24 protein-coding genes and 4 pseudogenes are annotated in these 41,386 nt (G+C 63.1%); 8 read left to right on the top strand and 20 right to left on the bottom strand.

What is annotated here, in order from left to right; all coding sequences use genetic code 11:
• The 4 genes and pseudogenes from ACFWAY_RS41425 to ACFWAY_RS41410 form a co-directional block, all read right to left on the bottom strand.
• Positions 1-812, bottom strand: a pseudogene (locus ACFWAY_RS41425) (hypothetical protein); the annotation flags it as partial.
• Positions 813-939: 127 nt separating this feature from the next.
• A complete protein-coding gene (locus ACFWAY_RS41420; RefSeq protein WP_378514603.1) occupies positions 940-1,974 on the bottom strand; it encodes a tyrosine-type recombinase/integrase in 1,035 nt (344 codons plus the stop codon).
• 1,142 nt (positions 1,975-3,116) lie between these two features.
• Positions 3,117-4,613, bottom strand: coding sequence for a flavin-containing monooxygenase (locus ACFWAY_RS41415; RefSeq protein WP_378514602.1), 1,497 nt, complete (start codon positions 4,611-4,613; stop codon positions 3,117-3,119).
• A 29-nt stretch (positions 4,614-4,642) separates the two neighbouring features.
• The gene (locus ACFWAY_RS41410) at positions 4,643-5,503 is read right to left on the bottom strand and encodes an alpha/beta fold hydrolase (RefSeq protein ID WP_378514601.1); all 861 of its coding nucleotides are present in this window, start codon (positions 5,501-5,503) and stop codon (positions 4,643-4,645) included.
• A 322-nt stretch (positions 5,504-5,825) separates the two neighbouring features.
• On the opposite strand from ACFWAY_RS41410, the pseudogene ACFWAY_RS41405 reads away from it, so the two are divergent.
• Positions 5,826-7,180 (top strand): annotated as a pseudogene (locus ACFWAY_RS41405) (IS1380 family transposase); the annotation flags it as partial.
• A gap of 138 nt (positions 7,181-7,318) precedes the next feature.
• On the opposite strand, the pseudogene ACFWAY_RS41400 reads toward ACFWAY_RS41405, so the two are convergent.
• The 10 genes and pseudogenes from ACFWAY_RS41400 to ACFWAY_RS41355 all read right to left on the bottom strand — a co-directional run bounded on the left by ACFWAY_RS41400 (position 7,319) and on the right by ACFWAY_RS41355 (position 19,518).
• Positions 7,319-8,056 (bottom strand): annotated as a pseudogene (locus ACFWAY_RS41400) (IS5 family transposase).
• A gap of 226 nt (positions 8,057-8,282) precedes the next feature.
• Positions 8,283-9,065 (bottom strand): enoyl-CoA hydratase-related protein, encoded by a 783-nt coding sequence (locus tag ACFWAY_RS41395; RefSeq protein WP_378514600.1) that lies wholly within the window; start codon positions 9,063-9,065, stop codon positions 8,283-8,285.
• Positions 9,066-9,186: 121 nt separating this feature from the next.
• On the bottom strand, positions 9,187-10,395 hold the full coding sequence (locus tag ACFWAY_RS41390) for a CaiB/BaiF CoA transferase family protein (protein WP_378514599.1): 1,209 nt from the start codon (positions 10,393-10,395) through the stop codon (positions 9,187-9,189).
• Positions 10,395-11,687, bottom strand: a complete 1,293-nt coding sequence (locus ACFWAY_RS41385) for a CoA transferase (RefSeq protein ID WP_378514598.1) — start codon at positions 11,685-11,687, stop codon at positions 10,395-10,397. The genes ACFWAY_RS41390 and ACFWAY_RS41385 overlap by 1 nt, the downstream gene beginning before the upstream one ends.
• A 470-nt stretch (positions 11,688-12,157) precedes the next feature.
• Complete coding sequence (locus ACFWAY_RS41380; RefSeq protein WP_378514597.1) at positions 12,158-13,399, bottom strand: M20 family metallopeptidase; 1,242 nt, start codon at positions 13,397-13,399, stop codon at positions 12,158-12,160.
• Positions 13,396-14,598, bottom strand: coding sequence for a M24 family metallopeptidase (locus tag ACFWAY_RS41375; RefSeq protein ID WP_378514596.1), 1,203 nt, complete (start codon positions 14,596-14,598; stop codon positions 13,396-13,398). Before ACFWAY_RS41375 ends, ACFWAY_RS41380 begins: the two co-directional genes overlap by 4 nt.
• Positions 14,599-15,385: 787 nt before the next feature.
• Entirely contained in the window at positions 15,386-15,619 is a 234-nt protein-coding gene (locus tag ACFWAY_RS41370; RefSeq protein ID WP_378514595.1) for a hypothetical protein, read from the bottom strand.
• 450 nt (positions 15,620-16,069) lie between these two features.
• The gene (locus tag ACFWAY_RS41365) at positions 16,070-17,254 is read right to left on the bottom strand and encodes a cytochrome P450 (protein WP_378514594.1); all 1,185 of its coding nucleotides are present in this window, start codon (positions 17,252-17,254) and stop codon (positions 16,070-16,072) included.
• 867 nt (positions 17,255-18,121) lie between these two features.
• Positions 18,122-19,327, bottom strand: a complete 1,206-nt coding sequence (locus ACFWAY_RS41360) for an NAD(P)/FAD-dependent oxidoreductase (protein WP_378514593.1) — start codon at positions 19,325-19,327, stop codon at positions 18,122-18,124.
• The gene (locus ACFWAY_RS41355; protein ID WP_378514592.1) at positions 19,324-19,518 is read right to left on the bottom strand and encodes a ferredoxin; all 195 of its coding nucleotides are present in this window, start codon (positions 19,516-19,518) and stop codon (positions 19,324-19,326) included. Before ACFWAY_RS41355 ends, ACFWAY_RS41360 begins: the two co-directional genes overlap by 4 nt.
• A gap of 748 nt (positions 19,519-20,266) precedes the next feature.
• Here ACFWAY_RS41355 and ACFWAY_RS41350 point away from each other — a divergent pair.
• A pseudogene (locus ACFWAY_RS41350) lies at positions 20,267-20,446 on the top strand (IS630 family transposase); the annotation flags it as partial.
• A gap of 292 nt (positions 20,447-20,738) precedes the next feature.
• Here the strand turns inward: ACFWAY_RS41350 and ACFWAY_RS41345 are convergent.
• Together ACFWAY_RS41345 and ACFWAY_RS41340 are read right to left on the bottom strand one after the other, a co-directional pair.
• Positions 20,739-21,449, bottom strand: coding sequence for a hypothetical protein (locus tag ACFWAY_RS41345; RefSeq protein WP_378514591.1), 711 nt, complete (start codon positions 21,447-21,449; stop codon positions 20,739-20,741).
• 792 nt (positions 21,450-22,241) lie between these two features.
• Positions 22,242-23,123, bottom strand: a complete 882-nt coding sequence (locus ACFWAY_RS41340; protein ID WP_378514590.1) for a LysR family transcriptional regulator — start codon at positions 23,121-23,123, stop codon at positions 22,242-22,244.
• A 370-nt stretch (positions 23,124-23,493) separates the two neighbouring features.
• Here ACFWAY_RS41340 and ACFWAY_RS41335 point away from each other — a divergent pair, with 370 nt between their 5' ends.
• The 6 genes from ACFWAY_RS41335 (at position 23,494) to ACFWAY_RS41310 (ending at position 30,121) form a co-directional block, all read left to right on the top strand.
• Positions 23,494-24,696, top strand: a complete 1,203-nt coding sequence (locus ACFWAY_RS41335) for a PLP-dependent aminotransferase family protein (protein WP_378514589.1) — start codon at positions 23,494-23,496, stop codon at positions 24,694-24,696.
• Positions 24,693-25,433, top strand: coding sequence for an SDR family NAD(P)-dependent oxidoreductase (locus ACFWAY_RS41330; RefSeq protein ID WP_378514588.1), 741 nt, complete (start codon positions 24,693-24,695; stop codon positions 25,431-25,433). Before ACFWAY_RS41335 ends, ACFWAY_RS41330 begins: the two co-directional genes overlap by 4 nt.
• 104 nt (positions 25,434-25,537) lie before the next feature.
• Positions 25,538-26,812 (top strand): aspartate aminotransferase family protein, encoded by a 1,275-nt coding sequence (locus tag ACFWAY_RS41325; protein ID WP_378514587.1) that lies wholly within the window; start codon positions 25,538-25,540, stop codon positions 26,810-26,812.
• Complete coding sequence (locus tag ACFWAY_RS41320; RefSeq protein WP_378514586.1) at positions 26,809-28,308, top strand: NAD-dependent succinate-semialdehyde dehydrogenase; 1,500 nt, start codon at positions 26,809-26,811, stop codon at positions 28,306-28,308. Before ACFWAY_RS41325 ends, ACFWAY_RS41320 begins: the two co-directional genes overlap by 4 nt.
• Positions 28,309-28,341: 33 nt before the next feature.
• Positions 28,342-29,439 (top strand): alanine dehydrogenase, encoded by a 1,098-nt coding sequence (gene ald / locus ACFWAY_RS41315; protein WP_378514585.1) that lies wholly within the window; start codon positions 28,342-28,344, stop codon positions 29,437-29,439.
• Between the two features lie 355 nt (positions 29,440-29,794).
• A complete protein-coding gene (locus ACFWAY_RS41310; RefSeq protein ID WP_378514584.1) occupies positions 29,795-30,121 on the top strand; it encodes a hypothetical protein in 327 nt (108 codons plus the stop codon).
• Positions 30,122-30,855: 734 nt separating this feature from the next.
• Here ACFWAY_RS41310 and ACFWAY_RS41305 read toward each other — a convergent pair.
• The 4 genes from ACFWAY_RS41305 to ACFWAY_RS41290 all read right to left on the bottom strand — a co-directional run bounded on the left by ACFWAY_RS41305 (position 30,856) and on the right by ACFWAY_RS41290 (position 41,089).
• Positions 30,856-31,203: a hypothetical protein gene (locus ACFWAY_RS41305; protein ID WP_378514583.1), complete on the bottom strand. Its 348-nt coding sequence runs from the start codon at positions 31,201-31,203 to the stop codon at positions 30,856-30,858.
• 681 nt (positions 31,204-31,884) lie between these two features.
• The gene (locus ACFWAY_RS41300; protein ID WP_378514582.1) at positions 31,885-33,654 is read right to left on the bottom strand and encodes a PucR family transcriptional regulator; all 1,770 of its coding nucleotides are present in this window, start codon (positions 33,652-33,654) and stop codon (positions 31,885-31,887) included.
• A 2,506-nt stretch (positions 33,655-36,160) separates the two neighbouring features.
• Positions 36,161-36,835, bottom strand: coding sequence for a TetR/AcrR family transcriptional regulator (locus ACFWAY_RS41295; RefSeq protein ID WP_378514581.1), 675 nt, complete (start codon positions 36,833-36,835; stop codon positions 36,161-36,163).
• Between the two features lie 975 nt (positions 36,836-37,810).
• The gene (locus ACFWAY_RS41290) at positions 37,811-41,089 is read right to left on the bottom strand and encodes a protein kinase (RefSeq protein WP_378514580.1); all 3,279 of its coding nucleotides are present in this window, start codon (positions 41,087-41,089) and stop codon (positions 37,811-37,813) included.
• Between the last annotated feature and the right edge of the window lie 297 nt (positions 41,090-41,386).

Genomic DNA, 41,386 nt, shown 5'->3' with positions numbered 1-41,386 from the left:
GGATGTTCGGCTGCGATCCAGCGGCCGACCTTGAGCAGGCGGGACCGGACGTTGCCACGTGCCCGCGGCGTCAATGTCGAGGTCGCGTACCAGCGGTCGACCCACTGCTGCCAGATCTGCGCACCGCCGCCCGCCCGAGCAGTGCCACGACCGGTCGTCGCGGGCGGCGGGTCACAGAACCCGAGGGCACCCACCGCCCGCTGCACGGCATGCAGAGTGTTGAGCCGCGCGCCGCCAAGCAGTCCGTCACGGCGGATCCGATCGAACAGGTCGGTGGTGAGGTCCTCGAGGTGTGGGCTGTGGTTGAGCAGGAATAGCTGGCAGGCCACCATCGGCAGCAGTGTGTCGTCGCCGTGTCCGAGCCGATAACCCCACTCGGCGAGCACCTTACGAAGCCGGGCGATCTCGCCGTCGACTCGGTCGCGCCCGAAGATCCGCCACGACAGGGTCAGTCGTTGGAAGCTGCCGAGCCGGTGGAACTCGGTGAAGGAGCCCAGCAGGTAGGCGTGCGCGGCGAGGTAGGGGCGGACCTCGTCGCCGGCCCAGGCGGGTGCGTTCCGGCGGAACTCGGCCTGATCCCGGCCGAGCAGATGGACCCATTCCTGCGTGCTCCAGCCCCAGAAGGTCCGCTCCTTCTCGGCGCAACACACCAGCAGCACCGCGACCGAATCGGCCATGGCGCGCCGCCGATGCGCGGTGGCCGGCGAATCCAGCGCTGCGTTGACCGTCTCCAGCGGTCGCAGCAGTCGTCCGATCACGTGCCAGCCCGGCGCGTTCGGATCGTGATACTGCAGCCGCCGCAGGTTGCGCACGCCGAGTTCTCCGATGGCTCGGACCTCGTCGTCTCGGAGGTCGATAGTGGTGTCGAACTGATGCCCGACGAGTGGTGAGCACCAACGTGATTCGGGTCCAGTTCGAGTGTCCCCGACAGCGGCGCAGTCACTGTGGCGTTCCTGCGGTCGCGGCGTCCATGTCGGTGAGCATTCCGATGCGCCAGGCGTGGATGTGGTCCATGCCGCGGCCGAGCTTGTCGGCCAAATCCCGCCCGGACAGGTGGATATATCGCAACGTCGAGTCCATGTGGCGATGCCCCGCGAACGTCGCGATCGCATGCAGCTCCCAACCCATCCGGGCCAGATCCGTCAAACACAGATGCCGGGTGGTGTGCGTGGAGAACCGCGGCACATCGGCGGCCAGGGCAATCCGTCGTATTACCTTCGACCACGTCCACAGGCTCAGCGGCTGCGCGTGATTGCGGCGGGACTCCGACAGGAACAGCGATCCGCGTGCCCTGCTGAGTCTCGCCCGGCGCGCGAGATAGTCCGACAGCAGCACCCCGGTCGGAGCAGAGTAGGGCACGACCCGCTCGAGCCGGTTCTTCGTCGTCTCCGCCCGAATCCGCAGGGTGCGGTGGGCGGGGTCGAGATCGTCGGTACGCAGCGCGCACAGCTCCTCCCGGCGCAGCGCGGCATCGTAGGCCAGCGCCAGCATCAGGCGGTTGCGGACCGGTTCCTCGGCGGCGGCGGTCAGGATGTCGACCCACTGCCGCTCGGTGGGGATCCAGGGCAGCTTCGTCAACCGGGGCACCAACCCACGCTGATGCCCGCCACCGCGTCGGCCGGGTGTGAAACGGCCCCGGCCAACGGGATTGGACTCACGCAGGCCCTCTTCCATGAGGTGGTCGTAGAACAGCCGGACCGGCACCAACCGCTGCTGAATCGTGGCATTCGCGAGACCGGAACCGGAATCGAGCGACACCACGTTCGCGCCACGGCAGCTGGGCCGGTCGGTCAAGTCCCGCACATAGACGCCGACATGCGCCCGACTCGCCGTGAGCGGGTCGACACCCTCCCGCTCGCACATCTCCAGGTACTCGGCAAGCCCCCGTGCGTAGGCGTCGATCGTCCGAGGCGCCCTCCCGAGATCGGTCCACACCCGCAGCCACCCGGCCGCCTGCACATGCCGGCCCAGCACCGGCCACTTCTCCTCCAGCCACCGTGCCGCTCAAACCATCTCCTCAGTTCGTGGTCAACACCGAGGAGACATGATCATCCCCACAGCCAGATTCCACGTAACTTATAAGATGCTCAAACGGCAGATGTACGGACGCGCCGGATTCGACCTACTCCGCAAACGTGTCATACACGCCGGATAGTCAAGCGCCCCATAGCAATCACGAAAATTGCACCAGATCCAATTACGTGACGGTCGACAGCCGACAGCCACTTCAGGCCGGGACCCCCAGAGAACCGCCCCCATTCCGCCCTTGGATACCTCACCCCAGTGGAGTTCGAACAACGGCTGATCGCGTCGTCTACGCTGTCAGTTGCCGCATGAAATCCGGTGTCCACTCTCAAGGGGCAACCTCAGATGAGTTGCCCGCCAACCACCTGGCCGGCTCGCCGACCCACACTAATCTGGGCACTCCCCCTGCAGCCTGGACATGCATCAGTCAAGTCCATAGTGCAGAAACCGAATTCGAAGCATCGAACCAGTTGGGGACAAAGATGCCGCACGCTGCTTCTCACTCAATTGTTTGCGCACAGACGAGGTCCGTCGCCGACATCCGCACGGCGGTCAACTGCAAAACTGCCGCATCCACGCGAAACGGCAGGGCGACAAGGAACGAGCCATACCAACCAGTTCGACGAACCCTCCCCCTCGTTGAAACATACCCCGCCGACAGTAGATAAATTCGCTCCCCGACACCGCCAAACGGACGTGGGCCTCGGCAGCGGTCTGCTTGTCGCCGTCGCGTTCCTTGAACGCGACGGCGAACCGCGTCACGTGTAGAGGCCACGATAACCTTAGATCCTGGACGGTCTCAGTGATCCGGTGCGGGCCACAACCGCGAACGATGGTGCCGCGCACCGTGATCATCCAAGCAGCTGGACTACTTTGGCGATCCGCAAAGGCCCCAGGCAGCGCGCCACCAACGACACGGCCATCACCAACGGACTCCTGCGCCGGCGCATCCCCAACTTCCAGTTCCGCGCAATGGCTCAGAGTGACTGCCCAGCTGTGAAGCCGCGGCGAATCTGTTTGGAGCTCTTCTCACGAGGACTCACGAGGGTTGCCAACTCGACGGGGTGCGAAACGGCCGACTTTGTTGTTGTTCACAGCCCAACGCTCGTAGCACTGTCGGCCACGGACACCCGATACACGTCAGGAACGAAAGTTCCGTTCTCGGCCCGGAACTCGCTCATGAAGTCCGGCCACAGGGTCGTGAGTCGTCCAGAGCGCGCGTCGACGTACCAGCTCGCGCAGCCACCTGTGGTCCACACCGTTCCATTGCTGCGCGCTTCGATCGACCGCACATAGGCCGTCTCGGCTTCCTCGGTAACGTCGGCTACCGCGTGGTGGGAGGCCAAGAACTCGACCGCCTCCAGGATGTAATTGGCCTGCGCCTCCACCATGTAGATGATGGAGCCGGCTCCGAGACCAGTGTTGGGCCCGAGCATCACGAACATGTTGGGAAAGCCGTGGACTGCTGCGCAGGCGAAGGCCTGACCGCCGGTCGACCAGCGGTCAGCCAACAGCATGTCGTTACGTCCGGTGATGCGGTAGGCAATCGGCAGGTCGCTGGCCTCGAACCCGCTGCACAACACAAGAGCGTCCAGCGGGATCATCCGACCGTCCGCGGTGATGGCACCATCGGCGACGATTTCTCGAATACCGCTGGTTTCAAGCGTCGCGTTGTCAGACCCGAGGGCCGGGTAGTAGTCGTTGGAGATCAGGATGCGTTTGCAGCCTATCTCGTAGTCCGGCGTCAACTGCGCCCGCAGTTGCGGGTCCGAGACCTGGCCGTGTAGGTGGTCTATAGCAGTACGGCGGATCTCCTCGATGAACGAGGTAACTCGCCGGCGCTGCGGGAATCGACTCTCGTTACCCCAGAACAGTTCATCGCGCAGGGCCTGCGCCACCTCCGGACACTTACGGAATGTCTCCTTTTCAATCTCGGAGTACTTGTAGCCCCGCCGGGGAATGATGTAGGGCGCTGACCGCTGGAATACGATGAGATTCTCGACTTGCCCGACCAATTCGGGCACGACCTGGATCGCTGAGGCACCTGTTCCAATGACACCGACACGTTTGCCCTTCAATTCCACGTCGTGATCCCATTTCGCCGAATGGAAACGGGCGCCACCGAACTGCTCTAATCCCGCGATATCAGGGCTTTTCGGATCAGACAGATGCCCTGAGGCGGTCACCAGAATCTTGGCCTTGTACGCGCCGGAACTGGTTACGATGTGCCACCGCTGGTTGTCGTCTGACCATGTCGCGGATAACAGTTCGGTGTCGAACCGAATGTGTTCCAGCAGGCCCTCGTCACGTGCAGTGTCTTGCAGATAGCACAAGATCTCGGGTTGTTGTGCGTAGACCTGAGACCACCGCGGGTTGGGCCGGAATGAGTAGGAGTAAAGGTGTGATTGGATGTCGCACGCCGCGCCGGGATAGGTGTTGTCTCGCCAAGTGCCGCCGACACCGTCGGCCCTTTCGAGAATGACGAAGTCCGTAATTCCCTTGCGCTTAAGCCTGGTGGCCAGCGCTAGGCCGGAGAAGCCGGTTCCGACGATGACGACCATCGTGTCGTGTGCCGTCTCGTGGTTCATTGGTTGTTTCTCCTCTAGCAGTGAGTTGGTTAGGCCGAGAGGCGAGGAATGACGGTCCCCGGCAGGTACTTTGGCTTCGAGCGCAAGAAGTCGTGCACAACGAAGAACAGTTCGGCGGGGCGCTCGCGGGTCACCGAGTGGCCCGAACGGATCTCGTAGTAGCACGCGTTCTTGATACCGCCGAAGAGTTGCTTCGCCTGCCTAACAGGCGCCATAAAGTCCAGCTCGCAGCCGACGACGAGCGTCTCGGCTTCAATTGAGGGAAGCGTTTCGGTCAGATCGATGGTGCGATTGAGTCGCATTGCAGCTCTGCGGTCCGGCCCATCGGCAGCCTCGACGACCAGGGTCTCGATCTCCTGGGTCGTGCGAGCGGCCAGGAAGTCACCGCTGTATGTGCACAGCGTCATGAATGCACCGAGCGACGGACCTCCGATCCCGTGCAGTTGATGCCAGAGGTCGTTGCGGAGAAGCTGATGCGGATCGGTCCGCACCCAACCCGACACCAGGACGAGGTTCTCGACGAGTTCGGGCCGAGTGGCGGCAAGTTGGGCAGCAACGACAGCGCCGAGCGAGTGGCCAAGCAACGTTACGGGCACCCCCGGTGCCTGGTCCTGGATCACCGCCACGGCCTGGTCAACGAGGTCCTCAAGCGTGAGTTCGTCTGCCGACTCACTGTCGAACGAAGGGGCGATGACCCGATACTTAGTTGCCAGCATGGGAAACAGCGCGCGAAAGGTTGTAGCCGCGCTTCCACCAGTGCCGTGCAGCATGACAACGGGCGCAGCACCGTCTCCTGTTGCCCCCACCGCCGGCGCATTGGACTCGTAGTATTCGACGGACGCTCCGCGGACGTTCAACTGCCCGCAGACCGCGCCTGGATAGATCGTCATGAGTATGCCCTTCCTGCAAAACGGAGTGCGCTATCAAAACAGTAACGGGACGTCACGGCGCGCGCAAGTAAGCGCGTTGACTGACCGGAAAATGCGGCTGGCGAGTGGGTGGGCGACAGCACCCGGCGGAGCCGCGTTCGAATTGTGAACCGTGTTGCGCTGTGGCAGTTGTTGTTGATTCAGGCGATGGGTTCTAGCCTGAATTCTTCGGATGGGTAAGAATCAAGGTGTGTAGATCAACGAAAGCGTGTGTCCTGCAGGGCATAACGGGATTTCTCTACGGTTCCACAATGCCGACGGGAAGGCACTTCGCAGGTAGAGTATCGCAGCGGGTTCACGGGTGAAAGTATCGGCCGACGGACGGGGCGTGGTGTCGCAGTCGGTGTGGGGATGCTGCGGGAAGTGGCGGATCTGACGGGACTGTCCGGGCACGTCACGGCGGTATTGACCGATACCTACCGCGGGGAAATGGGCGCATGCGCCGGGTGCGGTGTTCGCCGACCTGGTCGCCGCGGTCGCGGACGGCGCCGACTGTGTGGACGTCACAGCACGAAGTTGTGGTGGCCGCGTACATGTGCTCGGCCCGTCGGCGTCGACAACGACGATGTGGCGGCTGTCGATGAGCGTATCGATGCCGCCCACCCGGCCGGGATCCGCACCGCGCGAGCGCGGGCCCGGGAGCGGGCGTGGGCTTGGAAGGCAGGGGCCGCACCGAATGCGGAGTGGTTACGCATCGACATCGATGCCACCATCACCCTCGACCATTCCGATGGCAAGGAGAGCGCGGCTGCGACCTGGAAGAGGACCTACGGTTATCACCCGCAGCTGGCCTTTCTGGACCGGCCCGACATCGCCGGCGGTGAAGTGCCCACCGGGTTGCTCCGTCCGGGGAATGCGGGAAGCAACATCGCCGCCGACCACGTCACCGTCCTCGGGTGGGCACTCGAGGACGGTGCCACCGGCGTATCGGTCCGATCCGACTGACCCTGCCGGTCAGAAGATTCTGGTGCGCAGCGACTCGGCCGGGGCGACCCACGCATTCGCCGACGCCCGGGCCGCCGGGGACGACACCGTATCCGCGACACCACCGAAACCCTCACCGCGAGGGCGGCGTGGATGCCAGCGATCGACTCCGAAGGCGAGATCCGCGACGGCGCATGGGTGGCCGAGGCCACCAGACTGGTCGGCCTTCACGCCTGGCCGGAAGGAACCCGAGTGATCCTGCGACGGAACGCCCCGCCCGGGGCACAGCTGCGGTTCACCGATGCCGGCGAACACCGGATCACCGGGTTCATCACCGACACCGGCACCGGTGTGGTCCCGGTGGGCTGGCCGGGACTGGAGCTGCGGCACCGTCAGCACGCACGGGTCGAGGACCAGATCCGGCAGGCCAAGGTGACCAGGCTGCGGAATCTGCTGTGCCACCGCTTCGACGGGAACACCGCCTGGCTCGAGACTATCCCGGCCGCCACAGACCTGGTGGCCTGGACGAAGCTGATCGGCTTCCCCGACCACCCCGATCTGGTCCGCAGCGCGATCGACACCTTCCGCTACCGGTACTGCACGTCGCGGCCAGCATCACCCGCGGAGCCATGCGGTCCGGGTTCGGATCGATTCGAGCTGGCAACGGCCCAAGCCATTGCCGCAGCGCGGTATCACATCCGCGCCGCCTTCACCCGACCGCGGCCCACTACTCCTACGGCACACCAATGGCAACCCCGGCCGGTGGAACCGGGCATCCACCCCGAAATCGGGCACGATCATACCCTTACGCCAGAACCAGACGCACACCATCACATCCCAGCCGAAACCCACTCACCTATCATCTATCAGGTAGCACGAAGAATTGAGGGTGAGCGCGGCGGCGAGGTGGAGGAATCCGGCGAAGTGTTCGCCGTGGCGTTCATAGCGGATGGTCAGGCGTCGGTAGCCGGTGAGCCAGGCGATGGTGCGTTCGATCTTCCATCTGTGTCGGCCGAGTCGGTCGTTGCGTTCGATGCCGCGGCTGGCGATGCGGGGGACGACGCCCCTGCTCGCGCAGCCACCGGCAGTGGACGTCGTAGTCATAGCCCTTGTCTGCGCGAAACCTTCCGGGTTTGCGGCGGCGCGGACCGCGACGGGACTTCACCGCCGGGATCGCGTCGACCATCGGTTGCAGCAGGGTGCTGTCGTGGGTAGTCGCCGCGGAGACGTCGACGACCAGCGGGAATCCGTTCGACTCGGACAGAACGTGGATCATCGAGCCCTTCTAGCCGCGGTCGACCGGACTCGGCCCGGTCAGCGAGCCCCCTTTTCGCCCGCACGCTCGCCGCGTCCAGGATCGCTGCCGCCCAGTCCAGTTCACCGGCGGCACCGAGGAAGTCAAGCGCCTCACGATGCAGCCTCTCGAACACCCCGGCGCGGCCGTCCATGCGGCGAACCGGCGGTGCGCGGTCGGCACCGTCACCCCGACGAAGGCGGCAAATGCCGCCACGCACATCCAACCGGTGCACAGCCCCCACCCTGCGACCGCGCGGCGAATCGCGGGATCAAGGTTTCGGCGATCTCCCACACGCATCCGGCACCAACCGCAGTGACAACTCATCTAATGATGTCCCACACGCCACTTCATCCACATGAGACACGCTCTAAAAGAATCGACCCGACAACCACCAAGTTCGCCGATCCACGGATTCAGGCTAAGACCGCACCTCCGGCGACGCAGGACGCGTCAGGCCAACATGACTATCGGACACGTGAGCCTTCCGCAATGGGGCCCTTTTAACTGAGAACCGTCAAACTAACGCATCTTCCAGACCGGACGCCTTTTCTCGGCATACGCCTTGGGTCCTTCGACCGCGTCTTCAAGATCGCCGAGGGCCCACATCAGCGGCTCGCCCATCCGGTAGGACTCCCCGATTGGAAGACTGCGGCCGTTCATGGCGACTTCCTTTATCGCCTTAATAGCAAGTGGTGAGCACATCGTGATGGCCTCTGCGATGGCGTCGGCTTCCTCCAGGAGGCTCGCCCGATCTGCGTGGATGCTATGCACCAAGCCGGAGCGCAGTGCGACGTCTGCATCAATCCGATTGCCAGTGAGCTGCATGTAAAGCGCTTCTCCCAACGGGATCATCCTCGAAAGGTGATGGCAGCCATAATAGTTCGCCATGTAGTTCCAGCGCGGCTCAGGTAGCCCGAAGGTCGACGGGCGGGTCGCAATCCTGATGTCACATTGCAGCGCCAGCTCGAACCCGCCGGCGAGACAATGGCCGTCAATCGCGCCGATGATCGGCTTCCACACTCCGATCTCGGCAAAGCGCAGGAGTTCGTAGGGCCGTTGCCCAAGGCCTTCCTCCTCATACCGAGCGACCTCCTTGAGGTCCATTCCGGTCGAGAAGGCTCGACCTCCGGCGCCGGTCAGGACTGCCACCAGTAGTTCGTTGTCCGCTTGGAAGGACCTCAACGCGTCCATGAGCGCAACTTCCATTGCGACGTTGTGCGCATTGAGCGCATCGGGACGATTCAGTGTGATGTAAAAGACTGAATCACGCTTTTCCGTTAAAACTGTATTCTCGGTGGCCACTTACTCTTTCTCCATTTCATTGTGGATATGGCTGGGTACCGCTGGAGTTGGGCGTCGCCGACCGACGGCCGCCTGTCGCTTCCCGTCACCAGCGCTGAGTACCGACGTGCGGCATCAAAGATCAAGTGAGCACGCCACCCTCGGCTAGAGCAGTGAACTCCTTTTCGCTGTATCCCAAGAGGTCACATAAGACGTACTTGCTGTCGCGGCCGACCGGGGGCGCGCACCGGTCATATCGGGCCGGAGTATCGGAAAGATGGAAGCGGGTAGCCTCGACTACGGTCTCTCCTGAGACGGGGTGCGGCAACCGTACGAAGAATCCACGATCGTTCAACTGGCGGTCAGCGAAGAAGTCTGCAGGCGACGCTACGATATGGGCTGCAATTCCCTGGCTCTGGAGTGCGCGTTCGAGTTCGTCGGCGGGGTGGGACTGAACCCACGCATTGAGTATCGCTTCCAGAGCATCTTCATTCGCTTTGCGCGCATTCAACGTACAGAATCGGGAGTCCCGGCTCAGTTCGGGCATGCCCATGAACTCGGCCAACTTCGCCCACTCCGCGTCATCGCGAGCGACGATCGCGATCCACCGATCCTCCCCCTGCGCCGGGTAGACCCCGTGCGGTGCGTAGCTTGGGTCGCGGTTCCCTACTGCGTCGAAGTTCTGGCCACGTTCGTCGTACAGCGCAACCTGTGGGGCGAGGAAATGCACCGTTGCTTCGGACTGTGCAACGTCGATCCACATTCCTTCGCCTGTCCGACTGCGGTGGTCGAGCGCGGCAAGCAGTATGAACAAGGAGAAGCGCGGAGCGACGTAGTCGGTGTATGGACCGAACGTTCCAATCGGTGGTTCCCCTGGATTACCGACCACTGTTTGGAAGCCAGACAGGGCCGCTCCTGTGCTGCCAAACCCCGCGATCTGGGCCAGCGGCCCACTCTGCCCCATCAGTGAGGTGCTGACCATGATGACACCCGGGTTGATCTTCCGGATGGCTTCGTAGTCCAGTCCGAACTTGGTCATCTGTCCTGGGGCGAAGGACTCGACTACGACGTCGGCCCAGCGCACAAGTTCGCGAGCGACACCGCGTCCTTCGTCGCACTTCAGGTCGAGCGCCAAGCCCAGTTTTCCAACATTACAGTTCTCGAAGAGAACAGACAGACGTGGATCGATCTCCCCATCCGGGAACGGCCCCATGAAGCGTGCGACGTCTAGCCGCTTCGAGGATTCAACCCGCACAACGGTTGCACCGAAGTCCGCCAATGCGCGTCCAACCATTGGCCCCGCCATCACCCAGGCGAGATCGAGTACTTTCAGTCCGTCCAGAGCGCGCATTAGACAACCCCTTCCTGCTCTAGTTGCGTCAACTCCTCGGGCGCGAGACCGAGCAGGCCTAAGTAGATCTCCTGGTTGTGTTCACCCAAGAGCGGTGCAGGCTTCAGCACTCCATGCCCTGGGACTGAGGTCGCTGCCAGGCGTCCAGGAAGCGTGCGCTCAACACCATTCTCATCCACTGCTTCGAAGAGCCCACGCTGGTTGAAGTGCGGACTTTCTCGCACTTCCGCGACCGTGAGCGCCGGCGCCATCAAAATGCGCTCAGACACTGCGACATCTAGGATCTCGCGCTTAGTGCGCCGGGCAAGGCACGCGGCAACCGCAGCGCGCGCTTGTTCGACCTGCTCCTGGCTTACTCGTCCATCTCGTAGCAGCTCCGGCAGCTTGATCCAGTCCCAGTCGGCAACTCCCGCGGGAAGTTCGCCTTCCCGGCGAATCCAGTTGAACAACAGGTTGGCGAATCGGCCGTCAGTCGGACCCATTCCGATGTGCATCTGCACCCAACCGTCCAGTGCGCGCCACTTCGAGCGTCGGCGATGCGCTCCGCGATCTTCCGGATCTTCGGTGAGGCTCGGAGAGTCGAACGAGTAGTTGTTGTGACCGACCGCAGTCGCGAACGTCGCTGACATCGTTGCCAGTGACGCGCTTTCTTGAGCAGACACATCAACGTGTTGGCCACGCCCGGTTCGCTCGCGGGCTAGCAATGCGAGCATGGCTCCAGATGCTGCGTCAGCTGCCGCGTGCAGATACGCCTGCGGTGCGCTTACCCGAAGCGGTGTGCCGCGTTCGTCTCGATGAGGCCAGAGCGGGCCGGCGGCGGCCCAGGCGATCAGCTCGGTGTCCTCATAACTTGACTTGGGTCCGTCCGATCCGAATGCAGAGATAGTCACGTGAATCAGGCGGGGGTTCAATTCGCGCAACGCCTCATACCGAAGGTCGGGGTGGATGGCCGCGCCAAAGGATTCGAAGACAACGTCGGCACTAGCTGCGAGCCGCTGCACCAGAGCGCGGCCCGCAGCCGAATCCAGTGAGCACGTAATACCCCGTTTGCCGGATGCGTATGCCGACCAGAACAGTGAACTATGCGCACTGTGTTCTAGGGGGCCGACGTTGTTCGAGAAGGGTGGTACTTGTCGGGCAGACGATCCACCTGGAGGTTCGACTTGGATGACGTGCGCGCCAAGGCGCCCGAACATGGCGCCAGCGAGCAGCCCTCGTTCGTCTGTAAGGTCGAGGACGCGGTAGCGCGAGAGGAAGCCCGCGGGCGTCGGACTATCTGCCCGCGCGGTCATACGGACACCGCTTTCGGCAACTCGATGCACCGGGTGACGTCTGAGACCCGCGCTGCCTTAGTCCTCACCTGACCGCCAGCGAGCTGGTTTGTTCGAATCCGTGCGTCTGAGGCGAATCCGGCAATAATGTGCCCGAGCACTAATGTGCCCAAGCTGACCAGTACAACAATGCTTGGTCGACCACTATTCGTAGGGATCGTCACCCGCAGCCTCCTCTTACCCATCAAACCCTCTCTTGATTTTGACGATGCTCCTCGCCGACTGCTATCCGCAATTTGTGCAACGGCACGTCACCAAGTCGCCACAACTTGGACCCATCATTTGATTTGGAACATCGCTAGAGCGACCGGCGCGGTCCGGTCAGCAGAATCGCCTCGCCTTTTGACCTGAGTTGTCGGACACCTCCGACAGCCACTCACACGCACCTCGGCTCCGCGGCCGCGATGCGGTTCGCCATTCAGCGATCCTGATCAAACGGTTGACTTTGGATGCGCGGACTTGAGGTCGGGCACTGGGGCCTCAGGCGCTGCCCATAGCTCAACGACCCCCTCCAGGAATCGCAGCCCGGTGTCCAGCGCTTCCTCGCGAAGGTCGAAGCGCGGATGATGGTGGGGGAAACTTCCTTGGTCTCCAGCGCCGATGAAGGCAAAGGCTGCGGGCAGGACCTCGGAGTAGAACGCGAAATCTTCCGCGGCCATGACGGGCTTTCGCGATCTGACTCCCTCTAGTCCCACTGCCCGCTCCGCAGCCGGCCGGACAAGCGTCACCAGGTCTGCGTCGTTGATCAACGGCGGGCTTCCCCGGTGATAGGCAACCGTGGCCTGAGTGCCGTTGGCCGCCGCGTGCGCGGCAGCGAGCTCCATGAGTTCTGCTTGGAGTTGGTCGCGTACCGCTGGCGACAGCGCTCGAATCGTGCCACTCAACTGCGCATGGCCCGGAATCGCGTTGTACGCGTCACCTGCGCTGAGTGTTCCAACGCTCAGAATCGCTGGTTCGAGCGGATCAACGAGCCGGGCCACCAGGGAGTGCAACTGGGGAACCAAAGTCGCAGCGACGTAGAGGGCGTCCGAACTCGTGTGCGGCGAGCCGGCGTGTCCCCCAGCGCCTGCGATGGCGATATCGAACCGATCGTCACTCGCCATCACTGCACCTTGATCGAGGGCAATGACGCCAGTGGCCAAGTTGCTGCTCAGATGCAGGCCGACGATCGCTGTGACACCGTCGAGCACGCCGGCCCGCAAGAGTTTGTGCGCCCCTCCGTCAACAAGCTCTTCGGCAGGCTGAAACACGAGACGGATTTCACCGCGTAGACTTCGCCGTCTCTCCGACATGAGCTTCGCCAGTCCCAGAAGGATTGCAGTGTGTCCATCGTGTCCGCATGCATGCATGACCCCGGGCCGGGTGGAAGCGTATGGAACCGAACTCTCCTCCTGAATCGGCAGCGCGTCGATGTCTGCCCGAAGCGCGAGCACAGGCCCATTCATCGATCCGCGCAAGTGAGCCACCGTTGCCGTGTCCAGGGGCGTCTCGTACGGAATCCCCCAACCGTCGAGCAGTGATCGAATATACGCAGACGTCTGATGTTCTTGATAACCAAGCTCGGGGTTCGCATGCAAATGTCGGCGCCACCCACGCATATCCTCGTATAGCTCGGAATCTATACGAGACTGCCCCTTACCGGTGCCGTGATCCTGGTGGTTGGTGAGACTCATGCGGGCCTCTCGAACAGAACTCGGGGCACGTTCGACAGGGATTCAGCACCGTCGTCGGTGACTCGCACGACTTCGCTGAACACGTAGCCTTCGCCCGCTTCCCAGACGCCAATAATCACATGGAACGTCATATTCGTAACGATCTCTGTGTGGTCGTTATGTCCCAGGCTTGCGCCACCATCAGTCCAGTCAACTCCCACCGAATAGCCGATTCGTGACTGCTTCCGAATCTGATGTGGAAGGAATGCGACCTCGAACGCACGGGCGACATCGCTACAGGAGGCGCCGGGTCGAATGGCTTCAAGGGCCGCATGAAAGCCGTCGAGCACTCCACGGTGAATCTCTGCGAGTCGCTTCGGAGGCGTCCCTAGATAGACCGTCCGCGACAACGGACACACGTATCGGCGACGGACCGCCGCAATCTCGAAGTTGGTCTGCTGCTGAGCGGAGTATGCGTCGTCAGTCCATTTCAGATGCGGGGCGTTCGCGATGGGCCCTGCCGGCATGGTCGGCGGCTGACGCGGCGGTCCTCCTGGAATCGTCTCCGTCCCAGAGCACAGAGCCGCCATGATGGTTGCCGCGACGTCGCACTGCCTGGTGCCAACTGCGATCGAGCCGATGCCGGCCAGCATTGCTCTGTCCACGATCGCGGCCGCTTCTGCCATGTAGGCTAGCTCGCGCTCGGACTTGACACGCTTCTGCTTCGCGACAAGCCCCGTAGCATTGCACAGGCTTTCAACCCCAAGCGCGTCGACGAGCTTTCCGTAGTCGTGGTACCCAAGGCCTGGTCCTGAGATTTCGGCACCGATACGCGCTGAAGCTCCCACCGTGCCCTTCACCATCTCGCCGATAGCCTCCCACGGACTTCGTTCCGCAGAGCCGATGAAGCTCTCGGAATATCCGGCGAGCCTGCCCTCAGGGAGCCAAGTGCTGTCCGCGCAGAGCAGATCCATCTCCCGAAGGATCAGCAGCGGGTCGTCATCAAGAGTTACCAGCGCTGCCTGCGGCACGTAGGCGGACCAACCTTCGTATCCGGTGAGGTAGCACAGGTTGCCCTCTTGGAACACCAGCAAAGCGTCCAAGCCCGCTTCGGACATCGACTGCCTTACCCCGTCCAGTCGTGTCCGATATTCCCAAGTTTCGAACGCCTGCAAGTTGTTGCCTCCCGGTCCGATCGAATGCTGCAGAACAGTGTTCACGGACGATGCGATGGGTCGCGACCGACAATGTGGCCACATCGTCCGCTCAAAGTCAGCACAGTTTTTGCCATCGACCCTCGGCGGCCAAAGTACACACTGGAAGACAACGTCTGTGCAGCTCGCCGATCGCTTAGCCTGCGCCCCTGAGCATCGTCGATCAGGCCCGTCCACGCTTAGCCTTCGCTTAGCCTGGATGCACCGGTCCTATGGCAGGCGAGCAAGGGTCATAGACGCGAAATACCCTGCCCTGACTCATCGACGAGCACTCCAAGGCGATAGCCAACCTCGACGGCATCGGCGAAGACGAAAATGACGTGAAAGAAGCTCCACTACAACAGAGTCCGGGAAAGTCCAGTGGGATACCGTAGCCGCATATATCGGCGCGGCCGTCAGCGTTGATCCCGCCGCACCAGGCTGCAGACAGTGCCGGGATTGGAAGGCCACTTCCGGGAATCCGCACCTGGCATACCCGACCGGTGGCCGCGCGGATGGCGGCGCCCGCCATTGTCCGAGTGATCGCCGCCTCGCCACGGCTTCCGAACAGACGGCGGCCGATGCCCACGTCGTGCGGTCGGCCTCGCGCTGAGACACCTACCTGGAGCCCATGAGCCCGCCGCCACGATGTTCCGCGACCAGACGACCAGCCTGGGTTTGTCCGAACGCGAGACCGACAGGATGTGGCACCGGCTCGCCCAGATCTGCGTCGTCACAGGCGCAGGTCTCCTCTGCGCGTTATCTCGCCGGCCGCCAGCAGCACGTCGAAGCAGTCGTAGACCACGCTGCACACTCACAAATGCCCGGCATTCCAATATCTGACGTCGCCAGAGCAGATCACCGACCGCACCGCCGCCGACCAATACTTCGCGTCACCGAGAAAGCCGAAGCCCTCTACGACAAACACGAGCCCGCAGTCCTGCCCGCCGAAGACGAGCCTACCGAGATGCCCAAGCTCCGCGCCGAGGACCACCGCCGGATGCTCGGCAACGGCTACTACGTCCGGCCCGTCGAGTTGGATTGCCACTTCGAATCGAGCTGCGAATCCTGCACGCGTTCTTCGTCACCACCATCGAGTTCCGCCCCACGCCCGCCCAAACAGCGAGCCAACGCCCCGACAAGGGCCTGATCGGCCGACAGAAGGTCTTCGACGGGCTCCTTCGGCGAGTCGACGACACCGGGGCTTTGACACCAATCACCCACATAAGCGCTCGCGGTCTTCAATATTTCGTTGGCTATCTGAGGCCGTGCGGAGGGAAGAGAACCTTTCGAGGCAGGCCTGTAACCGGCCACGACCCGCGCACACGGGTCGGGCAGGCTTCTGATCAAGCCACCGAAGCGAGAACGGGTCGGCGTCGCCGTCTCGGCCGAGTGGACAGATCTTGGAAAGCGCAACTCGAAGGGGCGCTTCGACCACCACACCCCGCCCGCCTGCGATGGACCCGGGCGGGCGAGGGGTGCTGGGATCCCATGCGGTTCACCACGTGACCGGGACACGAACAGGACCGATCAACTGCCTATCTGCCGGGTACCACGGGATCTCGTCAAGAGGAACTGCGAAATCCAGATTCGGGAACCGATCTGCCAAACCTGTAAGCGCAACTTCCATCTCCAGCCTGGCTAGATGCTGCCCCAGGCATTGGTGCACCCCGTAACCGAACGACATGTGACTCGACGCACGCCGTGTGAAATCCAAGCGGTCCGGTTCCTCGAACACGGCAGGGTCGCGGTTAACCGCAGACAACAGCACGACGACGTTGTCATATGCCTTTATCACTGTTCCGCCGACCTCAATGTCCTCCAAGGCAGTGCGCACGTCGGGCGATTGATCGATTGTGGTGAACCGGAGAAGCTCTTCGACGATCTGATTGATCGGAGCCGAACCTGTCTTCAGTTCGTCCCACCGGTCACGATCCCTCAGGAGACTAACGACGCTGAACGCCAGACTGTGCGCCGTGGTTGCATGGGCGGCCTGAACGAGGAGCACCGCGGTGGTGGCCAGCTGCTCGTCGGTCAATTGATCGTCGGCAATAAGTGCACTTAGCATGTCTGAGCCTGGTTGCGCTCGCTTACGAGAAATCAACTGACGACCGAATTCATGGAAACTTCTGATGGCCGCGAGGTTGTCGTCGGCGGTGGCATCTGCGGCGTGGCGCACTAGTGCAAGCCGTTCAAACGTTTCGATCTCGCTATCGGGAAGGCCGAACATGGCGCATGTTACCAACGACGGAATCGCTTGAGCGAACACCTTAACAAAATCGACCGGCGGTCCGATTTTCTCCATCAGGTCGAGCCGATCCGACACGATCTGCTCGATGCGGGCTCGACGCTCGCCCACCCGGCGCACTGAAAAGTAGGGCGCAAGAATTCTGCGCAGCCGCAGATGTTCAGGCGGATCTGTGTAGAAGAAGCTCAGAGTGCCCGGCGGCTGCTCATGAAGGGTGCGTATCACCTCGGGGTTTCTAAACGCGTCAGCGAGCCTGCCTTCTTCGCCATAACGACCGATGAGCTCGCGCACAGACTGCGGGAAGGAGTCATCTCGTCGAATCGCATCGTAGAGTTGCGCCGCCTGACGCTCGGGGTGAGACGCTGGCGGGCCAGCTGGAAAGACAGACAGGCGCGGATCATTGAGCAGTATGCGAGCGAGTTCATGGTTCGTCACCAGCCACCCAACATGGCCATCCGGAAAAGTGAGTCTGCTTAGCGGCCGACTGTTACGAAGTGCCGTGATTTCACTCGGAGGGTTGAACGGACAGGTTCGCACCGATGGCAGACCCACCGGTTGGAGTTCTCTAGGATCAGACAAGTTTTCCACAGGTTCGAACTTTCACTTGATGAGTTTTTTACCGCTCGCCAGGTCTAGGTCGACTAGGCGACGTAAACGGGAACCAATGATACTCCCGCCCAACGAAGATGATCGACTCCACCTCGGGGGCGTCATAGACGTTACCAATGGTTGGGGCCGTTGTAGGCCCCATCAGTTGGTGCGGCCGTAGGCAGCCAGACTGAAGCGAGCGGGACGGCGATCACCGGCAGAGCGCCTCGATACTTGCGACTCACTTGGCATTCCGTTCTGCGCTTGCCGCACAGCGGCTACCGATGAACGGCGACTGTCTCGGAGCATCCGGCAAGATGCTCGCACGACGACTCTTAATGGGCTGGCACTCAGGGGCGCAAAACGCCAGTGGTCGAGCGCGTCGCAGAGACGGCTGCTGTAGATATGAAGAACCAGCACCGCACGATTATCCGCCGCTGCCATAACCGATGGTACTGGTTATGTTCCGGCATAGATCCTGCAACAGTCGGCGGTTCAGTTCAACGATGATGCCGACGCCTGGCTCGGATCTCGTAGGCGAGAATGTCGAGTTAATCTTGAAACGACCCACACTCCAGGTCGCGCACGTGCTCACCGGCCGGACTATCACACTTAGCGCTCAACTGCCCGATCAACGACTCGCTAGTCGAAATCCATTGGCCGCTACCTGCGACAGGCCGCGACAGGTAGCTGATCTCGAGACGGTGCTGAGACTCACGGAACCGGGGCGGAGTTGCCATCCTTCGAAAGCGCCGGCGACATCTGCCAGACGAGATCGCGTTCGGCCCGTGTCTCCCTTGGCATGTTCCAACCGAGCACGCCCGTAACAACGCCACTACGAGTGAAGTGCGCCAAGAAGCGTCCTTCGGCGAAGTCACCTTGCGTGACAGTGACTTGACAATCGGCATCGAAGAATCCATACGCCTGGATTCGTGCGTCGTATTGATCTGTCCAGAAGTACGGGATCGGCTTGAACGTTTCCTCAGCACCAAGGAGGTTCGCGGCAGCGTTGATGGCCTGCTCAGTGGCGTTCAACCGGTGTTCGACTCGAACGTAGCTCCCGGTTATCTCGTGCCACCACCGTGCAACATCGCCAGCTGCGTATACCCCTGGAGCTGCGCGGCAAGTGGCGTCACAGAGCACGCCGTCGTCGATCTTCAACCCGCTGCCTCTCAGCCAGTCCGTGGCAGGAACGGACCCGATTGCCACGAGCACTAAATCAGCAGGAAGGACCGTTCCGGTCGCCAGTTGGACTCCAGTGACTGCTGTGTCACCGATCAACCGCCGCACGCCAACCCCGCACTGGAGTGTCACGCCGTGCTCTTCGTGCAGCAGGGCGATGCGTCGACCTATCTCCCGACCAAACTGGCGAAACAGCGGGACTGGGAGAGCGTCGACAATGCAAACCTCCAGGCCCCTCCTTTTGGCCACCGCGGCTACTTCGCAGCCCATGAAACCCCCGCCGACTATCACCAGACGGCGTCCGGAATGTAGCTCGTCCCGCAACGCGACTGCGTCATCGATAGTCCGCAGTACATGTACGCCCGCGAGTTCGTGGCCGACGGATAGCCGCCGCGGGGTGACTCCGGTCGCGATTATTAGTCCGTCGTATGGCACCTTGTTTCCGTCGTCCAACTGGACGCATGAATCTGTTACATCGATTGACGTGGCACGACAGGCCAGGCGGACATCTGCCTGAAGGAGCCCGAGCGCTGCCTCATCGCGAAGGGTCACACGTTCGGCGTCCCAGGCCCCGGACAAGACCTGTTTGGACAATGGCGGACGGTCATATGGGAGGTGGCCTTCATCTCCGATTAAGTGGATCGAGCCGTCAAAGCCGTGACGTCGAAGCGTTTCAACAGCGGTCACGCCCGCGACCGATGCGCCGACAACAACCACACGCTCCAGTTGGCGGCTCACTCGATGATCCGAATTGCCGCAGCGGGGCAGATCATGGCTGCTTCTCGTGCAGCGTCGTGGTACTCAGCCTCTGGGGACGCGTTGAGTAGAATAACCACCCCGTCGTCATCGGACTGGTCAAACAGTTCGGCAGCAGCTCGCACGCACTGCCCGCCCCCAACGCATGCGTCGGTGTCGACTTCGATCTCCATTTCTCCTCCTGTGCCGTTTGGCTGTGTCATTCCAATCGAGCGTCCCGTACGGTCGATTGAGCTCGCACGATAGACCGGCGGACGAAAATGTCGCCTTCCCTTGTGGGCGATCCTCGCGGTGCCTTAGCTAACACTGATGCCACAAGAACTTTAGGCAGACTCGCGCTCATCCCCTCACGCTGGCCGGTGTTTGGTTAGGCCACATAGTCGTCGCAGTTGCGCGCGGCTGCCTTTCGCTCCTGAAATATTGCCAGCCACATCTTCCGCTGTCGTGTTGGAGCTTCGCGACCGACAACCTGTGGACTATGAGGACTTCAGTTCAACACAGTTTTTGCTCCGACCGGATGCAAGTATCGGTCACTGGCCGTTAAGACTCACGGCGCAGACGATGGTTGGGTTCGCAGCCTCAGTGGGTACAGCTGTCCTGGGATCTGATTTGGTGGATGTCGCGCGCTCGGTCGTCAGCAGCCGACGTTGGATTCTGGTGACCATAGTCGGCTCAGACGTGCACGAGAGTCGCTGATGGCCTTGCGCCCCGCTGGATCGCGGGCGTCTTTGCCGGGAAAAGGTTCTGGGGCTCCGGGCACATGTGATGAGTTTCTGCCATTGGTCTCCGGGGACCAGTCGGCGATTCCGTTTCCTCGGAAGAGTCGTTCTCAGTTTCGACGCCGACTAAGGCCCACATCATGTTCACGTAGTTCGCTATTGTCCTGAGTCATAAATAGGCCATCGGTTGTTAAGATTGGTCATGGCAACTCGTGGTCCGAGACCGGCGGACGTTGTGCTGACCGAGACCGAACGCGCAGAACTCAAGGGGTGGGCGCGGCGACGCAAGACCGCCGCAGGTTTGGCGGTACGGTTGCGAATCACCCTCGCTGCTGCCGATGATGGATCGAATACCGAAGTGGCGCAGAGGCTGACCAGATCCTCGACTCCATCGCACACTACTGCGCCAGAATTAAAGACTCAGGACGCTAGCGAGGTCGCGGCTGCAAGTTGCGGCCGCGTTGTGCGTCGGCTTCGGTAAGGGCGGCCGTTCGCTGCATTGCTGGCGTGACCGTCGACCTCGGCGATTGACCGAATTCCCGGAATCGAACTACCGCCGAGGTGCGCTCCGCGGACGTCTGCGCGAGCTTGTCGATTGGCTGCAGACCGACTGCTAAGCGGATGTGCGATGGCGATCCGCGCCATTTCAGTATCTAGTAAAGACATTTCAGCATCTAATAGAGTGAGGTATGCGATCGCCAATCTACCGGGTACGGCACGTAGAACTGACTAGCGCGGTCGCCCTGGTACTTGAGGTGGGTACCTTTCGGAAGCCAGATCACGTCGCCTCTGGTTCCTTCGACTGCCCGACTGTAGTCCATTCCGGTCAGCAATCTCAGGGTGCCGCCCAGCACGATAAGTACCTGGTCGTAGTGTGTCTGCCAGGTGATCGAGCACTGATCGTAGGTTCCAATGCCAGCGCCTATCGTGCTGCTAGTTTCGGGTCCAATCAGCCGGCACACGGAAGAGTATCCACCCGCGTGGATGTGCATCTGTGAGAAGTGCATATCCGAGCTCTTGAACTGGAGGGGCTGCGCTGGCTCAGAATCTTCTCCGTCGTCTGCGCCAGGTGCCGCGCCATTGAGCGGGTAGAAACCTGAGAAGACCTTTGCGTGCTCACCCTCATACTTGAGCCGAGTTCTCTTAGGTAGCCATAGGACGTCGCCGAATCTTGCCTCCATGACTCGGCTGAAGTCGTCACCTGTTCGGACTCGGAAAACACCGTCGAGCACCACAATGGCCTGATCATCGGTGGTCGTCGCCTCAATCGAACAGTCGTCGTATGTACTGATTGTGGCACCGATTGTGTCGCTGATATTCCGGTTGACCACCGTACACGTCGAGACGTAGCCGCCTGCCTCTGGGCAGACCTGCAAGAACTCCATGTCCTCGCTCGTAAAACGGCGCACATCGGTCGTGTGCGGTCCAGACATACCCGAGAACCCTTCCTGAGAGATCGAACCAACCAGTGTGAAGGACGGTCGCTGGCCGACACGTCAGACACTCGTTCGCCCGAAGCAAGCCAAACATCACAAACGTCGCGGTATTCAGCCTGCCGTTCGCGATCGTCATCGTGACGGGACAATTTTGCTCCCCTGACATGACGGAAGCGACCCACAACATGTTGAATTTTTCGGGGCCCGGCACAGCACAGTTTACGATTGTCGCCTTCGGGTGACCGGTGGACGACGGTAGGGGTTCAGGCGATGACCGCATTCAGGACGACCGCCACTCGGTACATGATGGCGAGTTTGTCGTAGCGAGTTGCCAGGCCCCGCCTTTGCTTCAAGTGGCAGGACCGGCGTTCGATGACGTTGCGGCCGCGGTAGTCGGTGGAGTCGAACTCCGGTCGTCGGCCACCGCGTAGCCACGGCGACGACGGTGCCCGGCCTGATCCGACGGCTCGGCGACCACTGCGCCGAGCTCGCGACGCCGCAGCAGCTCCCGATTCGCGCGTGATGAATACGCCCCTTACCGGCGAGCAGTTCGTTTCTCTCGGAACGATTCGGGGTCCAAACGTTCACCGACGCTGCCTTGGCCGTAGGCCGGAGCGCGTGTGGGTGGAATTGTCGAGGCCACACCAACGTCGCGACGGTCGGGGACTTGGTGGCGGCGGGGCTGGGGGTGACCACGCTGTCCGCCCTGGTTCGTGCGCTGATCAGCCGGTTCCTGCAGGTTTACCGGAGATGGTGCACGAACGCCTCACGACAGGCCCGCACTGCGGGACGATGCTCAGCGCCCGCGCGGCAGACCAGTGAGATGCGCCGGCGCTGGTGAGTGTCAAGCAGTGTCGACGGCGCGAGCTGCGTGCGGGCGTCGCGGACGAGCAGGTCGGGAAGAAACGCCGCGGCCAGGCCAGCCTCGACCATTCGCAGGTGGAAGAGCAGGTCAGGGGATTCGTAGGCGATGTCGGGCTCGAATCCGTGCTGCAGGCACAACCGCCGCGCCCAGCCGTGCGCTTCGGTCCCGCTGGGTTCGAGCACCCAGCGGGTGCGGCGCAAGCCTTCGAGGGTGTCGACCTCGAGGTCGGCTGGCAGGTAGGCGCGGACCGGGTCGTGCGTGAGCAGAACCGCATGCAGGTCGGCGGGCATCGTCTCAGAGGCGCCCGGATAGCTGTCTGCCACGAGCACGTCGATGCGGCGAGAGGACAGGAGGAGTAGTCCATCCTCGGGCTCGACTTGCCGGAATCGGACGTCCAGCGCCGGGTGTCGTCGCTGAAGCGTGCCGATGACCTGGGGCACGGTGGTGCGGCTGATCGTCGTGAAGGCCGCGATCCGCAGGGTCCCCCGGACTTCGCTGTCACCGGCGGCGAGATCAGCTTCAGCCTTCTCGAGAATCGCCAGGATGCCATCGACGTGGTGCACGAGCTCTTCTGCCGCCGGGGTCAGCCGTACACCACGCCCAACCTTCTCCAGCAGGGGTACCCCGGCGTCCTTCTCGAGCAGGCCGAGTTGTTGGGAGACGGCGGAGTGTGTGTATGACAGCGCTCGCGCCGCGGCGGTGATACTGCCGCGTAGTTTGACTTCACGCAGCAGCACGAGGCGGTGGACGTCCAACATGCATGCAGGCTAGCCGCTGGCTCGACCACACAGCCGCGGATGCAGACATTCTCGATGCAAGCGCTGAGCCCGGGTCCATGATGTCTGCGGACTCAGCAGATCCAGGCGGACATGTCTCATCCTGCCTTGTGCGGATATCACGCGCCGGAACTCGGCACGGCACGTGCGATTCGGGTGCGCCTCACCGGCACCGACGTACCCAAGACGTTAGCGCCGCCCCGATCGACAGTTCTCTCAGCGCAATGCACCGGTCCCACAATTCCTGCTATTTGTCATTTTATCTAACAGATTATCGTCAGTAAACGTCGCTTTTATTTATGCATCGTTGTACTTAGTGTGATGTCGACCGACTTGCTGAATGGAGCACATCATGGCCGGTGGCCAGCCCTTCCTCGCTCATCGGGCGGCCGATCTCGTCGGGTCGATCATCGACTCGTCGACGTCGCTGCTCGCACGCCAGACCCACGACATCGTCCGTTTCGCGATGGGCGCCCCCAGTGACGACCTCATGCCCGTCGAGCTCCTCGACCGCTATGCCGCGCACGCGGTACCCGGCAAATACAGCTACGGGGCCACCGAAGGCGAACCTGCGCTGGTCGAGCAGATCGTGAAACTTCAGGCCGCCCATGGGATCACCACCACCACCGAGCGGATCACGGTCACCACCGGCGGCATGCAGGGCCTCGACCTGGCCTGCAAGCTGTTCATCGATCCCGGTGATCTGGTCATCGTCGAGGGCCCCACCTACACCAACGGCAATGCCACCGCCCTGTCCTACGGCGCCGACCTGCTCGAGGCCCCGGTGGACGAGGACGGCCTCGTCGTGGAGGCCCTGCCCGACCTCATCGCGCAGGCCGGTCGGACGCCCAAGTCGATATACACCATCCCGAACTTTCAAAACCCCTCCGGTGTCACACAATCACAGGGGCGCCGCGAGCGGCTCCTCGAATTGGCCGCCGAGTGGGGGTCGGTCATCATCGACGACGACCCGTACGGGCTGCTGCGCTTCGAGAACAATCCGATCCCCGAATTCAGCCAACTGGATCCCGGTAATCCGCAGGTGTTCTCGGTGCGCACTTTCTCCAAGATCCTCGCCCCCGGCTTGCGGATCGGCTGGGTCGACACCGACCCCGGCTTGCAGCCTCTGCTGATCAACGCCAAGCAGGCCATGGACACCTGCACCAGCGTTCCCACCCAGCAGATTGTCACCGCCTTCCTCGCCGGTGAGCACCTGCAGCCTCATCTCGACCGGGTGCGCGGCATTTATCGTGAGCGTAAGGAGGCGATGCGCGCCGCCCTGCGCCGCCACTTCGGCGACGCGGTGCGTGCCACCGATCCCGACGGCGGGTTCTTCCTGTGGGTCACGTTCGCCGACAAGAGAATTGACACCCAGGCGCTGTTCGAGATCGCCCTGGCCGAAGGCGTGGCCTACATTCCCGGTCCCGCCTTCTCCGTGGGCGGCAACTTCCACGATGCACTGCGCCTGTGCTTCGCGACCTCCACCCCCGAGCGCATCGACGAGGGCGTGGCCCGACTCGCACGCGCCGTCGACTTGATCGGAGCCACCCGATGACCCACCGCACCGCCATCGTCACCGGATCCACCTCCGGGATCGGCCACGAAGTGGCCCGCCGTCTGCACGCCGACGGGTTCAACGTCGTGATCACCGGGCGGGACGAGACCCGCGGCAAGCAGGTCCTCGACGAACTCGACGAGCACGCCGTTTTCGTCCCGCTCGATCTAACCGCACCCGGAGCGCCGGCCGCCCTGGCCGAGCTTGCCCTCGACGCGTTCGGCCGTCTCGATGTCGTGGTGAACAACGCCGCCCAAGACCACACCGCAGATCTGCTCGACGTGTCCGTCGACGACCTACGGCACGTGTTCGAGGTCAACACCATCGCCGCGATCGCCGTCCTCCAAGAAGCGGCGAAGCGGATGGAGCACGGCGGCGCCATCATCAACATCACCTCGCGGCTGGCCTCGATCGGCGTGCCGACCATGAGCGTCTACAGCGCGGCGAAGGGCGCGATCAAGTCGCTCACCACCGCTGCCGCGGTGGAGTTGGCCGACCGCAACATCCGGGTCAACGCCGTCGCGCCGGGAATGACGCGGACCCCGCTGTATGACACCTGGGTCAGTGAGCAGGCCGACCCCGAGCAGACCGTCCGCGACGTCGTCGCCGGCATCCCCCTCGGCCGGCTCGCCGCCCCCGCCGACGTCGCCGCCGCGGTGAGCTTCCTCGCCTCCGAGGGCGCCTCCTACATCACCGGGATCTCCATCCCCGTCGACGGCGGCTACACCGCCCGCTGAGCCACCTCGGTGTGCCGGCGGCCTGACGCCCGATACCTCGGTGTGCCGGCGCTGGTGCTCGATCCGATCGGACTCGACTCCTCTTGCCTCGAAAGGAAATACCCGTGTCCCCCACTCCCGCCGTTCTGGACGGTCCCGCCCTGTGGTCCGCCCAGGCCCACATCCCGTCGGTCCTCGGCCGCCAGCTCGTCATCGAACGCGGTGAGGGCAGCTTCCTGCACACCACCGACGGCCGCCGGCTGTTCGACGGCACCGCCGGCCTCTGGCATGCCAACATCGGCCACTCCCATCCCGCGCTCGCCGCCGCCGCGCACGCCCAGATGCTCAAGCTGGAGACCTACCACATCTTCGGCAGGTTCGCCAACGACCAAGCCCTCGGGTTGGCCGAGCGCCTCGCCGGCCTCTCGCCCATCACCGATCCCAAGGTCATTCTCAACTCCGGCGGCTCCGACGCCATCGACGTCGCCTGCAAACTCGCGCGCCGTCACTGGCAGCGTGAAGGACGACACAGCAAGACCATCATCCTCAGCCGCGAACACGCCTACCACGGCCTGCACGCCTACGGCACCAGCATCGCCGGTCTCGACTTCAACCGGGAGGGCTACGGCACCGAATCGCTCGTACCCGACACCGCCCGCGTTCCCGTCCACGACGTCGACGCCCTCACGGCCACGATCGCCGAACTGGGTGCGGAGAACATCGCCGCCATCGTCACCGAACCCATCCAGGGCACCGGCGGGGTCAACCCGCCGGCACCCGGGTACCTCGAAACCCTGCAGCAACTGTGCCGGAAACACGACATCCTGTTCATCCTCGACGAGGTCATCACCGGGTTCGGCCGCACCGGCACCATGTTCGCCGCCGAACGCTTCGGCCTGCAGCCCGACCTGGTGACCTTCGCCAAGGGCGTCACCTCCGGCTACGCACCCCTCGGCGGCGTCCTGGTCGCCCCGCGCATCTGGCAGCCGTTCTACCGGGGCGACGCCGCTACCCCGATCTTCCGGCACGGCGCCACCTACGCCGGGCACGCCACCGCCTGCGCCGTGGCCGTGGCCAACCTCGACGTCCTCGACGGCGACAACCTGCTGCACCGCGTCACCGAGCTGGAGCAGCTCCTCGACAGCCGGCTCAAGCAGCTCGCCGCCCGCCGTCCCAGCGTCACCGACGTCCGGGTCGCCGGCTTCCTCGGTGGTGTCACCCTCACCGAGGACATCAAGGCCGAACGCGCCGCCGACGCCCTGATCGAACTCGGGTTCATCTCCCGCCCGCTGCGCGGCAACACCCTCCAGCTCAGCCCGCCGTTCATCACCACCGACGACGAGCTCACCGCATTCGTCGACGCCATCGATCACGTCCTGTCCGAGGAGGAAACCCGGTGACCACGGACCTGGATTCAGGCACCAATACCCCGCTCGCCGACGCGAATCCGAGACGTGTGGTTGCTGTCGACGCGGTCGTTCGGAATCTGCAGCTGCCCAGCGGTCCCCGCCGGTTCGATGTTCTCAACCCCGCCACCGGCGACGTCGTCGCCGCCGTGCCTGACGCCGACCCGGCCGAGGCGCTGGACGCGGTGACCCTAGCCGAGGCCGCCGGCCGCGACTGGGCCGCCCGCACCCCACGCCACCGCGCCGACATCCTGCGCCGCTGGTACGACCTGATCGTCGAGCATGCCGAGGACATCGCCCTGCTCATCACCCGCGAGATGGGCAAACCTCTGGCCGAGGCGCGGGGCGAGGTCACCTACGGCAGCGACTTCGTCCGCTGGTACGCCGAGGAGACCGTCCGCCCCGGCGGCACCGTCCGCGACGTGCCTGCCGGGGGCGGCACCCTGCTCACCCGCCGCGCCCCCGTCGGCCTGTCGGTGCTGATCACCCCGTGGAACTTCCCGCTGGCGATGGCGACCCGCAAGATCGCCCCCGCCCTCGCCGCGGGGTGCCCCGTCGTGATCAAACCCGCCGCGCTCACACCGCTCACCACCTACTACGCGGTCAACCTGGCCCGGCGGGCCGGCGTCCCCGACGACCTCATCCAGATCGTCAGCACCACCAACGCTTCCGGCTTCAGCGAAGCCGTGCTGCCGGACCCGCGGGTGCGGAAGGTCTCGTTCACCGGCTCCACCGGTGTCGGCAAGGTGCTGCTGCGCCTGGCCGCCGACAACGTGCTGCGCTCGTCGATGGAACTGGGCGGCAACGCACCCCTGCTCGTGTTCGACGACGCCGACCTCGAACGCGCCGTCGACGGTGCCTACGCGGCCAAGATGCGCAACGGCGGGCAGTCGTGCATCGCCGCGAACCGCATCTACGTCCAAGACGGCATTGCCGATGCCTTCGTCGAAGGACTCACCGAGAAAATGGCCGCCGCACTTGTCGGCGACGGCCTCGCCGACAACGTTGCTCTCGGCCCCCTGATCGACGGCCGTGCCGTGACCAGCATGCGACAGCTCGTCGACAACGCCGTCGGCCACGGCGCCACCGTGCGCACCGGCGGCCACACCCTTGCTGGTGCCGGCCACTTCTTCCCGGCGACCGTGCTCGACCACGTCCCCGCCACCGCCGATATCAGCAGCAGTGAGATCTTCGGCCCCATCGCGGCTATTCAGCGCTTCCGCACCGAAGCCGAAGCTGTGCGCAGGGCCAACGCGACCGAATTCGGGCTTGCCGGTTACGTGTTCACCGACAACCTCGACCGGGCCCTCAACGTCGCAGATGCTCTCGAGACCGGCCTCGTCGGTATCAATCAAGGCGTCCCCTCCAACGCCGCCGCACCGTTCGGCGGCATGAAGCAGTCCGGCCTCGGCCGCGAAGGCAGCGCCGAAGGCCTCGACGAATACCAAGAGGTCCGCTTCTACAACATCGCCCGCCGCGGCACCCACTAATCACGCCGCCTCACCATCTAAAGGACGAACACGATGCGTATCTCGACCGTCAAGGAAATCAAGACCAAGGAAGGCCGCGTCGGCATCACCCCCGCCGGCGTCGCCGTGCTCGTGCAGGACGGCCACACCGTCTTCGTCGAGCACGACGCAGGCACCGTCGCCGGCTTCACCAACGACCAGTACGAGAAGGCCGGCGCCAAACTCGTCGACCAAGGCGAAGCCTGGGCCAACGCCGACCTGCTCGCCAAGGTCAAAGAACCCATCGCCGCCGAGTACCAATACCTGCGCGGCGACCTCACCCTGTTCACCTACCTGCACCTGGCCGCGGACCGCCACCTCACCGAAGCGCTCCTGCGCGCCGAAACCCTTTCCATCGCCTACGAAACCGTGCAGAACCACACCGGGCTGCCGCTGCTCACCCCCATGAGTGAAATCGCCGGCCGCCTCGCAGCACACGCCGCCGCCACCTACCTCACCGGTCCCGAAGGCGGGCCCGGGCGTCTGCTCGGCGGCTCCCCCGGCGTCACACCCTGCCGCGTCGTGATCATCGGCGGCGGCGTCGTCGGCACCCAAGCCGCCCTCCTCGCCCTCGGAATGCAGGCCGAGGTCACCATCCTCGACACCTCGGCCACCCGCATCCGCGAACTAGACACCCTCTTCGGCGGCCGCGCCCGCGTCGTCATGAGCGACCCCGCCACCCTCGATCACGAGCTCGCGACCGCCGACGTCGTCATCGGCGCCGTACTCGTCCCCGGCAAAGCCGCCCCCAAGGTCCTGCGCCGCGACCAGCTCACCCAACTGCTCACCGGCGCCCTGCTCATCGACGTCGCCATCGACCAGGGCGGCGCGTTCGAAACCTCCCACGCCACCACTTACGCCGACCCCATCTACACCCTTGACGACGTCCGCCACTACTGCGTCGCCAACATGCCCGGCGCAGTCCCGCAAACCTCCACCCGCGCACTGACCAACGCAACCTTCCCCTACCTGCGGCTCCTCGCGGGCACCGGACCGGAACACGCCATCGCCGAGGATGCTGCGCTCGCCCTCGGTGTCAACACCCGCTCCGGGGCAATCACCTACGACGGCGTCGCCGAAGCCTTCCCCGACCTGCCTCGCATCCGTCAGTAACCCAACAACTAGAAACTGCGAGGCGGTAGGTGCTATTGATGATCTCGCCATCGACTGTCATCGGCAGTTCGGGGTGTCCAGCCTGATGGGGACCATGTCCGCAGACCCGCGTGTCGTCGCGGGCCTGCGGGCGGTGACTTGCGCGGTGCGCCTGGTGACCGTAATGGTCGTAGCCTGGAGCGTCAACATGACCCTGGCCTGTCGACTTTCATCGCCACCCCTGCACAAAGCTGTGTGGGATAAGCAATGTGCCGGTCACGTGAGAACGTCTGGCATAACCGCATATGGACCTCACTTCAGCGCGAACACCGAATCTCGCCGGCCTCCTCAACCCCGAACAGATGTGTGACACCTCATGAACCCCAACGAATATCGCCAATTGCGCCAGAGGCGACGCGACGCTTGGATCGAAGCCAATCGCACACGCAAACATCCCGACACCGAGGCGGAGACTCTCATCGACTTCGCCAGGGCGTGGGCACCCTACGGGGGCGCCAGCGAGGAGGAAATCCTCGTCCACTTTGGCATGACCAGATACCGGTTCATCGAACGCTTATGGCAGATAATCTCCGAATCGAGCTGCACCCAAGAAGAGATACACACTCTTGCAAGCGCATACCCGCACCGCCGCCGCACCGGCGACACTGTCGTTCCAACACGTTCCGAGAACTTGCAAGGCTAAACGAACGCAGTCAGGATGTGAAAACAGCAAACAGTCCAGTGACATTTCTCGACTTCACGCTTCCCGGGGAACCTCCTGGAGCGCGCCCGCCCGAAACGTTTTCAGCCGCCTTCTCAATTGATAACAGAGATATACAACCACTTCTGAGCTCCAGCTGGCCGTACTTCTGCAAGGCATCACATCGTCCGACCACATCTATGCACTGTCCGGAATGACAGCGCTCGATCGAGATCCCCCGCAAGAGCAGACCATATAGGCACCGGGCCATAGTCCATTCCCACACGGTAGCCCCGTGCCGGCGGTCCGCTTTGGCACTCAGTTCAGGACGTCCGGGGATCTGCGAGCTGGGCTACGGCGCGAGTCTGAGGACGTCAACCAAAGAAGCACTCTTCGACTCGCGCACCAACAGGAAGTTCACCAGTGCTATTCCTTCTAATTCACGCCGTCATCGCGGTGATGTCGATGCTCCTGCGCGGCCGGGTGCCCAATACGGGATCGTTTCTTACAATCCTCGCTCAAACATCTGCAGCCGAACGATGGTTTGCTGCCTGTATCCTCGAGCCTGATGAGACCGCTCAGACAATGCGCGGGGACCAGAGTCGACTTCAACAAGACGCAAGGGCACGTAGCGAAATCGGATCCGGATTCGCTCGTCTATGAAAGTTTGTTTGAATCGGACGGTCGCGGAAGCCGCCTTCGATATCTGCCGAGTAGTGGATCGCATACCAAAGGCGTCAGTCTGCCCGCAGAGGATCAGACGCAGACTGTCCAACCATCTTGTCGATATTTACCGGTCTTCCCGTGACGTCGAGAAGGTATTTTAGGGGAACTCTCGGCGCCAGCTCTCGGAGAATCAGCTCGTGCTCAACGACATCGAACACCGCCAGTTCAGTGATGATCCTGTCCACTTGCCAGGCTATGGGGGCCGACGCATGGCATGAACCCACAATACGAGGGGTGCCGTCACGGTCCGTGTGCTCCATGACAATGGTCTTCCAGTTTGCGGCCCTCGTCGCGCGGAGAGCGTGGATCGCGCCTGCCCAGGCGGTGGCTTCAGCGGACAAAAAGGCAAGGTCGCCCATTGAGGTGACCCTCATCGAGCACGTGGCCGAGGTCTGCCCGCAGGTGGGCCGAGAGTAGGGCGTGGCGGATGAGAGAAGCGCTGGATCAACCACTGCTGCTGCGGATCCAACGGTCAGATACCCGGTACCGCCGTCGGATGGGAAGCGGTTCAGTCTCGAGCTGGTGAAATCGTGGCAATGCCCGGACCAAAGAATCGGAAGCCCAAGTCCGAACGATTCTCGCGTACAGACAATTATCTCGGATTGCGCCCGCGTGAGCAGCTGCTGCCGAGTCCAACCCATCTGCGGGAGTCTAGTCACGGAATTCCTTTAACAGTTGTTCCATATCTACGCCTCCGCTTCCCGCAGATAGACGCTGACACTATGGAAAGCGAGATGACAGGATTTGTAGCCGCGGACGTCTGAGGTCAGGATGAACCGAGAGGCCTCCCGGCCAGCCCACTCGTGCACGGTCACACCGTGAGCGGTCGGGACATCGTCGAGTCATGCAGCTATCCCGCAGAGGGGTTGACATCGACGATGCGAATGGTTGCGCGCCGGAAGTGCGCGCTACTCCCAGCACCGGTGCAGAGTTCTAGCTCAACAGATAAATCAAGCGGCACCTATCCGAGCATGTGGCGCGTCATCATCGCCGACGACCACTTAACAATAGAGGAGCACACTGACTTCCCGGAGACCTTGCTATGCACCCACGGTGAGGCGTCGTAGCCGGAGGCTGAGGTCGAGGATCAGTCGGTCTTCGGCGCGGTCGAGGTCGCGGCCGGTCAGTTCTTCGATCTTGCGGAGTCGATAAATTAATGAATGCCGGTTGAGAAAGAGCCGACGGGATGCTGAACTGGTGTTGCCGAGTTCCTCGAGGTAGATCTCCAAGGTGTGTATGAGGTGGCCGGAACTGTTTGTGTCGTACCGCACCAGTGGGTCGAGTGCCGCGGCCGTGACGCGTGATGCCTCAGGATCTCGTGTCAGGCTCGCCAAGATGAAGAACGGCTCCAGCATGTGAGCGTCGCTGACGGTACCGGTGCCATGGAGCGCGCGTCCGATCTCGGCGGCACGGCGGGCGCGCGACAGCCCATCTGCCAGGGTTCGCACCGTCACGGCCTGATCGGCGATTCCCCAAGTCAGTGCCTGATTGGGCAGTTCTGCAGTGACTCGCTGAATCAGTTTGGCCGGGCTCAATACAGGCGGAGCGTTCCCCGGAACGAGGATCATGACTTCCCGACCTCGGCGCGTAGCATGTAGGCCCCCGACACGTCCTCGGCGCCGAGCTTGATCGACGACCTTGTCCAGCAGGCTGGTGTGCTCACAGTGCTCACTCTGGCCGAGGATGAGCCGGTACTGATGATTTAGTGAGTAGCCAAGCAACGTGGCCTTGGTAGCAATCTCTTGGGCAGTGAGCTGACCGCTGCCGAGTTCCCAAAGGAAGTCACCATGTACGCGTGCTTCTGCTTCGGCGACGGACTGTCGGCGCAGGAGTTCGATGGCGACGGCGGCACCTGCGTGCTGGAGTGCGCGCCGTTCCCCGCCGAGGCTGTTGGCGTGGCGTCCGTCGCCGATAGCGAGTACATATCCCAGCACGCGGTCATGAGATCGCGCCGTCGCCGCCAGTACGGCCGGTAGGCCGAGTGGTTCCACCGCGAGTGGCGTCAACACCGTATCCGTCTCGAGGCTCGCACGGAGCTGTCGCTGTACCCGTGCCGACATGTCGGCTAGACGTGTAGCCAGTTCACTGGGACTGACTAGTGTTTGGGCGCGGGGACCGAGGGACAGCGGCCCGAGTCCGGCGTCCAGTATTACGACCGGACGGCCCACCAGTTTCTCGGTGGCTTCGGTCACCGCCGCCAAACCGTCCCCGCATAGCAGGGCACTTGTAAGGTCCGCAGGCAGCTGGTTACTCGCCGCAGACGCAGCGTAGCGGTCGGTCAGCAGTCGGTCCGCGAGGGTACGGACGACATCTGCGAAACGGAGTTCCCATGGCAGCTCGATGATCGGGAAGGCAAGCCGGTCACCGAGATCGAGAACTCCGGCCGGTACTGCCTCGAAAGGTGCGCCTTTGCCCACACAGACACACAGGGCGGAAGCTCCGGCATCTGCGATCTCACTGACGAATCGAGTGAAACCAACCTCATCGTAGGTGGCTCCGATGGTCAGCACGAGCTCGCCCGGTGCGACGAAGTCTTCGACAGGTCCCTCCATGACGGCGACCCAGCCCACGTATCGTGTCCGGATTCCATCACTGCCAGCTACCACTCGGCCTTGGTCGAGGGGCGGAAGCCTCAGTGCAGCTTCAACCAGCAGCCCCTGACCTGTAACAGCCTCATCAACATCGGACTCAATGAGTGCGCTCCCCCTCCAATTGCCACCGAAAAAGCTGCATTCAGCCGCGGCCTCTAGAACTTTCATGGCAGCCCGTCCTTTCTCGAAACGTCTGTCGCGCGGCGCGCGGTGCACCATCGTCGTTGGACACGATCGACCCCTCGCCGGAGGAAGGAACCCGTTCGAGAGTCTTGACCTGGCACGACGAACAATTGGTACTCAGCGGCGCGAGAAGCGTGGCGCAGTTCTTACAACGCCGAATCATCAGGGTTGTCTCATGGACTGCTTGACGGTGCTGTTCTCCGTCGTGAACTCTGTGGTCTCATCAGAATCCTCTCTGTCGCCTCAGCCTCCTGTGTGCCGGGCGCTACCCGTGAGGGCCGAACTACCGCGGAGATACCTATTTCCGCTACGGGGCAAATCAGGAAGGGATGGGTCGGCATTGCCACCAAAGTCTCCGCCTGGCAGCACGCCAGTCGGACTCCCTTCGGCGCGGATCGACGGACAGCGTCGGATGCGTGTCGGCGGGCCTGGGATGCTCCAATGCACTACACCCTGGTCGTCAAGACCAGCTCGCCAAATCCGACATCGTCCCGACCGCGGCGAACCTGGCCGACCAGTTCCGGGTATTCTCCTCGAGCTCGAGGGCGCCTGCGAGCTGTTCTGCGCCACGGTCAACGCCACCCGCCGCATCCCGGCGGGGATGCTCGGCGAAGAATGCGTCCACCTGCCCCGGTACCACCGCCCCGCACACCCTCATCTGCGGTGTGACCCGGACCGTCCCGGATAACACCCGATGATCACTTTCGAGTACGGCCGGTGCCCCAGAGTCTCCAAGGACGGACCCTGTGGGGCGCACCCACTGCGCCGGTTCTGGTGAGCAGTCATCGTCGTGGGAGGGACGTCATTGGGGGAACGAGGGAAATATTCGCCGGAGCTGCGGGAGCGGGCGGTGCGGTTGTATCGGGAGTCCGAGCCGAGGCCGGTGATCCGGCGGCTGGTGGAGCAGCTGAACGTGCAACCTTCAGGCGCTTCAGCACTGGATCGCTAGACCGCGGCCGATCACGGCGAGAGTGACGACCGGCCGTCGAATCGACGCTGGAGGAAAGCCGGCGGTTGGCCCGAGAGAACGCTGAACTGCGCCGTGTCAACGACGTACTCCGCGTGCGACTGTGTTTCTCGCAGCCGAGATCGACCCGACCCGGACGCGGACATGAGGTTCATCGACGCCCATGACTTCCCGGTCGGTCTCGTACTATGGGTCCTGCAGATTGCCTCGTCGACGTACTACGACCGGCGAGCGCGAGCGGTCTTACCTGCTGGGCGCCGAGGGGGAGGATACCGAGCTGCTGGCCTTGATCGACGAGATCCGCGGCTCACACGAGTTCGCCGGCTTCTACGGCTCCCCGCGGGTGTGGCTGGAGCTGGCGTCGACACGGGGTGCGGGTCGGCCGCAAACGCGTCGAGCGGATCGACCGGGAGAACAATCGCCGTGGCGCCTACCAGCGCAAAGGGTCCACCACACAGAACCCGCGGCACAATGCCGCCCCGGACCTGTGGATGAGCATTCGACAACGGGTGGTCAGGTGCCCGATGCATCATGGACCCCTGATGTAGACACGTGGTGCGGAAGTCCGGCGCAGATGGGTGCTGCATTGGCGCATGTAGCGCTCGACCGGGATACCGCCGCGATGGCGCCGAACCGCAAGTTGGTGGCCGACCTGACCCGGATCCCTACCGGTGAGGGGTGTTGTGGTTGGCGAGTGTGCACGACGCGTTCTCGAACAAGGTCGTCGGCTGGCGCACCGGGTCGAGAGCGGACACCGATATGGTGCTCTCCGCGCTCGACTACGCCCTCTACTCCCGTGTTGTCCGCGGCGGGGGAGTTGATTTTCCACAGCGATTATGCCGAGGTTTTCGCTCAGCCGAGGAATTGCGAGTTTGTGTGTGCTGTTTAGATGTTCTGAGGACTTCTTCGGCTTAACGATTGATTGTCTGCTTACGTTCGTCCTTTCCATTGTCCCAATGGGAAGGAGACGGCGATAGATACGACGATCACCAGGGTGCGGTCGTTGTTGCCGAGTTACGTCTCCTCTGCCACGAAAAGTGGCGACCACCACCACCTTCTACGCATTCGCGAACCATTGACATGATGCGCGTCGCCGTCAACGCCGCCACCTCAATACCCGGCGCCTCGCCGAACACTACCTCGGCGAAGACACACTGCCCTCTACAGCCTGCGATTAACCTGAAACGTTAAGCCGAGGAATCCTCGACAGAAACAGCCGGCTGGTCGGACCCAACCCAGATTACTCGGCTTAACGAGAACCTCGGCATAATCGGAGTTAGGCTGGCGGCCTAACTCCGACAAGGGCTGTCAATATACCGAGCTGCGGTTCACCGAGCTTGCGGTTCACCGAGCGGCTCCTCGACGCCGCCATCGCGAACTACGACTGATGCCTTTGGTAGGCGCGCGGCTTCGTGTCGGCACGACGGGCCGTCGTTACACCGCTTCCTCTGGACCTTCGTAACCCAGTGTTCACGATGTCCACACTAAGGGAGGGACCCCCGAGGATTGCCCGCGAGTGCACACGCAACAGGTTCGGGTTCGTGACGGTGATGCGTTCAGCGCCAATGCCGCTTTTCACGTTCCGATCGAAAGCGGCACAAGCTGGACGCGCAACCTTGGCTCCAACCTTTCCCAGATGGACGCGGGATCAAAATTGCGGACTGGCGCGCGGTCAATTTCATGAATGTAGGTACCGTGACAGTTCTGGGCGACAATACCAGGATCCACCGTTTCAATTATTGCTCCATTCGACTGCCCCTCACGAAGTATGTGCGTGGTCAACCGAATAGTCCGATCGCCTTGGGCAAGGTGGCGCGCGCTCTCATTGGAACCGGGATTGAAACCCTCACGTAGATATAGCGCCGCGTTTACCGGGTTAAGCAGGTAGAAATCACAGCGCAGCTGGTAGGCGTGCAAAACACGAGAGACATAGAACGCCGCCGAGGAGCCCCCCTCAGCCTGGTGGCGGGCGACGGCTACAGCGTCATCCTGCTCGATACGATTGAGCACCGAGTCAAGCTGATCTCCATAAACAATTGTTAGTAACTCCTCTTTGCTGTTGATATACCGAAAGAGGGTCGCCTCTCCAATATTCGCCGCCGCCGCTACTGCCTTTGTCGTAATCTCGTCGAATGAGAACTCAAGGAGTAGCCGCGCCGCGGCATCAGCAATTCGCTGCTTGCGATGCAGTTTTGCAAGTTCGCGTTGCCCAACTGGCTCATCAGGAGCAGACCCATAAAGCAACGTCATAACAAAGCCCACCTCAAGACAGCCAGCGGGACGAACTCATTTCGAATCTCCCGCGATTCATGGGAGTACACTATCACCGTCAGCTCATGATTCACCTCCGGGAAGGTCGCCCCCCGGGGCGGCGGCCTCCCCTCTACGGTGGGTGGATCTGGTTCCTCCGTTGAGTCGTAGGCGCCCGGCGGTGTCTTCTCGGACGCAATCGCAGCATGCGTCGGCAGCGCGGACCGTGGCAGCGCACCAACGGTCGAACCGCCACCATCCTGAGTGTAAGTGCGGCGAGCCCCGACGCGAGGAGGGCTCCACGCCTCAGAGAGAGGCGAAGCGGTGGCAATGCCAGCTAGACGTCGAGTTCGGCTGAAATTGATTCAACGGTGGTTCACGCCCCCGGCAATCAACCCGACACTGCCACCGGACAGGTAACCCTCGCCATTGGCGAATGGCCACAATGCACAATCCGGAAATCCCGGTCAGGGGTAGAGACCCGAAATGATGGGCTTCTGCCGCCCTCTCCCGGCAAGGCAGGTCGCGGCTCTTCGCAGCGAAAGAGAACATGCGTCGGCGTATCGCAGCACATTGCCCCTGGTGCACTCCATCTGTTCCGCGAGGTGCGCTTCCACCTCTTTCTCGGTCCACCAGTAGCCAAACGCTTCAAGTCAGCCGCCGTTCACTTCGTGATGCGCTGAGGGTGCCTGCGGGCATCGATGCGTCAAGGTCCACACCGGAGAAGGACCGGCTGGAGGAACTGAGCTCTTCAGCACCGGCGCTTCCTCGCGGCGACCCGCCGCCAGAGGAAGTCTTCCGCCAGATGCGACCGGGCAACTACCGAGTGCCTCATTTGCGTCTAAATTTAATCCAGCGTCATTCTCGAAACCCCTCGCCGGCACCGCATCACCACGCGCCGGACCAACCAGCTCCACCGCGACGACCGGCGGGTTACCGGGTGTGTTCTCACCAAGTTGTGTCCCCCATTACGTATCAGCGGTGTGGCTGCTCCACGACCCAGGCCGCGACCTGCGTCCGGGAGGTGAAACCCAGTTTTGTCAGGATGTGCTCCACATGCCCTTGGGCGGTGCGAGGTGAGATCACCAGGCGCTCGGCAATGGCCTGATTCGTCAGGCCATCGGCAATCAGGTCGGCGACCTGGCGTTCCCTGGTAGTCAGTCGCGTTGACCCGTCTTTGGCGGATGCGGACGCGGCGGGCGGTTCCTCGCGGAGGGCGTAGGCGATTGCTGGATCTAAGCCTAGCCGCTGACCTTTGCGGTGGGCTGCTACGAATGCTTTGTCTCCGATTCTCTGACGAGCCATTTGGTCGCAATTTTGATGGTAGACACGAAGATTGGAGTATGTGATCGCCGTACTGCCCACCGACCGCGCCAGCCCGTCCGCGGCTCCCATCAGAACTGCAGCCCGCGGTGCGTCGTGCAGTTCGCAGGTAACCCAGGCCAGCGCCTCGATGGCGGCGGCGGCGATACGCGGGGTGTGCACGTGCCGCGACAGCTCAAGCGATTGCCCGAGGAGGCGGACCGCACGGTCGGTGTCACGCTGACGCCACACGGCAATGCCCAGGGCCCACAGCGAGATTGACCGAAAATACTTCTCGCCGTGTCGTTCGGTGATCGCGACAACATGCTCGAGGCATTCGATCTCCTGGTCCGCCAGGCCGGACAGCCCATAGGCGACACCCAACGGGTACATGGCGCCTAGTTCGAGTGTTAGATCCCCTCGCTTGCGGAACTCGGTGAGGGCGGTCTCGAGGCGAGGGTACGCGGAGATGTGATCACCGCTGTAGAGGGCTTGCATGCCGTCGGCGAGGGCGACATAAGCGCGCATCATCGGGTCGTTGGTGTGCGCGATAAGGGTGCGCGCCTCCTCGACGAGCGCTCCCCCGGCCCGGAGGTCACCTAACAGGCTGGCCGCCACGCTAGCCCAGTACAGCGCCTTGACCCACTCGACCGTGGGGGGGCCGCTTTGATGGGCGAGCAGTAGGTCGAGCCAGCGCCGTCCCTCGTTGAGAAGGCTCTGGGAGCTCCAGAACAAGAACAGAGCGGTGGCGGTGCGCAGTCCGGCGGCGGGATCGTCGTCGACGCAGAATTCGAGGGCCTCCCGGATGTTCGGTTGTTCCCGCTTCAGACGGGCGATCCAGTCGAGTTGGCGTGCGCTGATCCACTCGGCCTCCGATTCGAGCGCCAACCCCTCATACCAGTCCCGGTGGCGGCGACGCACCGGCACATCCTCGCCGGTTTGCTCGAGTTTCTCGGAGCCGTATTCCCGGAGGGTCCCGAGCATCCGGAACCGCACCACCGCACCGGATTCCCCCCGGATCAGGATCGACTTATCCACCAGGGAGGTCAGCGTGTCGAGCAGCTCGCCTGGGGCCAGATCGGCGCCGCACACCCGCTCCGCGGCATCGAGTTCGAAGCTTCCCGCGAACACCACCAACCGCCCCCACACCAGTTGTTCACGTGCGGTGCACAACTCGAAGCTCCAGTCGATACACGTCCGCAAAGTCTGTTGCCGCGAGGGCGCACCCCGGCTACCTCGGGTCAGCAAGGTGTAGCGGTCGGTCAGCCGCTCAAGGATCTGCTCCGGCGAGAGCGCCCGCAACCGGGCTGCGGCCAGTTCGATCGGCAGCGGCAACCCGTCGAGACGGTGACAGATCCCCCCGACCGCCGCCGCGTTGTCCTCCGTGAGCACAAAACCGGGAACGGCGGCAGCACCGCGTTCGGCGAACAACGTCACCGCCTCATACCGGGGCAGCGCACGCAGCGAGGGCGCCCGCTCAGGATCCGGGACGGCAAGCGGCGGCACCCGAAGCACCGCTTCCCCACCGATGACTAGGGGTTCACGGCTGGTGGCCAAAACCCTCAATCCCTGACCGGCCCGCAGCAGGGTCTCGACCAGCTCCGCAACCGCGTCCACCACGTGCTCGCAGTTGTCGAGTACCAGCAGCAGTTCCCGCAGTGCGAGGAATTCGATCAGGACCTCACGCAGCGGCCTTGCGGAGTGGTCCCGCACCCCTACGGCACCGGCCACCGCGTCGACCACTAACGACACGTCACGCAGTTCCCCCAATTCGACGAGTCGTACACCGTCGGCGTAGTCGCGTTGCACAGCCGCCGCGACGCGCAACGCCAGCCGCGTCTTGCCGACGCCCCCGATCCCCGTCAACGTCACCAACCGCGATCCCGCGAGCAGGTTCTTCGCCTCCGTGAGCTCGTGTCGGCGGCCGACGAAACTGTTCAGCTCCACGGGAAGACTTCCCGTCGCACCCAGGATGGAAGGAGCCGTGGACCCTCGCCGCCCGTGCGACGACGGTCCACGGTCACCGATCTCCGCGTCCACCTCTGCATCGTGTTCCATGCGCAGCGCCATCTCGTCGACTGGGAAGTCGTGGTTGCGTTGCAGCCCTCGCAGCTCCCCCCCGAATTCGGCGGCGGTGGCCGGGCGCTGACCCGGGGTCCGGGACATCGCCCGTGCGATTGTGTCGGACACATCGTCGGGGATCCCGTGCTCGCGCAGGTCGGGGACCGGTTGCGTGGTGATTCGCAAAAACTGCGCGACGACCTGCTCATCGCTGCGGCGTTCGAACGCGGCGTGGCCGGTGAGTGCACTGAACAGGGTGGCGCCGAGGCCGTAGATGTCGGCGGCCGGGCTCGGTGGATCACCCGCGAGCACCTCCGGCGCGGTGTAGGCCGGCGACCCTGTGACGGCGCCCGTTGTGGTCTCAAAGCCACCGGCAATGTGTGCGATGCCGAAGTCGGCCAGTTCCGGCTCGCCGTAGTCGGTGAGCAGGATGTTCGCGGGTTTGACGTCGCGATGCAGGATGCCGAGCCGGTGCGCCGTCTCCACCGCACCGGCCATCTTCACCCCGAGCCGCAGCGCCTCACCTAACGGCAGCGGACCGCGGCGGCGGATCCGCGCGTCCAGGGAATCCTGCGGGTGATACGGCATGACGATGTAGGGAAATCCGCTCTCGGTGGCTCCGACCTGCAGAATGTTGACGATGTTCGGGTGCCCGGTCAGCCGGCCCATTGCCCGCTGTTCCCGAAAGAACCGGGCCCGGGTTTCCTCGTCGAGCTCGACGGTGAGGACCTTCACCGCCACAGTGCGATCCAGACCGGCCTGGGTGCAGCGATACACGACCCCGAAACCACCTCGCCCGATCTCCTCCGCATCGCCGAAACCGACACCTTCCAGCTCCGTGGCCGGGGCGGGCGGGTACCGCTGAGTGTCGAGCGGATCACTTTCACCCATCGAAACGGTCTACTTACTCCGCCGGCTCGAGATTCCGCGCACTGGCCCCGACGGCACGACCAGTACACAAACAACCTTGCACTTATACCTCTCTAGTGTGTGCTCACCAGAATATCGCTGTCCTAGGTTGTAGCGTGCAACCCACCCGCTAGGCCTTCAGTTCGAGGGTTCTGGTTTCAGGGGCACGGCCCTGGACAGGATCGCCGAGGTGAGGGCGGTCGCCGATTGCTCCGGGGCGCGAGGATTGGTCAGCAGCACAAGGTCGAGAGCGGGCAACGCCGGAAGCCCGGTCGAGGC

This window comes from Rhodococcus sp. NPDC059968, from assembly GCF_042738615.1.
Lineage (GTDB): Bacteria > Actinomycetota > Actinomycetes > Mycobacteriales > Mycobacteriaceae > Rhodococcus_F.
Note: the sequence above shows the minus strand (reverse complement) of the source record. Positions and strands in the feature narration are given on the sequence as shown.

What these genes read in the sequence shown, in the direction of transcription:
- ACFWAY_RS41415 (WP_378514602.1), bottom strand. Translation starts at nt 4,613, where the DNA reads ATGAACCACGAGACGGCACACGACACGATGGTCGTCATCGTCGGAACC.
- ACFWAY_RS41410 (WP_378514601.1), bottom strand. Translation starts at nt 5,503, where the DNA reads ATGACGATCTATCCAGGCGCGGTCTGCGGGCAGTTGAACGTCCGCGGA.
- ACFWAY_RS41390 (WP_378514599.1), bottom strand. Translation starts at nt 10,395, where the DNA reads ATGCGCGCTCTGGACGGACTGAAAGTACTCGATCTCGCCTGGGTGATG.
- ACFWAY_RS41385 (WP_378514598.1), bottom strand. Translation starts at nt 11,687, where the DNA reads ATGACCGCGCGGGCAGATAGTCCGACGCCCGCGGGCTTCCTCTCGCGC.
- ACFWAY_RS41380 (WP_378514597.1), bottom strand. Translation starts at nt 13,399, where the DNA reads ATGAGTCTCACCAACCACCAGGATCACGGCACCGGTAAGGGGCAGTCT.
- ACFWAY_RS41355 (WP_378514592.1), bottom strand. Translation starts at nt 19,518, where the DNA reads ATGGAGATCGAAGTCGACACCGACGCATGCGTTGGGGGCGGGCAGTGC.
- ACFWAY_RS41345 (WP_378514591.1), bottom strand. Translation starts at nt 21,449, where the DNA reads ATGGAGTTCTTGCAGGTCTGCCCAGAGGCAGGCGGCTACGTCTCGACG.
- ACFWAY_RS41340 (WP_378514590.1), bottom strand. Translation starts at nt 23,123, where the DNA reads ATGTTGGACGTCCACCGCCTCGTGCTGCTGCGTGAAGTCAAACTACGC.
- ACFWAY_RS41335 (WP_378514589.1), top strand. Translation starts at nt 23,494, where the DNA reads ATGGCCGGTGGCCAGCCCTTCCTCGCTCATCGGGCGGCCGATCTCGTC.
- ACFWAY_RS41330 (WP_378514588.1), top strand. Translation starts at nt 24,693, where the DNA reads ATGACCCACCGCACCGCCATCGTCACCGGATCCACCTCCGGGATCGGC.
- ald (WP_378514585.1), top strand. Translation starts at nt 28,342, where the DNA reads ATGCGTATCTCGACCGTCAAGGAAATCAAGACCAAGGAAGGCCGCGTC.
- ACFWAY_RS41310 (WP_378514584.1), top strand. Translation starts at nt 29,795, where the DNA reads ATGAACCCCAACGAATATCGCCAATTGCGCCAGAGGCGACGCGACGCT.
- ACFWAY_RS41305 (WP_378514583.1), bottom strand. Translation starts at nt 31,203, where the DNA reads ATGGGCGACCTTGCCTTTTTGTCCGCTGAAGCCACCGCCTGGGCAGGC.
- ACFWAY_RS41300 (WP_378514582.1), bottom strand. Translation starts at nt 33,654, where the DNA reads ATGGTGCACCGCGCGCCGCGCGACAGACGTTTCGAGAAAGGACGGGCT.
- ACFWAY_RS41295 (WP_378514581.1), bottom strand. Translation starts at nt 36,835, where the DNA reads ATGACGTTGCTTTATGGGTCTGCTCCTGATGAGCCAGTTGGGCAACGC.
- ACFWAY_RS41290 (WP_378514580.1), bottom strand. Translation starts at nt 41,089, where the DNA reads ATGGGTGAAAGTGATCCGCTCGACACTCAGCGGTACCCGCCCGCCCCG.